Raw genomic sequence first — 57,671 nt, forward strand, 5'->3', positions numbered from 1 at the left:
AGCGCGACAGATGGCCATATACTGTATATAACCCCATGCTTTCGGGCAAACCGCCGCACTGCCCGCTACTTCGACAGGTCGCCATGCAAGCCGCTCCCCTCGACAATCCGCGCTACTACCTGGCCAACTTCGACACCCTGATCGGCTGGGTCTGCCAGTGTCACGCCGATCTGCTGACAGAAGCGGAGCGTGCCACGGTGGACGCCATCACTCACCTGCCGGATGCCTCGCGGGCCTTGCTGGTGCGACTGCTGATGCGCAAGGGCGATCATTTCGAACGCTCGCAGCTGCATTATCCCGAGATCGGTGCGATCGAGGCCGCAAGCCAGCCATTGATCACACCGCTCGCCGACAGTGCCACGCCTGACGGCCTGTGCCGCCACAATGCCGACCTGACGCTGGACGAGATGCTGGCGCTGGTGACCTTGCCGCGCCTCCGGGCTGCCTTTGCCGAGCTGCCCAGAAGTACGCCCAAGCGTCGCATGCATGATGCCATCAGCGAGCTGCTGGGTGACATCACGCCACGGCCACTGCCAGCGTGGTTGAACGACCCTGCCGCAGACACCTTGAGTGTCCGGCTGGGTGAGCTGTCGCGGCGCCTGAGCCTGATGTTCTTCGGCAACCTGCGCCAGACTCTGTCGGACTTCGTACTCAGCGAGCTGGGCCTGCTGCGTTGCGAGACAGTCGCCCTGTCGCCGGCCTCGCGCGCCTTCACCCATCGCTGGGAGGTGGATCGCTATCTGGCGCTGGAGCAACTGCGTGAGGACTGGCAGCAAGCCAGCGAGCGGCTGGGCCGCACGGCGAACGCCGAGCTTGAGCGGCACTGGCAGCGCATCGTCGCGGCGCTGGATGCGACGCCGTCTGCAGCGGCAAACGAGCTCCGCAGTGAGCCGTCCACGACTCATCAGCTCACTGACGCTCATGCCACTGACGGGCGTGCTATTGATGATCGTGCCAATGCCTGGCTGGCGCAGCGGCGTGACCGCCTGCGCTTCTCGCTGGCCCGCGACGCCGAGCGTCAGGGCTGGCATCAGGCCGCTGCCCGTCAATACGCCTGTCTCGAGGATTCCGCATATGCCCCGCGTGCCATGCCGCGCCGGGTGAGAGCACTGGAGTTGTCTGGCGATATCAGCGCAGCTCACGCGCTGGCCAGCGAGCGGTTGGCGCGCGCCGAGATCACGCTGGACGAGCAGCTGGCACTCGAACGCGCCCTGCCGCGTCTGTGCCGTGGCCTCGGATTGCCCGCGCCCAGCCCCGCCAAGGCACCGACCACGCCGCAGATCACCCTCACGGTGCCCGACCTTGCCACCTCGGCGGCTGATGGCATCCACGGGGTCGAGCGCGCAGCCGCCCATGCGTTGGCCACGCCCGAGGCACCGGTCTTCTATGTCGAGAATGGCCTGATTCCCGCGCTCTTCACCCTGCTGTGCTGGGAGGTGCTGTTCGCCCCCTTGCCGGGGGCCTTCTTCCACGCCTTCCATACCGGCCCGGCGGACCTCTATCGTCCTGACTTCGTCAGCCGTCGCCAGGCCGCTTTCGAGGCCTGCTTCGCACGCCTGAACGATGAAAGCTACCGGGCGGTGATCCGTGAACGCCACCAGCAGAAACAGGGAATTCAGGCGCCCTTCGTGCACTGGGAGCTATTGAGCGAGGAACTGCTGAACCACGCACTGGACTGCATCCCACCCGCGCATCTGGAAGCCTGTTTCCGCCACCTGCTGGCCAACCCTCGCGAACATCGCGCCGGCCTGCCGGACCTGATCCAGTTCTTCCCCGAGCACAGCAGCGACCGTTATCGGCTGATCGAGGTCAAGGCGCCCACCGACCGTCTGCAGGACAACCAGCGTCACTGGCTGGCCCTGTTCGCACGCCATGCGATGCCGGCGCTGGAGTGTCGAGTCGAGTGGCTGAGCGCGACCGAGGCCTCAGCAGACGAATGCTCCCGGCACAAGGCACCTCCTGCATCATGATCAAGGCGGACAAGACCCACGCTGAGCCCGCACGCTACCGGATCGCGGTGCGTGAACTGTGCGCCTTTGCCGCGCGCGAGGGCGATCTGGACCTGCGCTTCACGCCATCGCCTACCGCCCAGCAGGGCATCCGTGGTCATCAGCGTATCGTGCGCCGCCGCGGCAAGGACTATGAAAGCGAGATCTCGCTCAGCGGTGACATCGGCAACCTGACCATCCGTGGGCGCGCCGATGGCTATGATCCCAAGCGCAACTGCCTCGAGGAGATCAAGACCCACCGCGGCGACCTCTCCCGCCAGCCCGCGCACCATCGCGCTCTGCATTGGGCCCAGGCACGCGTCTACGGCGCCCTGATGTGTCGCAGCCGAGACCTCGAAGGCATCACGCTGGCTCTGGTCTATCTGGACATCGCGGCGGATGCGCCCAGGGGCGTCAAGAGCACCAAGAAAGAGCAAGAAGAGCAGAACGAGCAGACTGACCCAAAACAAGGCCAGGCGCAGCATGATGAGCAGCGTCTGGAAGCCTGGTGGAGCCGTGAGGCGCTGGAGGCGGAGCTGGCACGTCTGGCGGCACGCTTCAGCGAATTCGCCGCCAATGAGCTGGCCCATCGCAGTGCCCGCGACAGCGCGCTGAGCCGCCTGGCCTTTCCATGGCCGAGCTGGCGCCCCGGGCAACGCCAGCTGGCCGAGCACGCCTACAAGGCAGTGATGACCGGCCGCGAGCTGCTTGCCGAGGCACCGACCGGCACCGGCAAGACCCTGGCGACGCTGTATCCGGCACTGCGCGCGATGCCCGCAAGCGGCACGGACAGACTCTTCTACCTCACCGCCCGCACGCCGGGGCGCGCGCTGGCACTCGACGCGCTGGCCACCTTGGCACCAGCCGCTGATGACAGCGAGGATCAGGACAAGACACCGGCGACACCGCTGCGCATTCTGGAACTGGGCGCGCGCAGCAAGACCTGCGAGCACCCGACACTCGCCTGTCATGGCGAGTCCTGCCCGCTGGCGCGCGGGTTCTATGATCGCCTGCCCGCGGCACGCGCCGCCGCGCTCGCCGACCAACGGCCACTGAATCTGGCGACGACACGCCGCCACGCTTTGGCCCACGACATCTGCCCCTATTTTCTCGCCCAGGAGCTCTCGCGCTGGGCGGATGTCATCATCGGCGACCACAACCACTACTTCGACAGTCATGCGCTGCTGTTCGCCCTGACCCAGGCCAATGACTGGCACACGGTGGTGCTGGTCGATGAGAGCCACAACCTCATCGAGCGCGCCCGCGGCATGTACAGCACCGAGCTCGACGCCCGGCAGTTCCACTTTCTGCTCAAGCAGCTGAGCCGCACGGGCCATCCGGCCCCGCTGCGCTCGGCCTCCCGCGCGCTGGCCCGGCAATGGCGAGCGCTGGAGCAGCTCGAGCTGGGTACTGACGACGATACACAGGCGAGCAAGGTCGATAGCAGGCACGAAGGCCACAAGGCGCAGCGCCTTGCGCTGGAGGCTCTGCCCGGCGACTTCCTCAAGGCCTTGAGCCAGTGGACCGGCGCGATGGGCGACTGGTTGGCGGAGCCTGACAAGGCCGCAAACCCTGCTGCGGCCAGGCAACAGCCAGCGAGAGCCAAAGCAACACAAGCCCCCGAACAGCTGGGCCTGATCGCAAGCGATGCCTCCTCTTCGGCACCGATTACCAAGGATACAGGCACTGCAACGACAGTCTCCGGCTCGGCCTCCTCCACGGCCAGGCGCCGCGTGGAGCCCGATGTCGAGATGATGGAGGCGTATTTTGCGGCACTGACACTGGCGCGACTCGCCGAAGGCTTCGGCGATCACTCTCTGTTCGAGGTCGAACTCGCCGCCACTCCCCCTGCGCGGCAGGCGTCGCTTGCCAGCGATTCAAGCTCGAGTTGCAGCGCAGCATCGGCTGTAGGGGCAGAAGCAGTAGGATCAGAAGCAGCAGCCCGGCCACGCAAGCCCCGCGGGCGCAGCGTGCGCCAGATCCAGCCGCGACTGCGCTGCGTCAGCCCGGCGCCGTGGCTGGCGCCCCGCCTGCGCGCCAGTCACGCCACTCTGCTGTTCTCGGCCACACTCAATCCACCGGCCTATCACCATCGCCTGCTAGGTCTGGCGGACGATGCCGTCTGGCTGAGTGTCGATTCCCCGTTCAGCGCGGCCCAGGTGCAGGTCAGTCGTCACCGGCTCTCGACACGCCTGCGGGATCGCGACGCCTCCTGTCGGCCGATCGCCGAGTTGATGGCGCGCCAATACCGGCAGCGCCCGGGCAACTATCTGGCGTTCTTCTCGAGCTTCGCCTATTTGGAGCAGGTCGCCAGCACCCTGCAACAGCTGGCGCCGGAGATTCCCCAATGGCGCCAGACCCGCGCCATGACGGAAGCGGAGCGCACCGGCTTCATTCAGCGCTTCACGCCCGAGGGCCAAGGCATCGGCTTCGCGGTACTGGGTGGCGCCTTCGGCGAAGGGATCGATCTACCCGGCTCGCGTCTGATCGGGGCCTTCATCGCCACCCTGGGACTGGCCGGTTTCAGCCCCGAGAATGAAGAGCTCAAGCAGCGCCTGGCCACATGGCTCGACAACGACGCTCAGCGGCGTAGCCAGCCGCAACAGGCTGAAGGCGACTCACGCGACGATACGCGCGCACCGCATCCGGTCATCCAGCCCTTGAATGCCGATGACTGCACCTATCTGTACCCGGGACTCACCAGAGTGGTGCAGGCTGCCGGCCGAGTGATTCGCAGCGAGCAGGATCAGGGCGTGATCCACTTGATCGATGACCGCTTCATGCGCCCGGAAGTCGCACGGTTGCTGCCTCGCTGGTGGACACCGACGAATTGATGCGGGATGCAAGCGTGATGTCGCCACCATGCGCCGTGATGGCACAAAGCCTGCACATCAATGGAGATGTGATTGTGTGTACATTTCGCACTTGTCTTCACTCTTCATTACGTTACGTTAGCCATCCGCAAGGAAGCCGCACGATGCCAGACACCGACAATGCCCTGTGGGGCGATGAGTATCCGCGTGACCTGATCGGTTATGCCGACACGCCACCGCATGCCAACTGGCCGGGTGGCGCAAAGATCGCGGTCCAGTTCGTGCTCAACTACGAGGAAGGCGGCGAGAATTGCCTGCTGCACGGCGATAGCGAGAGCGAGAAGTTTCTCTCCGAGATCATCGGTGCCGAGGCCTACCCCGCGCGGCACATGAGCATGGAGTCGATCTACGAATATGGCTCGCGCAGTGGCGTGTGGCGGATTCTGGATGAATTCAAGCGCCGGGAATTGCCGCTGACGGTCTTCGGGGTCGGCATGGCGCTGGCTCGCCATCCGGATCTGGTCGCGCGTTTCCTGGAGGACGGCCACGAGATCGCCAGTCATGGCTGGCGCTGGATTCATTACCAGCACATGGATGAGGCCCATGAGCGCGCCCATCTGGAACGCGCGGTGGAAAGCTATCGCGAGCTGGTCGGCCATGCGCCGCAGGGCTGGTATACCGGACGTGACAGCCCCAATACCCGCCGTCTGGTGGTGGAACACGGCGGCTTCACCTACGACAGCGATTACTACGGCGATGACCTGCCACTGTGGATGGAGGTGACTACCGCCAATGGTGAGCAGGTGCCGCATCTCGTCGTGCCCTACACCCTGGACACCAATGACATGCGCTTCGCCAGCGCCCAGGGCTTCAATAGCGGCGAGGACTTCTTCCAGTACCTGCGCGATGCCTTTGATGTGCTCTATGCCGAGGGCGACACCGCGCCCAAGATGCTCTCCATCGGGCTGCACTGTCGGATCGCCGGCCGCCCGGGACGCTTCGCGGCGCTGAAACGCTTCCTCGATTACATCCAGTCCCACGACAAGGTATGGATCACGCGACGCATCGATATCGCCGAGCACTGGCAACGCGAGCATCCCTATACCCCCGCCAACTGACGAACCATCCCTTCAAGCGCCAGCACCACAAACGCCGCAGCCCTTTCGGGATGCGGCGTTTCTGTTCAACTCCAGACAATGTCTGCAATCGCACATGCAAGGCAGCGCTGGTCAGTTTTCCAACATGCTGGCCAGTGCCAACAGGCTCTCATCACGACCCGGCAGGCCCAGCAATGACACGCCCCAGGGCGGGGGTGCGGATTCCTGTGGCAGACGTGCCGCCGAGTCGGCAAGCCACGGCAGACTCAGCTGCGGCGCACCGTTCAAGCCCGCCAGCGCGGTGAGTCCCATCAGGCGATGACGATAGGCCTCCATCACCTCTAGGCTAGCGCCCAGCAAAGGTGAGGCGCCCGGCGTGGTGGGCAGCACGAAGACCGCCTCGCTGGTGGCTTCGGCCTGGGCATGAGGCACGCGACTGCCAGCCTCCGCTGCCGACTCGCTTCCTTCCTGACTGGCCGCCAGCTGCTGGCGATACCAGCCTCGAACGGTATCTGCCTTGGCTTCTGCTGCCTGCTCGTCGGTATCGCTGAGCGTCATGCACCATTTGAGTCTTGCCGCGATATCCGGATTCAGCTGCGGCCAGCGAGTTTCGGGCCCCTGCTCCGGCGTACTCAACCACGCCTGGTGCGTACGCCGAATCTCGCAGCCCTGCAGAATCCGGAAGGCTTCACTGGCGCGTGCCATGAAGGCCTGGCTCAGCATGCGCCGCTCGCACTGAAAGCCGAGCGACTCAAGACGCCGGGACAGCGGCCCGAGCAGGCGCTGATAAGGCCCCGCGGCCAGCCCTTCCGGTACCAGCAGGATGATACGAGCCGGCAGTCGAGTGGCTGTCGCCGGCGGCATCAGCACCTCACTGACCTGCGTCAGCGTCGCCAGATCCCGCGTCATCCAGCCGACGGTGTCGAAGCGCGGCGCCAACGGCTTGAGCCCCGTCATGCTGATGCGTCCATGAGTCGGTCTTAATCCGTAAAGCCCGCAGTAACTGGACGGTACGCGGATGGAGCCGCCGGTATCGGTGCCCAGCCCGATCTCCGCCTCGCCACGTGCCACCGCCACCGCAGAGCCCACGCTCGAGCCGCCCGGCAACCTCAGCGGCGCGCGTGGGTTCTGCGGCGTGCCGAAATGCGCATTGGTGCCATTGAGGCTGTAGGCCAGCTCATCGGTGGTGGTGCGGGCTCGATAATCGGCCCCCGCCTGCTGAAGCGCGAGGACAGCAGGTGCCGTATGCCGCTCAATGGGGGCACTGGCCAGCAGGTCAGGATTGCCCTGGCCGATGCGCTCGCCCTTGATCGCGAACAGATCCTTCACCACCAGTCGCTGACCATTCAGCGGACCTTCTTCCTGCCGCCCCTGTCCCCGCGGCCCGGAGAAACGCGCCGAGGCAACATAGATACGCTTGTCCATCGGGACCGACTCCATTCGACTCATTAGGGGGTCGCCTTCTTGGCACGATCATGGTGCGGTGTGATCACAGCACCGCGCCAAGGAACTGGCGCAGCTCTTCCGTGGCCGGATTGGCAAACAGCGTCGCGGGGTCGCCTGATTCATGCACGCGCCCTTGATGCATGAAGATCACGCGATCCCCCACATCGCGGGCGAAATTCATCTCGTGGGTGACCAGAATCAGCGTCATGCCCTCACGCTTGAGCTGTTCCAGCACCTTGAGCACATCGCCGACCAGTTCCGGGTCCAGCGCCGAGGTGATCTCATCGCAGAGCAGCACCTTGGGGTGCATCGCCAGGGCGCGTGCGATCGCCACCCGCTGCTGCTGTCCACCGGAGAGCTGACTCGGCCAGGCATCGAATTTCTCCCCCAGCCCGACCTTGGCCAGCATCTCGCGGGCCTCGCGCTCGGCGACATCCCGGGCGACGCCCTTGACCAGCATCGGTGCCAGCATCACGTTCTCGCCGACGCGCTTGTGGGGAAACAGATTGAAGCTCTGGAACACCATACCGACATCCTGTGCCAGGGCGGCGGCGTCCATCTCGCTACCGTCCAGCAGCTTGCCGGCGACATGAATGGCGCCGCCGTCATGCTGTTCAAGCTGATTGATACAGCGCAGCAAGGTGCTCTTGCCGGAACCGCTGCGACCGATGATCGACACCACCTCACCCGGGCGCACCTCGAGATCGATCCCCTTGAGTACCGGCAGGTCACCGAAGGACTTGGTCAGCGCCGACAGACTGACCAGCGGCGCCTTGGCGCTCTCGGTATCAAGGGCGCTGTCGGAGACGGGAGCGCTCTCGGTGACGGCGGCCTTCTCGGAGACAGCAGCGTCGGATGAGGCGCTTTCCAGCGCAGAAACTTCAGCGAGCAGTGACATTGAGACGTGCCTCCAGATGGCGAGCCAGCCGCGACAGCGGATAGCACATGGCGAAATACAGCAACGCGACCAGCGCGAAGACGGTGAAGGGTTCCAGGGTGGCGTTGTTGAGCATGGTGCCGGCCTTGGTCAGCTCGACGAAGCCGATCACCGAGGCAAGCGCAGTGCCCTTGATGATCTGCACCGAGAAGCCGACGGTCGGCGCGATGGCCATGCGCAGCGCCTGCGGCAGGATGATGTGGCGCATGGTCTTCAGGTAGCCGAGCCCCAGCACCCGCGCCCCTTCCCACTGCCCCTTGGGCACCGCCTCGACACAGCCGCGCCAGATGTCATGCAGGAAGGCACTGCTGAACAGCGTCAGCGCCACGGCCGCCGCCGTCCAGGCCGAGACATCCAGCCCGAAGACCGCCACGCCGAAGAAGGCCAGGAACAACTGCATCAACAGCGGCGTGCCCTGGAACAGCTCGGTATAGAGACGACAGAAGAGCGCCGCCCCCGGCCAGCGGGTCAGGCGCAGAAAGGTCAGCGCCAGCCCGACCAGACTGCCGCCGATGAAGGCGATCAGGGACAGCGCCAGTGTCCAGCGCGCCGCCAGCAACAGGTTGCGCAGAATGTCCCACAGCGTGAAGTCGATCATGAGTGGGCCTCTTTCAGGACAGGGGAAGACAGACGGCTACGCGGGGCCGGCGTCAGGTGGCGAAAGCCGAACAGGCGACGCCCGATGCGGTTGAGCAAGGCGCGCATCGCGATGGCCAATAGCAGGTACATGCCTGCCGTCACCACGTAGCTCTCGAAGCTCAGGAAGGTACGTGACTGGATGAAGTTGGCCGCGAAGGTCAGGTCCGCCACGCTGATCTGGGAGACCACGGCGGAACCCAGCATCACGATCACGCACTGGCTGGTCAGCGCAGGATACATGCGTTCCAGCGCCGGCATCAGCACCACATGGCGATAGCTCTGCCAGCGGGTAAGCCCCAGTGCCCGCCCGGCTTCCCACTGGCCGCGACCGGTGGCATCGACCCCGGCACGCAGGATTTCACTGCTGTAGGCCGCCAGGTTGAGTGTCATCGCGATTACCGCAGCCATCTCGGCACTGAGTGACAGCCCCAGCGCCGGCAGACCGAAGAAGATGAAGAACAGCTGGACGATGAAGGGCGTGTTGCGCAGCAGCTCCACCAGCATGCCCAGCAGCCGGCTGAAGAGGCTGGTCGGCGCACGATGGCGCTGCCAGACACACAGCACCGCGCCGAGTATCCCCAGCGTGGTGGTCAGTGCCGTCAGCCAGACCGTCGTCATCAGCCCGGCCATCAGGTCGGGCAGATACGGCAACAGGCGCGGGAAATCCGGGAGATAGTTCATCGATCAAGCCTCACGGGCAAAGGGATCAGACGTGTGACGTCTCGATTCAGGCATCCAGTGACGGCAGCGGCGCCTTGAACCAGGTCTCGGAGAGCGTATTGAGCGTGCCATCCTCGATTCCCTGGGCGATCAGCTCATTCACGCGCGCCTTGAGCGCCGGCGAGTCATGACGCATGCCCACATAGCAGGGAGAATTTTTGAGCGGCAGCACGCTGACCGGCACGCGGGCAGGATTGCGCTCGGCGATGGCGGCGGTGACGAGATTGCCGGTGGCGATCATCTCGACCTGCCCTGACAGGAAGGCCGACAAGGTCGTGTTGTTGTCTTCGAAGCGCTTCACGGTGGTCGATTCCGGTGCCACCTTGCTGAGCTCCATGTCTTCCACCGAGCCACGTGTCACGCCGATGGTCTTCTCGCTCAGTGCTTGCGCGGAGTCCACCTCACTGCCCTTCTCGCCGAACACGCCTAGGAAGAACGGCGCATAGGCATCGGAAAAATCGATCGCCTTCTCACGCTCGGGATTCTTGCCCAGGCTCGAGATCACCAGATCGACCTTGCGGGTCTGTAGGTAAGGGATGCGATTGGCCGAGGTGACCGGCACCAGCTCAAGCTTCACATCCATCTCGTCTGCCAGATAGCGCGCCATGTCGATATCGTAGCCACGCGGCTTGAGGTCCGGGCCGACCGAGCCGAAGGGCGGGAAGTCCTGGGGCACCGCCACTTTCAACACCCCGCTATCTTTGATGTCACTCAGTGCATCCGCGTGTGCGCTCAGGGCGGTGGACGCCAACGTGCCCCACAGGGCCAGCAATATTCCCTTGCGGACCCAGTTGCCAAGACGCTGCTTGTTGCCTGTCCGTGTGGCGCGCTGCTGGGCCTTGCTCTCGTGACGCTTGCTCATCGGTCGACTCCGGTATCCGTCAATGCCAGGCGCTGATACGAGAACGACTCGTCATGCGCCTGGTGCCTTGCGGCAGTGGATTGTTGTTGGTTGTTGTTGATCGTCCCGCCGTGCTTCTTGCCGAGTGTCTCGCCGAGTCAGATCCAATGACTCGCTGTCCCATTCGTCTTCAGAACCTGACCAATGAAACAAGTGATTCCCTTATCAATCTTTGCAACAGGTGTGCCAAAGGCTTGCGCTAGATGCTCAATCAGGTGATCGAGTTGCAGGCAGCGCAGAGTCACCTGCGGCTCACACGCCCGAGCAGGGGCCTGAGAACGCGCTTGAGCACAGGCATGCAAGCCAAACAGCGAATGGAAAGGAGAAGAAGCGATACACACCTGCGGGAGGCGAAATCGAGGATGGTGGCCTCGACGGGCGGCGAGATCAGGGCGCCGACACCAGCGACATGGCAGCAGATGGTGCAGTCAGGCAGGCATATGCGCCCTGCGGGTGCGCAGAGCGCGGCGAGTCGAATCGGGCCGCCGCACAGATCAGAAGCAAGGCTGGCGGCCCACAGGGGGATAGAGAGGGAGAAAGGAAAGGCAGGAGCACTTCAAGCTGTACGATCAGCCGTCGCCCAGTTCCTCCAGCGCATCGAAGGTATCGGTCACGCGGCGTATCTGACTGCGCCCACCGACGAGGTCGTCATGCAGCAGGCGCGTGGCCAGCAGATTGATCTGGCTCATGGCTGCGGCGTAGCTGTCGAAGGCGCTGACGCTGTCCAACGGGCAGCGCAGAACATGCTCGATACCGGCGGGGATGGTGCTCAGGCTGTCATCGCAGACCAGCAGCACCGTACAGGGCGCCTGCCCCAGCCATTCAAGCAATCGTGCCAGCCCCTGCGGTCGCCGGCGCATGGCGAAAACCACCACGGCGTCATCGGCGCCCAGGCGTGCGACCTCCTCGCCGAGCGATTGTCCGGGTTGCGGCAGCACCGCCACCTGCTCGCGTAGCTGCAGCAACTGCTGGCGCAGGTGCAGCGCCAGTGGATAGGCATTGCGAAAGCCGATGATCTGCAGCCGCTCGGCCTTGGCCAGAGCGCTGTTCAAGGCCTCCATGTCGAGCATGTCCAGCGCCGCCAGTGCCTGACGCAGGTTGCGACACTCCTGCTCATAGTGACGCTGGTGATGGTCTGCCGTCGGCGCTGCCGCCACCGGCACACCGGATTGGCGCAGACTGCGCGCCTGGTCCCGCGCCTCACGGAAGTCCTGATAGCCGAGGCGGCGGAACAGGCGGCTGACCGTCGCCTTGGAGACGTCGGTCAGACGTGACAGTTCCGCGGCGTTGTATAGCGCCAGTTCATCCTGATGCGCGAGCAGAAAGCGCGCGATGCGCTGCTCGTTCGGGGTGAGCTCCTCAAGCGAGCGGGTCAGACGCTGATGCAGACTCAGGCTCCTGGTTCCCTGCCTTGCGGCATGGCGAGCGAGACTGACGGTGGCATCGGCATCGACATCGACATCGGGGGCAGGCACTTCCCCATCCGGGTGCACTGCCCGGGATTCACCGGACACGTCATCCTCGGAGGGCGCGCTGTGATCTATGGGCGCTCGTGGCATTAAGAGACACTCCTGAAAAGATTCTGCGTGAGCGCAGAGCAACGATTGCATCAACGATTGCATCAAGACAGTGCAAAGCCTGGGCCAGGTGCTGACTGACAGTGCATAGACGAAAGGCGTAACCCTCGCGATGAGCGCTTTTTCCTCATCCTGAACGCCTCTGACGCCCTCAAGCGCTGCACGACGCCAACCATCCGCACCGCGCGACAGACACAAGCGACTGTTTTTACTGTTCATCACATCAAAACGGCACGCAAGCCGCTTGATCAAGACTAGCCAGCCGACAGGTCATACGCCGCGCAGTAACGCCAACGACCCTTGCCGGACTGCAATATTCCCGATAAAGCGCTCGCGATGCGCAAGGAGCATTCTCATGGCCACCTCAACGATGACTGCCCTCCTCGATACCTGCCGAGCCATGACAGCCAAGGTCACGACACAGACATTCACCCTCTTGCCGCGCTCTGGTAGCGCCACCCAGGATGTCGCCAATGCCCAGTCCGCTCAATTGCTGGGCGTGATGGCGATGGGCTACGAGGCACCGCCGCTGAGCCTGAAGACAACGGCGGCCCCCACGACGCCTTCACCGGCCCATGACACGCGCAGCCAGGCTGACATTGCCGCCTCGGCAGTGGCAGCCCAGACCTCAGCCGAGACATCGACTCCGACAGCATCGCCCATCGCGCAGCAGAAAGCCGTCTTCAACCCTGACATCAATCACAAGGCTCACGCTGACTGGGAGGCGATGCACCGTCACCACACCCTGCTGCGTCAGAGCATGACGCGTCGAGGAATGCTGGCATGAGCGTCTATACCATCGGCATGGAATGCGGCATGCACATACCGCTGGAGAACAGCATCGCCCTCGCCCCGGCGCCTCGCACCAAGCTGGAGCTGACCGCCGGCCAGCACGCTGGCGAATACCTGAGCATGATGTCAGGAGCCATCCAGCCGCTGACGGATAGCGACGATGCGTTGCTGAAAAGCCTGGAGGCGCAGCTGCCGCGCCGCAGCCTGATCTGGACGGCGCGCGGGATCACCGAAGTCGGGCGTGGCTGGCGTTGGCAGTCATCGCCCGGCCATCCCCAGGCGCCCTGGCTGGACGCCGTGCATCACAGCTGGCCGAGTCATGCGCCGCGCTGGCTGCGCAAGGCGCCGGTGGTGGTAGTCACCGCCGATGCGCTGCCGCTGGCCAACCGCACCCGCCACCAACGTGACCTCGCGCGTCTGTGGTCCAGCGCCGATGCCGCGCTGATCTATCTGGCCGACGATGCCCGCGATGGCTGGCAGATGCATCAACACTGTGACATCTCTCAATTGGAAAAAGCCGAGTTGTCGGGGGCCAAGCAAGAGGAAGAAGCCGTGCTGGATCGCGATCCTGGCATGCCCTTGGAGATGGCAAGCTGACCGCCTGATGGCGGTTTCCTTCACTTTTCCAGAATGACGCAAGAACGACGCAACAACCAAAAAGCCCGCCCCGGATTCCGGGGCGGGCTTTTTGCTGTGCGGCGAGGCAGTGACAACAGACAACAGGCGACTGACAGAGCGCTGAACCCGCCGGCTTAAGCGCTCATGCCGCTCTTGCCGCTCTTGCCGCTCTTGCCGGTCATGCCTGAGAAGGGCACAGACCATCACAAAGCGTGCTGGCCACGAAATCCGCCAGCTGCTCCCAGTCTTCATCGCTCTGTGGCGCTCCCCCCAGCTGATCGATCTGGGCGGCGAAATCCGCGTAATGCTGAGTGGTGGACCAGATGAGGTAGATCACCCACATCGGCTCCGCCTCACGCAGTTTACCCGCGGCCATCCAGGCCTTCATGACATCACAGCGCGCCTGTACCCAGTCACGCAGGTCGCCACTGAGATAATCGCGCAGGAAAGGCGCCCCGCTGATCACCTCCGCCGCGAACAGGCGCGAGGCCTGCGGTGCCTGGCGTGCCAGCTTGAGCTTGACGCGCACCAGCGCTTCCAGCACCTCACGCGGCTCATCGTCGGGCGAGATATCCTCGAGCGAGGCATTCCAGCGCGTCAGGGTCTGCTCCAGCAGGTGAACGTAGAGCTTCTCCTTGGAGCCGAAATAATAGAGCAGATTGGCCTTGGGCAACTCGGCCACTTCCGCAATCTGCTTCAAGGTGCTGCCGCGATAACCGTGACAGGCGAATACGCATTCGGCGGCCTCGAGAATGCGGCTCTCGGCTTGCTCACGAGGAGAGCTGGCAGGCGGCACGCTCAACTCCGCACTACGGGTACGACGGACTTCAGCGTAAAGGGAAGAAGGAGAATCCGCGGGCATCGGCATCACTCATCAGGTCAGAAAAAAGCATTCGAGTCTCTTGGCGACAGCCCCCTGTCTATCTCACTCGCTTGTCAGCGGCGATGTGCGCAAGCAGGAGGCTCTGGTCAAGCGACTATCACGTGGCGTTGGAACAGCAGTGAAAACAGCCCGTTGAGACACCGGCGAACAAAATACCACAACATGCACTGACCATTTGGTCAGATTCTTGCAGGAATCACAATACGACCTGTTACATTGATAGAGACAACAGCCTGCAGACCAACGCTCGCCGCCATGGCAGACCCAGCCCGCTGGCAAGACAGAGCAAGCCCGTCGACAAGGCAGAACAAGGACTTGAGCGTTGGAACCACGCTGTACGCGACAAGGCACCACAATGACAATACGACCTGACAGGATGCCCGCATGATCGACTTCACCTTGAACGGGCGCGCGTGCCGACTGCCCTCACCTGCACCGGGAACGAGCGTACTCGAAGTGCTGCGCACCTCACTTGGGCAAGACGGCACCAAGGAAGGCTGTGCCTCCGGCGACTGCGGCGCCTGCACCATTGCCTTGCAGGGGCCGGGCCACAATGTGAGCACCGCCAATGCCTGCCTGATGCCCGCCCATCAGCTGGCCGGCTGTGACTTGATCACCGTCGAGGGATTGGCGGATGCCAGCCAGGCGCCAACCCTCTCGGCAGTGCAGCAGGCATTGGTCAGCACCCATGCCAGTCAATGCGGTTTCTGCACCCCGGGCATCGCCATGAGTCTTGCTGTGCTGCATGCCCGTCATCAGCGCCAGATCGATCAGGGCGAAGTGATCAATGCCAGACAGCGCGACACCATGATCGACCATGCACTGGGCGGCAACCTGTGCCGCTGCACCGGCTATCGCCCGATCCGCGAGGCCGCTCACCGTCTGCTGCAAGGCGAATTCGGGCCAGCCAGCCTGCAGGACGCTGGCGTGAGCACAACGGAAGCGCACGACACCGCCCCTGATGATGATCGAGACACCGGCCGCTTCTATCGGCCGGTCACCTTGCAGGCCCTGCTGGCGCTGCGCGCCGAGCGCCCGGATGCCGCGCTGATCGCCGGTGGCACGGACCTGATGCTGGAGCACACCCAGCGCCTGCGCGACTTCCCGGCCTTGATCGACACCACCCAGGTCGCGGCGCTTGGCAAGATAGAGGAAGGCGAGCACGCCGGTCAGGCAGGCTGGTGGATCGGGGCCGCGGTCAGCTATTACCAGCTGATGCCGCTGCTGCGGGAGCATTACCCGGATGGTGCGGAGCTGCTCACGCGACTGGGCAGTGAACAGATCCGCCATCGTGGCACCCTGGGCGGCAATATCGGCAATGCCTCGCCCATCGGCGACATGCCGCCGCTGCTGATCGCGCTGGACGCCTATATCCAGCTGATGAGCCAGGACAATGAGCGCATTCTGAAGCTCGAGGACTACTTCCTCGACTACAAGCGTACCCAGCTGATGCCGGACGAGATCATCCACTCCGTCTTCCTGCCACGCCCGCTACCCAACCAGCGACTGGCGGTGCACAAGCTGTCCAAGCGGCGTGACGATGATATCTCCACCCTGCTCGGCGTCTTCGCCTGGCGGCGTGATGCCAGCGGGCGCGCCCAGCACTGGCGCGTGGCCTTCGGCGGCATGGCCGGCGTTCCGGCCCGCGCCCCGCACTTGGAGGCACTGCTGACGCTGCAAGCGCTGGAATCTCTCACGCCCGCCCAGCTGACGGCGCAGACTCGCCAGCAGATCGAACAGGCCGTGCAGGCCGATTTCTCACCACTCAGTGACGTGCGCGGCTCACGCGAGTATCGCCTGCTGGCCGCCAGCCATCTGATTCCCCGCGTGGCCCAGCGTATCCTGAATGAGCGCCAGCCCACGACTTCCCTCACGCCACTGGAGAGCCTCGATGCGTACCTTGCACAGTCTTGAGTCCGACGCCAGCGCTGCGCCGGCCGCCCCCGTTCTCCAGTCACGTCAGCATGAAAGCGCCCAGCGCCATGTCAGCGGTTCGGCGCGTTATGTGGATGACCTGCCACTGCCCACCGGCACGCTGCATCTGGCCATCGGCATGAGCGAGGTCGCGCACGCCACTCTGGATGCGCTGGATCTCGAAGCGGTGCGCCGTGCCCCCGGCGTGGTCTGCGTGCTCAGCGCCGCCGACATCCCCGGTCACAGCGATGTGGGGCCGGTCTACCCCGGCGACCCACTGCTGGTCAGTAACATCATCAGCCATCATGGTCAGGCGCTCTTCGTGGTCGCCGCCGACAGCGAGCGCGCGGCACGTCAGGCCGCGCGACTGGCCAAGGTCGCAACGTCCCCCCTGCCGGTATGCCTGGACCCGCGCGAGGCGGCCAGCCGCGGTGATCTGGTGCGCCCGACCCACACCCAGGCACGGCTTGCCAATGGTCGCGCCGGCGATCTCGACAGCATCAGCACCAAACTCGCCAAATCCGCCTGGCAATTGAGCGGTGAGCTGGAAAGCGGCGGCCAGGAACACTTCTATCTGGAGAGTCAGGCCGCACTGGCCTTGCCCGGCGAAGATGACGAGATGCTGGTGCACAGCTCCTCCCAGCACCCCAGCGAAGTCCAGAAGCTGATTGCCGAAGTGCTCGGCGTGCCCTTCCACGCCATCACGGTGGAGACCCGCCGCATGGGGGGCGGCTTCGGCGGCAAGGAAACCCAGGCCGCGCCGGTGGCCTGTCTGGCCGCGATGATCGCCCGGCGCACCGGCCGCGCGGCACGCCTGCGACTGGCACGCGCAGATGACATGCGCCTGACCGGCAAGCGCCACCCTTTCCACCATCGCTATGAATTCGGCGTCGATGACAGCGGGCGCATCGAGTCCGCCATCATCGAGCTGACCGGCGACTGTGGCCACTCGCCGGACCTATCGGATGCCATCGTCGATCGCGCCATGTTCCATGCCGACAACGCCTACTACCTGGGCAATGCCCACGTGCGCGGCATTCGCGCACGCACCAATGTGGCGTCCAATACCGCCTTCCGCGGTTTTGGCGGCCCTCAGGGCATGTTGGCGGTCGAATCCGCGATGGAGGATATCGCCCGGCGTCTGGGGCGTGACCCGCTGGAGATCCGCAAGCGCAATCTCTACTGCGAAGGCCGTGAGACCACGCACTATGGCCAACACGTCAATCAACACCCGCTGCTGGCGACCCTGATCGATCAGCTCGAGGACAGTGGCCGCTACTGGGCGCGCCGCGCCGAGATACGTGCCTTCAATGCCACCAATCCGGTGGTCAGGAAGGGGCTGGCGCTGACACCGGTCAAGTTCGGCATCTCCTTCACCGCCAAGCACCTCAATCAGGCAGGCGCCCTGGTGCATGTCTACACCGATGGCAGCGTGCAGGTGAATCACGGCGGCACTGAGATGGGCCAGGGCCTGCACACCAAGATCACCCAGGTCGCGGCGCGTGAACTGGGGCTGAGCGTGGACAAGGTGCGCATCACCGCCACCCGCACCGACAAGGTGCCCAACACCTCGCCGACGGCGGCAAGCTCCGGCGCGGACCTCAACGGCATGGCGACGCGTGATGCCTGCCTGCGCCTCAAGATGCGCCTGCTCGACTTCGCCGCCGAGCATCTCGCCCAGCCACGCGTCAGCCTGAGTCTCACGGATGGCGAGCTGCATGGACCGAGTGGTGTGCTGATGACCTGGGGAGAGCTGATCCAGGCGGCGTATCTGGAACGCATCTCACTGTCCGAGAAAGGCTTCTATGCCACCCCGGATATCCATTACGATCGCGCCAGCGGCACCGGCCACCCCTTCTATTACTACGCCTTCGGCGCGGCGCTGTGCGAAGTGGTCGTCGATACGCTGAGTGGTGAATACCGTCTGGAAAGCGCCGAGATCCTGCATGATGTCGGTGATTCGCTCAATCCGGCCATCGACATCGGCCAGATCGAGGGCGGCTTCGTGCAGGGCATGGGCTGGCTGACGACGGAGGAGCTCAAATGGAACGAGGACGGCCGGCTGCTCACCGATGGCCCGGCGACCTACAAGATTCCGGCGATCAGTGACGTGCCGGCCGGCGCGCTAAAGGTACGCCTGCTGGAGGGACACCCCAACTCGGCCGCCAGCATCTACCGCTCCAAGGCGGTCGGCGAGCCGCCCTTCATGCTCGCCATCAGCGTGTGGGCGGCGTTGCGCGATGCGCTGGCCTCGCTGACCGACTACCGCCGCGCGATCCGCCTGGATACCCCGGCCACTCCGGAGCGGGTGATGCTGGCGGCGCGCGAACAGCGTGACTGGCAGGAGCAGCACGACACTGCTGGCGCAGAGCCAACGCAGGTGCCGTCATGAATGTCGACAAGAGTGCCGACAAGAGTGCCGCGACCGGCCGCTGGTATCAGGCGCTCGCCGAGGCTCAGGCAGCGCTGACGGCGCATGCACTGGCCACCGTGGTGACGGTGGCGGGCTCTGCCCCGCGTGGTGCCGGCAGCAAGATGCTGATCACCCCCGATACGCTGCACGACAGCCTCGGCGGCGGTCGGCTGGAGCAGCTGGTGGTGGAGCGCGCCCGCGAGAGGCTGGCCCAAGGGCAGTCAGGCTGCCTGCTCGAGGAAATCGCGCTCGGCCAGCATGCCCAGCAATGCTGCGGCGGCCATGTGCAGGTGCTGATCGAGCTGTACCCGGCACTTGCGCCACGGCTGGCCCTGTTCGGCGCCGGCCATGTCGGTCAGGCGATCGTCACGCTGCTGGCACCGCTGGGCTGGCAGATCGACTGGCGGGACTCACGCCCCGAGCAGCTCACGGCCGCCACGACTCCCGCGGGTTGTGAGGGCCGTGTAGTGCGTCAGGCGTTCAATATCCTGACTTACCTGCCGACCGCGAAAGCCGCGCCCGCCAGTGAGTCACTGTCCGTAATGGCGGGCAGTCATGTGCTGGTATTGACCCATGACCATGTCGAGGACCAGGCGTTGATCGCCGCGCTCGCGGCGCGTGATGACCTGGCGTCACTGGGACTGATCGGCTCCAGCAGCAAGTGGGCGCGCTTTCGCCAGCGCCTGCGTGGCGATCTTGCGGAGCATCAGATCGCCCGCGTTCGCTGTCCGATTGGCGTGCCCGGCATTCCCGGAAAACGCCCTGAGGAAATCGCGATTGGCGTCGTCGCGGACCTGCTGCAGATCGAGGCGCGGCGCAGTGACGAAGCGGCCGTGAACTCGCCCGACAAGGCCACCGGACATGGCACGTCAATTCAAGGTACGTCACTGGACAGCCATGGGCTGACGCGTCAGGGTGCCCGCCAGCTGCGCGCCCATTTTGCCCCTGACGCGATGCACCAGACAAAAACGACACAGAAGGCCGAATGATGACTGACCAAGACACGTCGCACACTGCGGCCTGCCACCTGGATGAGCACCGCCTGACGACAGCCCTGCGCGCGGCCGCCAAGGACGCTTCCTGCGTCAGCCTGCTGCGCGGAGCACTGCTGCATTTCGTCGCCGACCCTGAAGACGCCATGCTGAGTGAGGCGGCCTCGAGCGATGACGACGATGATAGAGACAACCGAGCCTCTGACATGGCGGCGACCCTGGCGCGCACCGTCGAACACTACGCCGATGCCCTGCTGGTGATGTATGCAGGCCATGTGGTCGCCGTGGGGGATCATCGCTCGCTTGCCCGGCATGAGGCCGTGGACGAGCTGATGCGTCTTTTTCCGCCGCGTAACGTCGAAGGCCTGATGATGCCGGGCTTCATCGATACCCATGTGCACTTCCCGCAGCTGGATATCATCGCAAGCTACGGCCACTGCCTGATCGACTGGCTGAACACCTACACTTTCCCCGCCGAGCAGCGTTTCGCCGACCCCGCACATGCCGCCGAGGTCGCCGATGCTTTCCTCGATGCGCTGCTGTGTCATGGCTCGACCAGCGCCCAGGTGTTCGCCACCTCACATGCCAGCAGTGCCGATGCCCTGTTCCGGGCTGCCCGGGCGCGCGACATGCGCGTACACGCCGGGCGCGTGATGATGGACCGCAACGCGCCGCCCGAGTTGCTGGACTCCGGGGTCGCCGCGCTCAAGGACGACGAGCGCCTGATCGCAGACTGGCACGGGCGTGACCGCCTCGGCTATGTGCTGACGCCGCGCTTCGCGCCGACCTCCACGCCCGAGCAACTCGAGGCTGCCGGCCAACTGCTCAAGAGCCAGCCGGACCTGCACCTGCAGACCCATCTGGCCGAGAATCTCGATGAGGTGAAGTGGGTCGCCGAGCTGTTCCCCGACGCTCGGGATTATCTGGCGGTCTATGAGAATGTCGGCCTGAGCCATGAGCGCACCACCTTCGCCCACGGCATCCACCTGGACGATGGCATGCGCCAGCGCATCGCGGATCGTGGCGCCAGCATCGCCTTCTGCCCGACCTCCAACCTGTTTCTCGGCAGCGGACTGTTCGATCGCGCCAGTGCCCGCGCCATGGGCATGAACATCAGCATCGCCACCGATGTCGGCGGTGGCTCCAGCCTGTGTCAGCTGGAGAGCCTCAAGGCCGCCTATCAGGTCGGCCAGCTTCACGGCGCGGTAGCCCATGATGTGGCGGGGCTTGAGTCACGCGCCAATCAACCGCTGACACCCTGGCAGGGCTTCTATCAACTGACGCTGGGCAATGCGCGCGCCATGCGCCTGCAAGACAAGGTCGGCAACCTGCGTCCGGGCATGGAAGCCGATGTCATCGTGCTCGACCCCGCCGCCACGCCCTTGCTGGCACGGCGCACTCGCTGGGGTCAGTCCAGCCAGGTATCGCTGCAGGAGGTGCTGTTCGCATTGATGATGCTGGGCGACGACCGCGTGATACGCGAAGTCCATGTGGCGGGCCAGTGCCGCAAGCTGCACGGCCTGATGCTGAGTGCTTGTTCTGATACGCCATCCAGAGAGCCTGCCGCAGCATTAATGCCATGAAAGCATCACAGCGATGACAAGTAATTGACATATGGCACCAATTCTCGGGATTGGTGCCGTTTTTTCATCTTAAAGATGCGCGCAACGCGGATACTCAACGCTGAATCCACTCGCTATGATGGCGACATCTTCTTCCAAAAGGTCATGGACGCTCAGCGACTGGCCTGCCACTACGAGGACCATCATCATGACTCCCACCGCCATCATGCAACGTCGTTATTCCACCAAGGCCTTCGATCCGGCACGCAAGATCAGCGCCGCCGACTGGCAGGAACTGGAAAACGTGATGCGCCTGAGCGCCTCCAGCGTCAATTCCCAGCCGTGGCACTTCCTGGTGCTGGAATCTGACGATGCCAAGCAGCGCTTCGCTCGCGCCGGTACCGATGACAAGTACGCCTTCAACTCGCCAAAGATCACCAATGCGTCTCACGTCGTACTGTTCTGCACTCGCTCCACCCTGGACGACGACTACCTGAACCACCTGCTGGACACCGAAGCGTCTGATGGCCGCTTCAAGAAGGATGACGAGTTCAGCGCGATGATGGACGGCGCGCGTCGTCTGTTCATCGACCTGCACCGTCATGACCTCAAGGACCTGCAGCACTGGATGGACAAGCAGGTTTACCTCAACTACGGCAGCCTGCTGTATGCGGCCTCCAGCCTGAACATCGATGCGGTGCCGCTGGAAGGCATCGACCCGGTAGCGCTGGATGCGGAATTCGGCCTGCGCGAGAAAGGCTTCAACGCCCTGGTCGCCGTGAGCCTGGGTTACCGCGCCGCTGACGACTTCAATGCCGAGCTGCCCAAGTCCCGTCTGCCGGCAGACGAGATCTTCACTCGCCTGTAAGGCTCGCTCTCAAGGCCGGGCTCTCAAGATCGGATTCTGAAGATCTGTTCAGAGCAGCTGTCCGCAAGACATCGACGTGTCCGCCTTGTGGGCCAACGGCGGGCACGGGGGCAAGTCGCCGCCCGTGCCCGCCGCATTGCATCCCGATGGCGGACATGCCACCTTTTCGAGGCAGGCCAGCGCAGCGCATTCCCGGCGGCGATGGCCGGCTTATGTGCCTGATTCGTTTCGCCTATCTGTTACGTCCACTTCTTACGCCCACGACAGGATTCATGCCATGTCCATCAAGCTTATCGCGACACTGACCTTCCCCGCCGACCAGCAGGACAAGGCACGCGATGCTCTCGCCGAACTGGTCGAGAAGAGCCAGTCCGACAAGGGCTGCCTGCAGTACGAATTCTTCGCGATCGACAAGAACGTCGCGGAAGGTGAGCCGGTACCGGAAGGCGACTTCGTGGTACTGGAAGAATGGTGGGATGAAGACGCCATCGAAGCCCACGTGGCCACCGAGCACTTCCAGGGCTTCCTGAGCACCTTCGGCGAAGGCGAGATCAGCCTCAATATCCAGCGCCTGCTGACGCCCTGAGCCGCTGAGCCGCTGGGCGTACTTTCGCTCAGACAAGGCGCCGCGAGAGCAAAGACAGATCCCCGCCGGGCATCACGCCCGGCGGGGATCTTGCGTTTGTGGCACACGGGCTTGGCCTGCTCATCCGCTGGCCTGGCCGCGGGACACGCAACAAGTGATGGAAAAATCGATACGAGCACTGAACTTGGTTCACATCTTGCTTATAATTGGCTGCCCGCGCTGAACACTCCAGTGCCCGACACCATTTTCGCCATTGCATCGCGAGCAGAACAAGGAGCGTCACATGAGCCAATCCTCTTCCGATTCCAAGGGGATCGACGAACCACTGCTCGGCCTCGAAAGCTGCCCGTCGGTCCCCATCTCGGCCCTCGCCGGCGCCCAGCATCTGCTGGCCAGTCTGGCCGGTATCATTGCACCGACATTGATCATCACCAGCGCGCTGGGCCTCGATGCCTACACCGCCAGCCTGCTGTCGATGGCACTGGTGGTCTCCGGTGTCGCCACCTGGATCCAGTCCCAGCGCATCGGCCCGTTCGGCTCAGGGCTGTTGAGCATCCAGGGCACCAGTTTCAGCTTCGTGTCCGCGCTGATCACCGCCGGATTGATCGCTCGTTCGCAGAATGCCAGTGACGAACAGGTACTGGCGGTGCTGTTCGGCACCTGCCTGGCGGGCAGCCTGATCGAGATGGCGCTGGGCACGGTGCTGCCGTGGCTCAAGCGGGTCATCACGCCCGTGGTCACCGGCGTGGTGGTGATGCTGATCGGCCTGAGCCTGATTCAGGTCGGCATGACGGATATCGGCGGCGGCTTCGGCGCCGAGGACTTCGGTGCACCCGCCAATCTGGCGCTGGCCGGTTGTGTGCTGATCACGGTGCTGGCCTGTCAGGTCTCGCGTCATCCGTGGCTGAGAATCGCCTCCATCTTCATCGGCATGGCCGTCGGCTGCATCATCGCCGCCATCGGTGGCCTCTATGATGCACCGCAGCTGGCCGATGCCGCCCTGCTGGCCCTGCCGCATCCGGCGACCCTGAATACCGGCTTCGATTTCTCGCTGGCCGCCTTCCTGCCGGTGGCCTTCATCTTCATGATCACCGCCATCGAGACCGTCGGTGACCTCACCGGCAGCGCACGCGCCTCGGGTCTCGCCGTGGATGATGAGCTGCACCAGAAGCGTCTGCGTGGCGGCGTGCTGGGCGATGGCCTGAATTCCGCGCTCGGCGCGCTAGCCGGCACCTTCCCCAACACCACCTTCAGCCAGAACACCGGCGTGATCCAGCTGACCGGCATCGCCAGCCGCCATGTGGGCCGCTACGTGGCCGGCTTCCTGCTGCTGCTGGGCCTGTCGCCCTTCATCGCTACCCTGCTGACCCAGATGCCGCGTCCGGTGCTCGGTGCCACCACCACGCTGATGTTCGCGCTGATCGCGGTGTCCGGCATCCGCATCCTGATGGCGCAGCCCATCGGGCGCCGCGAGATGATGATCATCGCGCTGGCCCTGGGGCTGGGACTTGGCGTCGGCATGGTGCCGGATGTGCTGAACGCCATTCCGGGCGCCTTCGCCGATGCGCTGCGCTCGCCGATCACCATGGGCGGCCTGACCGCCATCATCGCCGAGCTGCTGCTGCCGAAGATGGAAGACGCCGAGGTGTTCAACCCGAGAGCGAGTGAGCGTGAATCCACCGACAGCATCAGCGCGGACCAGGAACACGCCTGACCCGCAGGCGCAGCAATGAGACATGAAAGAACCGGCGCATCATTGGCCGGTTTTTTCATGTCGGTCTAGAAAGTTCGCACTTGGGGTGTCGGTCATCCAATCTCCACAGCAATGAGGCAGACTGCATGGGTTTGTTCATGCCATCTCCACTCTTCAAGCAGTTTTACCATCAACACACTTGCAATCAGTACTCTTACAATCAGCACTAACAGATTGGAACGCGCCATTGCGCCTCGGAGCCAGACACAAGGAACGTATCGCTCATGCTGAATACTCGACTCATCTCATCAAATGCGCCGGGCTTGCGCGCATCCCCCCGCTCGCGCATGGCGCTGAAGGCCCTGCTGGGGACTGCATTGCTCAGCACGCTGAGTGCCTGTGCCAGCCAGGCGGGCCATGAATGGCAGGCCGACACCACCTATCACCTGACGGTGCTGCACACCAACGATCACCACGGTCGCTTCTGGCAAAGCAGTGATGGCGAATACGGCATGTCGGCGCGCAAGACGCTGGTCGACCGTATCCGCACCGAGGTGGAATCCGCAGACGGCAGCGTGCTGCTGCTGTCGGGTGGCGACATCAACACCGGCGTGCCGGAATCCGATCTCCAGCAGGCCGAACCCGACTTCAAGGGCATGAACCGCATCGGCTACGACGCCATGGCGGTGGGCAACCATGAATTCGACAACCCGCTGGAGGTGCTGCTCAAGCAGCGCGACTGGGCCGACTTCCCGATGCTGGCTGCCAACATCTATGACAAGACCACCGGCGAGCGCCTGTTCGCGCCCTGGAAGATCTTCGTTGAGCATGGCATCCAGATCGCGGTGATCGGCCTGACCACCGAAGACACCGTGCGCATTGGCAACCCCGAATACTTCAGCAATCTCGACTTCCGTGACCCCAAGGAAGAGGCGCGCAAGGCCATCGAGGAGCTCAACGAGCATGAGCAGCCGGACCTGATCTTCGCCGTCACCCACAGGGGCCACTATCAGAATGCCGAGCATGGCATCAATGCGCCGGGCGATGTCTCGCTGGCGCGCTATCTGCCCTACGGCGAACTGGACATGATTGTCGGAGGCCACTCCCAGGAGCCAGTCTGCATGGAGGGCGCCAACCGGATGGCGGACTTTGCGCCCGGCGATGATTGCCAGCCGGACCGCCAGAACGGCACCTACATCGTGCAGGCGCATGAATGGGGCAAGTACGTGGGACGCGCCGATTACGAGTTCCGCAATGGCGAGCTGGCCATGGTCAACTATCAGCTGATTCCGGTGAATCTCAAGAAGACCGTCGAGGAGAATGGCGAGCGCAGGAAGGTGCTGGTCGCGGAGGAAATTGCCGAGGACAGCGAACTGCGCGAATTCCTGCGCCCCTATCAGGAAAAGGGCCAGGCGCAGCTCAACGTCACGCTCGCGCAGAGCAACGGCAAGCTGGAAGGCGATCGCGACGTGGTGCGCTTTGTCCAGACCAACCTGGGACGTCTGATCGCCACCGCCGCCATGCAGGCCGGCAAGGCCGACTTCGGCGTGATGAACGCAGGTGGCGTGCGCGCCTCGCTGCCCGCGGGCGAGATCACCTACAAGGATGTGCTGACCGTACTGCCCTTCGGCAACACCGTGGGGGTCGTCAGCATGTCGGGCAGCGAGGTGCTCGAGTATCTCGAGGCGGTGGCCACCCAACCGGTGGACTCCGGCGCCTATGCCCAGTTCGCCGGCGTCAGCCTGCGCGTCAATCGCGAGGAAGGCAGCGTCTCCGACGTGATGATTCAGGGCCAGCCATTGGCCATGGACGCGCAGTATCGCTTCACCATCCCGAGCTTCAATGCCGCCGGCGGGGATGGCTATCCGAAGGTCACTGAGCTGCCGGGTTACCTGGATACCGGCTTCGTCGATGCCGATGTGCTCAAGGCCTACCTTGCCGAGCAGAGCCCGATCGACGTCGCGGCATACGCGCCCCAGGGCGAGATCGTCTATCAGTGACGCTTGAGGCTTCTGCTCTAAACATGCACATGACAACGGGACGCCTTGGCGACCCGTTGTGGTTTCCAGAGCCGGAATATCCTCGCCAGAGGTGGAAGTCGGACTATACAAGTGCGGATCTCACAGGTTTGATAAGGCATGCGCACCACTACAACAAAGACCGTCGAGACCCTGGCCCATGAACCTCAACCGCACCGACAGTGAGCTGCTCAACCTGCTGATCAAGGACGGTCGCATGTCCTACGCCGATATCGCCCGCAAGCTCGGCATTTCGCGAGCCCATGCACGCAGCCGCGTCCAGGCGCTGGTCGAGAGCGGCGTGATTGAACAGTTCACCGCCGTCATCAACCCCGACAAGCTCGGCAAGGGCATCTCCACCTTCGTGGATCTGACCGTCGCCCCCAGTGCCATCGAACGCATCGCCGAGGAGCTTTCCGCCTGCGTCGAGGTGGTCAGCCTCTATATCATGAGCGACCTGAAAAGCCTGCACATCCACACCCTCACCGACAGCTACGAGGCCTTCGATGCCTTCGTGCGCGCGCATATCTTCAATCGCGACGAGATTCTCTCCGTCGACTGCAAGTCGCTGATGACGCGCGTGAAGCACCGGCGTGGCGGCGCGCGGCTATGACGTCTCTGTCTCTGTCACTGTCTCTGTCTCTGACGCCGCAGCCCCGGACGGCGCCGGAGCCGTCATTTCACTCGTCACCTCACATATCACTGTAAGCGTCACTGCAAGCGTCACTTCAACCTTGCCAGCCCGCGCAGTAGCCGTAGCACGACCCACAGAAAGCCCAGCGGGAACAGCACCGTCTGGGTGATGAACAGCATGGTGAGGTCGATCACCTTGTCGGTCATCGCATCAAAACCCTGGGTGACACTGGTGATCGGCCCACCGACCCAACCTTCCATGCTGCCCTTGAACTGCTGCCACCAGCTGCGCTCCTCGTGCGCGCCACCTACCTGCTTGTCGGCGACTTCCGCCAGCTGCTGCTGCGTCACGCTCAGCTGCGCCATCTGGGTATCGCGGCTGTCATCGAGAAAGGCCTGACCCGCAGCGCCGCTGGCCAGCGCGACACTCAGCACCGCGAAGCGCAGTGCGATGCCCCACAGGGCCACGCGCAGAATGGCCACCTGCCACCAGCGCTGACGGGAATGCACGCCATCGACCGATTGGCGACTACCCGTGAGCAGCCCCAGCGCCGCCAGCAGGCAGGCACCACTGGCGAAGGCCTTGATGATCAGCGAGCCGGAGATGCCCAGCAGCAGCTTCTGCAGCGCCAGCGAGCCGGTCGCCGCGAACATCACCCACGAGAAGCGCTCGATCATGTCATTGGCGGGGTCCAGCGCTTCCCCGGGCGAGACCTGAAACACCTGCAGGTCGATGGTCGAGGACTGCAGCACCGAGATGGTCGCGTTCAGGCCCTTGGCGATGGCGAAGGCACTGAACGCCTGGCCCAGTGTGGCGTCGAGGAAATCCAGCGCCCACTGCTGCGGCATTTCCCACCAGGCAAGCACCGCCATCACCACCAGGATGGCGACCAGCAGAATACGCGGCACCTGTGCCTCTCCTGATGCCCCGAGCGTGACGGGCAGGCGCGGCCCGGCAGTCTTCGTCACGGAAGTGGATGCGGCGGCAGGCGAAGACTCCGAGCGGGCGGTAGGCTCTTCAGGCTCATGAGGTGACATCTAACGCTCCATCAGGACAAAGCCGCATGATGCCACCGACCCGTCAGACTGTCGTCTGTGGCGCCTCGCATGAAGACTAGAGGTGGTCGAACCGGCTCTGATTTGGCGACTCTGATTTGGCGACTCTGATTGACCGACGCTGATTGACCGACTCTGGGCGCCCCTATCCAGGCGCACCATGATCGATCGCACGCACCATCAGGTCGCGAGCATGACAATTGATCATCCCCACCCCACATTCGTGAGCCAGATGTCACCCTCCCCGTCGCTATCGGTGAACAAATGCCGCGACAGGCGTCATCTCCTGACATTTGTCAGGCCCTGAACTCTGCCAATCAGCGCTGCCACGGCCTCACTTGGGCAACGCCAGGGGCGCGCTCACGCTCCATACGCGGAACACAGCGTCCAGAATCCCCATGTAATCAATTGAAAATACAGAATAAATCTCCCTGCGCGCCAAATGGCACATGCTTTGCAATGTCTTCCACGTAGCCCACTGACAAATGGCAGCCTCCTGGCTGACAAATGACAGGCAACGCTACTCAAGAACATGCAGAAACACCTACACAACAAGATCGCCGGCCTCGATGTCGGCATGCCGTACAGGCGCCCCTTGAGACAGAAGACTCTTTCACACAGAGCATTCAAAGCAGTCTGTCGCAAGGGCATTACTGGTCATCCGTCCGCAGGAGATCCTCCCATGACATTCGATCGTCGCAAGTTCCTGGGTGCCGCACTGGCAACCTCAACCGCTGGACTCGTGATGGGTGCGCCCGCCATCGTGCGCGCGGAATCCAACAAGACCTATCAATGGAAGATGACCAATGCCTATGGTCCGGGCTCGCCCTTCTATGTCGAGGGCCCGGGCAGTCCGACCGACTTCTGCCGCAAGGTGGAGGCCATGTCCGGTGGGCGCATGAAGATCCAGCACTTCGCGGCCGGTGAGCTGATTCCGGCTCTGGAGGGCTTCAATGCCGTCGCCAGTGGCGTGGTGGAGATGAATGCCGGCAATGCCTACTTCTGGGCCGGCAAGATTCCCGCCGCCCAGTACTTCACTACCGTGCCCTTCGGCATGAATACCCAGGGCATGAACGCCTGGCTGTATCACGGTGGCGGTCTGGAGCTGTGGCATGAGCTCTACGCCCCCAAGGGGCTGATCGCCTTCCCGATGGGCAATACCGGCGTGCAGATGACCGGCTGGTTCCGCAAGCCGATCAATACGGTCGAGGACTTGAAGGGCCTGAAGATGCGTATCCCGGGGCTGGCCGGCAAGGTCTACGCCGAACTGGGCGTGGCCGTGCGTCTGTTGCCCGGCGGAGAGATCTTCCCGGCGCTGGAACGTGGCGTCATCGATGCCGCCGAGTTCGTCGGCCCCTATCAGGATCGCCGTCTGGGCCTGCAGAAGGCCGCCAAGTACTACTACACCACCGGCTGGCACGAGCCGACCAACGTCACCGAGCTGATGATCAACAAGGCAGCCTGGGAGGGCCTGCCGGAAGACCTGCAGGCCATCGTCAAGGCCGCCGCCCAGGCGTGCAACGTCGAGAGCCAGGCCTGGTGCGAGTCGGTGAATGCCGAGGCGCTCAATGACCTGGTCGAGAACGAAGGCGTCACCGCTCAACCACTGCCGGACGCGGTAGTAGCGCGCCTCAAGGAAGTCACCGAGAAGACGCTGACCGACATGGCGGCGGCCGATCCGGACACCGCGCGCGTCCACGAGTCCTTCATGGCCTTCCGCGACCAGCACAAGGAATGGGCCGCCGTCAGCGAGAAGACCTTCCTGGCGCTCTGACGCCTGGTGTCTCGGGTCTCGGGTCTCGGGTCTCGCGGCTCGCACCTGTCGACTCGGGTCTCGCGTTCAGACCCGTCGCCCGATGAACTCGCCCTTCGCTGCGCTCCGGGGGCGAACTCAAGGTACAAGCCCTGAGCGCAAACGCCTTTCTCCGTCTTCCTGCTTCCCTGTCTAACGCCACGACCTGTCCCGTCGTGGCGTTCATGAGGCCATGCCATGCTGTACGTCATCCATTTTCTCGAGGGCATCATCGAGCGACTGGGCGTCATCGCCCGTTACTCGCTGTTGGCGCTCGTGTTGCTGGTCGCCAGTAACGTGCTACTGCGTTACTTCTTCAGCATCAGCCCCGTGCCACTTCAGGAATTCGAGTGGCACCTAATTTCTCCCATCGCGCTGCTGGGCATCTCCTACGCCCTCAAGCATCGCGCCGACGTTCGCGTCGATGTCTTCTACGACCGTTTCTCTCTCAAGGGCCGCGCGCTGGTGGATCTGATCGCTGCGCTGATGACTATCGCCATCGGCGCCGCCATCGCCTGGCTGGGCCTGAGCTACACCGAGCAGTCCTGGCAGTTGATGGAAGGCTCGCCCGACCCCGGCGGTCTTCCCTATCGCTATCTGCTCAAGGCCTTCATTCCCCTCGGGTTCGCCGCACTTGCGCTGCAGGGCGTGGCAGATTGCCTGCGCGCGCTGCTGGTGCTATCGGGCAAGCCCGTCGACGGTGACCTGGAACGCGAGGTGACGCCATGAGCCCGAACGAATGGATCGCGCTGGCCATGATCGGCGGTTTTCTGATCCTGATGCTGATCGGCATTCCGGTCGCGATTTCCCTGGCCGTGGCCGGTTTCGTGGCAGGGCTTGCGGGCTTTGGCCCGCTGCTGTTCAGCCTAATGCCGGCCCGTCTGTATGGCGTGGTCACCAACTACACCCTGCTGGCGATCCCCTTGTTTGTCTTCATGGGGGTCATGCTCGAGAAATCGCGGGTTGCCGAGGACATGCTCGAGACCATCGGGCGCGCCATGGGCGGCGTCAATGGCGGCATGGGCATCGCGATCATCCTGGTCGGCGTGCTGATGGGCGCCTCCACCGGCATCGTCGGCGCGACGGTGGTCACCGTCGGCATGCTGACGCTGCCGACCCTGCTGCGACGCGGCTATCACCCGGGCGTGGCCTCGGCCACCATCTGCGCCTCCGGCACCCTGGGGCAGATCATTCCGCCGAGCCTGGTGCTGATTCTGCTCTCGGAAATTCTCGGCGAATCCGTCGGCACCCTGTTTGCCGCCGCCTTCGTACCGGGGCTGGCCATCGCCGTCATCTATATCGTCTATCTACTGGTGCTGGGCTGGTGGAAGCCGGACCTCGTCCCGGCCATCCCGGAAGAGGAGCGCGCCGCTGCCGGTGGTATGAAGGAATTGCTGCGTGACCTGGCGCGTAGCGTGATTCCGCCGCTGATGCTGGTGTTCGCGGTGCTTGGCTCGATTCTGGGTGGCGTGGCCGCTCCCACCGAAGCGGCCTCGATGGGGGCCTTGGGCAGCATGCTGATCGCGCTGCTGGCCCGGCGTCTCAACTTCACCATGCTCAAGGCCTGTCTGCACTCGACCCTGACCATCACCGCCATGGTCTATTTCATCCTGCTGTGCGCGCAGCCGTTCTCGCTGGCCTTCCGCGGCCTTGGCGGCGAGAACATGGTGCATGATCTGTTCAACCTGCTGCCGGGCGGCGAGCTGGGCGCGCTGATCTTCCTGATGGTGATACTGTTCGTGCTCGGCTTTTTCCTCGAGTGGATCGAGATAAGCTATATCGCGCTGCCGATGTTCCTGCCGGTCTTCATCGGCTATGGCACCGACATGGTGTGGCTGGGCGTGCTGGTGGCGATGAATCTGCAGATGTCCTTCCTGACGCCGCCCTTTGGCTGGGCGTTGTTCTTCCTCAAGGGCGTCGCCCCGCCAGAGGTCACCACCCGCCATCTGTATCTCGGTGTACTGCCCTTCGTGGGCCTGCAGGCTGCGGCAGTCGTGCTGCTGTTCTGCTTCCCGGGTCTCGCTACCTGGCTGCCGGAAGCGATCGGTTGGTAAGCCGGCCAGCCATGTACCGGCGCGGTTCGGGACGCTTGACGAGGGATTCAGCGCAAAGGCCATTGGAAAGGTAATTCAGCAACGCGTAATGTCTTGTGGCCTGCCCACCGGCTCGCCTCCCCTGGAGACAGCAAACCTGCCAGCGCTCCAGGGACATGCATCGACTGCCGATGGCGTTCATCGGCAACCTTCATCAGCAATGAACCACCCCGCGCCATACGGGGACGACAAGGAAACACCATGGAACTGTTCTCAGCCTATCCACTGCACTGGATTCTCGGCCTGATCGCCGCACTGATCGTCACCGGCATGATTGCCGGCGTGATGGCCGGCCTGCTGGGGGTCGGCGGCGGCATCGTCATCGTGCCCGTGCTCTTTCACCTCTTCAGCCTGCTGGGCGTCGATGAAGCGGTGCGCATGCACCAGGCCGTCGGCACTTCACTTGCGACCATCATTCCCACCTCGATCATGTCGGCCAGGGCGCATTACGCCAAGGGCAACCTGGACCCGGCGATTCTCAAGCGCCTGCTGCCGGGCGTGATCATCGGCGTCATCATCGGCGGCCTGCTCTCCAACCTGTTCAGCGGTGCGGTATTGATGGGGCTGTTTGCCACCGTGGCCTTCCTGGTCGCGCTCAACATGTTCCGCCGTCAGTCCACCGTGCTGGGCTCTGGCCTGCCGGGCCCGCTGGGTAGCGGCGCACTGGGCACCTTCATCGGTGGCGTCTCGACGCTGATGGGCATCGGCGGCGGTACCCTGAGCGTGCCGACCCTTAGCACCCTGGGCACCCCGATGCACCTGGCCGTCGGCACAGGCGCGGCGCTGGGTCTGGTCATCAGCCTGCCGGGCACCGCCAGCTTCCTGCTCAATGGCATCGGCGAACCGAACCTGCTGCCGGGTTCCATCGGCTACGTCAATCTGCTCGGCTTCGCCGCCATTGTGCCGGCCACCATGCTGTGCGCTCCGATCGGCGCGAAGCTGGCCCACGCGATGGACGCCGCCAAGCTCAAGAAGGTCTTCGCCATCTTCCTGATGTTCACGGCACTGCGCATGTTCTACGACCTGTTCACCGGTAGCTGAGACTCACTGGACGCTCAATAACAACAACGGAATCCTCAGGAGCAAGACGCCATGATTCATACCCGACGTGGTTTTGGCGGCGCCTGCGCCGCGCCCCATCATCTGGCGGCGCAAGCGGGCCGCGATATCCTGCGCGATGGTGGCAACGCCATCGAGGCAATGGTCGCGATGGCAGCGACCATCGCGGTGGTCTACCCCCATATGAACGGCATCGGCGGTGATGGCTTCTGGCTGATCAAGCGTCCGGGGCTGGCGCCGCTGGCGATCGATGCCTGTGGCCCGGCGGCAGGGCTTGCCAGTCGCGAATTCTATGCCGAACACGGCCATGGCTATGCGGCTGACAGTGATGGGGCCACTCCTCTGGCCAATGGCAGCAGCATCCCGACCCGCGGGCCGCTGTCCGCCTTGACCGTGGCCGGCACCATCGGCGGCTGGCAGGAGGCAATGGCCTTCTCTGCCGAAACCTCGGCGGATGAGCGATCGCCCCTGGCGCTTTCGACACTGTTGGGCCACGCCATCCGGCATGCCAATGATGGCGTGGCCGTCAGCGCCAGCCAGAAGGCTCTCAGCGAAAAACACCTGGCCGTGCTCTCGCAGCAGCCCGGCTTCGCTGAGCGCTATCTGGGTCAGAGTGAGTCAGGTGAGCCTATCGCGCTGGAAGAAGGCGCGCGACTGCGTCAGCCGGCGCTGGCCGCAACGCTCTCGCGTCTGGCAGATGCCGGACTCGATGACTTCTATCGTGGCGAGCTTGCCACGCGCATGGCACAGGAGCTGGAAGCCGCCGGTAGCCCGCTGCGCCTGGCAGACCTCAACGGCTATCGCGCCCAGCGCGTCACGCCGCTCAAGGTCCGCCTGCGTGACAGTGAGGTATACAACCTGCCCGCCCCGACCCAGGGCCTCGCGACGCTGATGATTCTGGGGCTCTACGATGCATTGAGCGCGACGCATGGCATCAGCGAGGCGGACGGCAACACGCCACGTCACCTGCATGCGCTGATCGAAGCCACCAAGCGCGCCTTCCTGGTACGCGACAGCCTGATTACCTCGCCGGAATGCATCGAGGGGGCGCTCGAGGACAGCCTCGAAGGCAGCATTGCCACGCAACAGGCGCAGCTTTCTCCGGAGGCCCTCGCTCGCCAGGCCGAAATGATCGACATGCAGTCCGCGCTGGGCTGGCCGCACGAGCCCGCCGAGGGCGACACCATCTGGATGGGCGCGACGGACAGTGACGGCACCACCGTCAGTTTCATCCAGAGCGTCTATTGGGAATTCGGCAGTGGCGTGGTGCTGCCGAGCAGTGGCGTGATGTGGCAGAACCGTGGGCTGGCGTTCGATCTGGCGCCGGACAGACTGCGCAGCCTGGCGCCGGGCCGCAAGCCCTTCCATACCCTCAATCCGTCACTGGCCTGCTTCGATGATGGCCGTGTGATGGCCTTCGGCACCATGGGCGGTGAAGGCCAGCCGCAGACTCAGGCGGCTGTCTTCACGCGCATCGCCCGCCACGGCATGTCATTGCAGGCCGCGATCAGCGCGCCTCGCTGGCTGCTCGGCCGCACCTGGGGCGATGTCAGCACCAGCCTCAAGCTCGAATCGCGCCTCGCGGGCGAGATGGCTCAGACACTCGCGGCCATTGGCCACGAAGTGGAAGTCCTCAATGAGGCCTTCAGCGACACCCTGGGGCACGCCGGTGCCGTGATGCGCCACCCGGACGGTCAGGTCGAGGCGGCCCACGACCCACGCAGTGATGGTGGCGCGGCGCTGACGTGATGCAAACCGGCCAGTGTCATGTCTCGAACTGGCCGGCTTCTTGCTTGACTCGATGGGGGATGAAGCCTTTCGCCTGACTCCCGCCTCCACCCCATGCTGAGCATCAATCGCCACACAAGATGACAAGGAGAACTGACCTCTCAAATTTAGATATTCCTTATTCATGAATAATGAAAGATCGAGACACGACCTTCATTTGCACTCATAACAACGACAGAGCGACTCACCACAATGACAACAGCTGACTTCTTGACTCCCCGCCGCCTTGTAGCTGCCATCTCGATCGCCGCCTGTTCACTGGCCTATGGCATTCAGGCCAACGCCGCGGAACATCCGGGGGTGAAGATCTATGCCACCGGCGGCACGATTGCGGGTAGCTCTGCCTCCTCCACGGACACCACCAACTACACATCCGGCAGCCTGGGGGTGCAAGCGCTGCTGGACGCCGTGCCAGAGCTGGCCGATGTCGCCGAGGTGACCGGTGAACAGATCGCCAACACCGGCAGCAGCAATATCGATCAGGAAATCCTGCTTAAGCTGTCGAAGGCGATCAATGAAGAGCTCGCGACGGACGCCACCCACGGCGTAGTCATCACCCACGGTACCGACACGCTGGAGGAGACCGGCTTCTTCCTGGATCTCACCGTCGACAGTGACAAGCCGGTGGTAATGGTCGGCGCCATGCGTCCGGCGACTGCCATCAGTGCCGATGGCCCCTTCAACCTGCTGGAGGCGGTCACCCTGGCAGCCGATGAAGGTGCGGAGGGACGTGGGGCGATGATCGTGCTCAACGACCGCATCGGCTCGGCGTATTACACCACCAAGACCAATGCCATCATGATGGACACCTTCAAGGCGACCGAGCAGGGTTACCTCGGTGCCTTCATCAGCGGCAAGCCGCACTTCTATTACACACCGGCGACACCGACCGACAAGCCTCACTTTGACGTGACGTCCCTCGATGGCCTGCCGAAGGTCGATATCATCTACGCCCACCAGGACATGGACCCGGCGCTGTTCACCGCCGCCCTCGACAACGGCGCCAAGGGCATCGTGATCGCCGGCAGCGGCAATGGCTCGATTCCGGAGACCGTCAAGCCGCTGGTCAAGCAGGCCATGGCGGATGGCATCCCGGTCGTGCGCAGCACCCGTACCGGCAATGGTATCGTCAGTGCCAAGGAAGAAGGCATCGGCAGTGGCGCCCTCAATCCTCAGAAGGCGCGCATTCTGCTCTCGCTGGCGCTGACGGAGACTGATGACATGGACAAGGTGCGTGGCTACTTCGAGTGAGCCGGCAGTCAATGACGTGACGAAACGTGACTGACTATCAATGCAAAAAGGGACTGCTCAGGCAGTCCCTTTTTGCTGCGTCACCCATTTATCGAGGCAAAGAACGCTATCACTCCTTCAAGGCGCGTTGCGCTGCGAGGGGCTGCGCGTGAAGGCGCCGGGGCGCTTCTCACCGTCTTCGCTCTCGTGATAACGCCTGGCGGCATTCGCCCACCAGGCAAGTTGTTCGAAGGCGCGGTCGAGATAGCCGCCCCATTCCCGGGCATCCTGATTCTCGGCGTAGCCGCCATCTTCATTGAGTACTTCCTGCGCCCGAGGCACGTGAATCATCGCCGAGACCGGCAAGCAGCTCAGCTCCGAAAGGAAGGTGCGCATGTTGACCGCTGCGCGTACCCCGCCCCACTGTCCTGCGGAATAAGTCGCAATCACCGAGGGCTTGTAGGAGTAAAGCGAGCTGCCGAAGTGATTCAGGAGATTGGCCAGCGCCGGACTCATGGAATGGTTGTACTCGGGGCTGACCATCACGTAACCATCCGCCGCTTCGATCTGCTGGGCGAGGTTGAGCAAGTCCTGGGGGGCATTGCGCTGCGCATAGGAGAACAGCGGCTTGAAGGGGTCTGCCAGATCGTAATCGAGTGGATCGATCAATACCGCCTCATGGCCACTTTCCTCGAGCTGTGTGACGCAGCACCTGGCAACCCTTTCCCCAAGACGTGCAGGTGCGGGGGGTGTACTGGTCCGCACCGACCCCAGAAAGACCAGAATCTTCAGTGCCATCGTTCTCTCCTTGTTGCGAGCCACATTAAATGGATTCCTGTGCTCGATATTCGCTCTTGCATTGCATCATACCTCGGACTCTGAACACCGATGCACTGCATCGCAAGACACTGCATCAATCTTCATGCTGCGCCTGACACAGATCATGAATGTGCATTCCCAGCCGTGCATGCCCTTACATGAATTTCCTGCCATGAATTCCTTGCCTGGCGGCTTTACCACCTTCCCCATTCTTTCCTTGATTGCTGCGCCAGCCCCCTTTCAATCCCCGAAGGGCATGACCTGCTGGCATGAACCATATCACCCTCAGTATCTGCAATTGGCGACTGATACCCCTCTGCGAAGGTAGCGTGGCGGAGTCCTTGGCGTTGCGTCATCAGCCCCGCCATTTCTCATGACAATACCGCTCTCGCATCTCGTGGGGCAAAGGCCTCAAGGCCATCCACAAGCCCGTCTCAGACAATGCAGTAAAGCGCAGCTTCATCTCTTTTCGCCTCATGTTAGCCGCCCATATCGAGTTTATCGTGACATGCGGACATCATCCGCCACGCCGGATCCATTTCGTCGGCGCGCTGACAATCATGCTATCTGGGCCATCTTCGCCATAGCCAACTCCGCGTCATGATGCTGCAACAAACATGCACTAAAACTAATTAAGTGTTAGATTTGCCATCCCAAAAGCATGAGAAAACTAGCCAACCTCATGACACGAGGAGACAGAAAGGGAATGCAAGACACTCAAGACGTTGCCGTCATCCAGCAGTTCACCGCTTCTTTCACGCATCAGACCCATCGAGAGACAGTGTCTTTCTTTGGTCGCAATCACCCGCTCTTCCGCCATGTGCGCACGCTACGTGAAGACCACCACAGCGCCTCGAAGGCTTACCTCCAGAAGCATAGTGATCACGATGATGTGATCGACAGCAACAGCCAGCATATCTGCCTGATGGACACCCAGCACGACACCCTACTGGGCAGAATTCGCGTCACCCCCGGTAGTCTCGAGTCGCGCACGCTCTTCGATGACAGCGATGCGGTGTCCATCCCGGAGGGCGCCATCTATGAGTTCAGCCGGCTGGTGATGGCCCCGGAGGCAAAGCGATTTGCCCATGGCAATCTACTGATGGCTGCTGCGGCACGTCATGTCAGATCCCGAAAAGGCGATGGCATTCTGGCCTTGTGCAAACGCGCCAACATGAAGATCTTCAAGCGTTTTGGCCTGGCGCCACTGCATGATGCCACGCTCAGGACTGACAAGAACCTGGGAGATCTCTACATGGTGTATGCCAGCATGGAGACCATCATGCACACAGCGAAAAAGCGCTATTCCTCGCCCGAGCAAGCGCCACAGCCAGCGGAACTCTCACCAGACGCCACCTCGCTCTCGCCGGGCCCGGGCCTCGCAAGCCAACCGCTCTGAACGTAGAACGCTCACCAGCCCCCCGTCGTCCGCCAGTCTGTGCACTGACAGCTCGCGTCTGATCTTGCGCGCAATACCCGGGGCCAAGCCGCCTTCCCCCTGATTTGCCATCCCCTCTTGCAGTCGCCGAGGCTTTGCATCACTATTGAATGATAATGATTATCATAATCATGGCGATTTGCTTAGGAAGATGATATCCGGTCACGGGAGGGCCTCATGGACGAATGGAAGCGTGAAACACAGGCAGGCAATGCGTTGTTCGAACAGGGCGACTACACCATGGCAGAGCAGCACTATCTCAGTGCCTGCCATTTTGCCGACATCTTTCTGATGCCCTGTGCAGACCCGGATGGCGGCGTCGCGGCACTGGTCGTGAGTTACCAGAATCTGGCGGAGCTCTATCGCGCCCAGGGCCAACACCCGCAAGCGATGCGCTCCCTCCAGGCTGCCCATGCTCGCCTCTCCCATGCGCTCTCCGCCCCGGGTCTGTGCCATGCCCATCAACAGGCCTTGCTGCGCGGCAGCGGCCAGGTACGCATGGAGATCATGAACACCGTGCAATGGCTCGGCGTTACCACGCGACGGACTCACCAGGCGAACCCCGCGGGACACTCCACGACGCGGGTCCATCACTGACACTCACCCCCACAGGAGATACGGCATGAAGAAAATCCTCACCGCGAGCGGACTGCTGTTGCTGACCGCCGCCAATACGGCCCTGGCCCACCCGGGACATGACCACAGTGACTGGAGCAGCCCGCTCGTTCATACCCTGTTCTATGGCGCCATCGCAGCCGTCATCGGTACCGCGTTCTTCGTCATTCGTCAGTCGCGTCACAAGCGCCAGAACACTCAGCAAAAGGAGGATTGAGCATGATTCACGCCCTGCTTCGCGGCATTGACCGCCTGGTATCAGTCCCTGCGGCTTCCGCGCACTGTGATATTCCCTGCAAGATCTACGACCCGTCTGCTGCACAGATCGCCGCACTCAGCGTGATTCGCTTCATGGACCTCATCAATGAGCTGGGCCAGAAGGACAGCCTGACGCTGGCAGACCAGGCCTTGTTGGCGCGTCTGGTGGAGCAGAAGGAAAGCCACGCCGAGAAAGCCAAGCATGAGATCCGCATCATCTGGGGCGATTACATCAAGCAACCGCAGCGGGATGCCTATCCGAATATCGATGCGCTGGTCCACAGCATCATGCTGGCCGGCTCTGCCTGCAAACAAGGCATCGAGCGGGACAAGGGGGAAAAGCTGCTGACCCTCATCAATGAATTCGCGGCGGCGTTCTGGGATACCAAGGGTGTCACGACCTTTACCGCGACCTGCCCGTATCCGCCGTCTGAAACTGTCGTCTATCCAAAGCTGGATTGATGCAACGACATGACGCGCCAAAGAACTGATGAAGAGTGAATTGATCAAGAGTGAACGGATGCCGATCGGACTCTATCGCGTCAATGGACTCAGCATGTCTCCCGGCCTTGCGCCGGGAGATTATGTCGTGACGCTGAAACGCTGGAAATCGCGCTATCGCATCGGCGATATCGTGGTGGCACAGCACCCCCACTTCGGCCGCATCATCAAGCGCATCCGCGCGATACAACCAGACGGCATGCTATGGCTGGAAGGCACCCATCCTGACAGTACCTCTACTGACAAGATGGGGTTGATGAGGCGCGAGCGGATCCAGGGGCGGGTAATTCGATCCATTTCTCAAAGCACTATGTAAGACGTTTCACGCCACCCTGTGAGACTTGCCCAGCCCGTGTCATGTCTCTGCAGTAGTGTCCCTTCTCTGTCACCCCCTCACACCACCTTCATCAGCCTCAGCGCGTCATGGATCGCCGCATGGGTATTGCGGGTCGCAACAGCGTCACCTATGCGATAGAGCTGAAAGCTGCCCTCTGCTGCGCGCTCGGTGTGTTCCGGGCTCGGGCCGTCCACCGGTTGGGCGAGGCCTGCGATCAGGGCGTCGTAGTCCACTGCCCCGCCATTGCGTGAGTGAGGCTTGAGTTCGAAGTAGAGATCTTCCATCGGGCGGGCACCGTAGTTGACCACTACCTGGTCGACGAGGCGCTGATCCGCGTAGACACCGGTGCCCTTCCCCTGCGCCACGGCGTCATCCAGATAATCACTGCCGATATGGGCGATCAGCTGGCCATCCTCACTGCGCGTGACGCTGCCGAGGCGATAGGTCGGCGTGAAGGTGACGGCGAGACGTTGCAGGCTGCGCATGTAGGGCACCAGGTTCATGGCCATGATTTCCGGCGCGAAGGTGCGATCTGGCGTCATCATCTCGAGCCTGGCTCCGGAGTTGGCGATCATCTCGGCGGCCTGTAGCGCAGCGTGGTCTCCCGCATCATCGAACAGCAGCACGTTGCGGCCAGGCGTGACATGGCCCGAGAGAATGTCCCAACTGGAGACGACCAGCTCGCTGCCGACCTGCGGCATGTCTTCCTCGGGATAGCCACCGGTGGCGACGATGACGACATCGGGTTGCTCCGCCAGCACATCCTCGGCCTCGGCGAAGACGTTGTAGCGCATCTCGACGCCAAGCGCCTCACAGCGACTGATGCGCCAATCGATGATGCCGATCATCTCGCGTCGCCGCTCGCTCTGGGCGGTGAGGCGAATCTGGCCACCCGGCTGGTCGGCCGCTTCCAGCACCACCACCTGATGGCCGCGCTCACCGGCGACGCGTGCGGCCTCCAGCCCTGCCGGGCCCGCCCCGATGATCACGACCTTTCGGGTGACCTCGGCAGGCGTGATGTCATGCGGTTGCTCCAGCTCCCGCCCGGTCGCAGCGTTATGAATGCAGTAGGCGGAGCCGCCCTGATAGATGCGATCCAGACAATAGTTGGCCCCGACACAGGGGCGGATGGTCTCCTCCTGCTTGGCCATCAGCTTGCGCACGATGTGCGGATCCGCCATGTGGGCGCGCGTCATGCCGACCATGTCGACCTTGCCAGTGGCGATGGCGTGACGTGCGGTGGCGATGTCCTGAATCTTGGCGCCGTGGAAGGTCGGGAAATCCATTGCTTCGCGAATCTGTCCGGCAAAGTCGAGATGCGGCGCACTGGCCATGCCCTGGATCGGGATGACATCGGTGAGGCCCGCATCGGTATCGATATGGCCGCGCACCACATTGAGAAAATCGACCTGACCGCTATCGCGCAGCAGACGCGAGACTTCCAGGCCATCGCTGGCATCCAGCCCGCCACTCAGACACTCATCTCCCGTGTAGCGAACGCCGACGATGAACTCGCTGCCCACCCGTGCGCGAATGGCGCTCAACACTTCCATGGTGAAGCGCAGTCGATTCTCGAGACTGCCGCCGTAGGGGCCCTCAAGGGTATTGGTGAGCGGCGACCAGAACTGGTCCATCAGATGGCCATAGGCCTGCAGTTCGATACCGTCGAGACCGGCTGCCTGCATGCGCTCGGCGGCGTCGGCGTAGTCCTGGATCAGCCGTGCGATATCCCAGTCCTCGACCCGCTTGGGAAAGGCGCGGTGCGCCGCCTCACGACGATGGGACGCCGAGACCGCCGGCAGCCAGTCGGCCTTGTCCCACCGAGTACGGCGCCCCAGGTGAGTGAGCTGGATCATCACCGCGGTGCCGTGCTCATGACAGGCATCGGTCAGCTCGCTGAGCCACGGCACCACCTCATCGCGATACGCCAGGATGTTGTTGAACACCGGCGGGCTGTCCTTGGCGACCGAGGCAGAGCCCGCCGTCATGGTCAGGGCGATACCGGCGCGCGCCCGCTCCTCGTGATAGGCGCGATAACGCGCCTTGGGCATGCCATCTTCCGGATAGGCAGGCTCGTGGGAGGTCATCATCAAGCGATTCTTGAGGGTCAGATGCTTGAGCGTGAACGGCGTGAGCAGAGGGTCCTGAGCCATGTGGCCTCCTGATGAGCAGACAGCGAGAACAGGGGTGTCTTTATTGAGTACACCTGTGTACATACGCTGACTATAGTCCTAGGCTTCAGACCATGCGTCGCGGGAAACACCGTTCTCGCCCGCCTGACGCAGCCAGACTCGTCGCTGTCGCAAACAGCATGCTCATGCTGTCATCGCGCGATCGACCTCACATCAGCCCCACCAACCCCCGCCTTTCAGGAGACCGCCCATGCCAGAGTCCCCAAGCGTCCCCCCGGCAAGTGACGGCGCCCAGGCTGCCGGGCGCGGCAAGGCCGAGGACTGGCTGGAAGCCGCCTATCAGCAGCTGTTGCTGGGCGGCGTGGATTCGGTGCGCGTCCTGACATTGGCCAAGACGCTGGGCCTGTCACGCACCAGCTTCTACTGGAGCTTCAAGGACCGCGACGCCCTGCTCACCGCGCTGCTCGCGCGCTGGGATGCTCACAATACCGCCGGCCTGATCGGGCGCTGCGAGCAATACGCCGCCACGGTGGTGGAAGCCATGCTCAATGTCTTCGACTGCTGGCTGGATGCGTCACTGTTCGATGCACGCTTCGAGCTGGCGATCCGCAACTGGGCCTCTCAGAACGTGGAGGTCGCCGCTGCCGTCGCCCGCGCCGATCAGGCACGCATTCAGGCGCTGACCAGCATGCTGATGCGCTACGGCCAGCCCGAGCAACTCGCCAACGTGCGGGCACGCACCACCTACCTGACCCAGATCGGCTATCTGTCGATGCGCACTCAGGAAAGCGTCAGCGAGCGCATCAGCCGCGTCGCTGAGTATGTCGAGGTCTTCGTCGGCGAGCGCTGCGAGCCTCAGGAGCTGGCACGCTTCGCGTCCCGACACCCGGCCTGAAAGGACAAAGCCCTCACCGACGGCAGTCGGCAAGGGCTTGGTAGAAACGTCAACGGCTAGCTGTGTTCAATGGCGCTCGATCAAGACCTGAACACAGGGGCGCGCGGCTCAGAAGGCTTCCCACTCCTCCTCTTCACGACGCCGGGAGCCGCGCGGGGCGGTTGCCGGCGGCGTGAAGGCAGACTGCTCGCCATCCGCCATCGGCTGAGTGCTCATAGGCGACATGGCCTGGTGCGACATGGCGTGTGTGGTCATGGTCTGTCCACCCGCCACCTTGAAGCCTGCCATCAGCTGCTCCAGCGCCTGAGCCTGTGCGCTCATGCTGCGCGCCGCTCCACTGACCTGATTGACCAGCGTGGTGTTCTGCTGCGTCATCGCATCCAGCTCGCTCACCGCGGTATTCACCTGGCCGACGCCGGCACTCTGCTCACGTGCGCCGGCACTGATCTCGGCGATCATGTCGTTGACGCGCTCGACACTTGAGAGAATCTCGGCCATGGCCTGACTGGCGTCCTTCACCTGCGCCACGCCCTGCTGCGTGTGCGAGATCGACTCGTCGATCAGGCCGCGAATCTCGCGGGATGCATCGCTTGAGCGCGTCGCCAGGGTGCGCACTTCCTGCGCGACCACCGCGAAGCCACGCCCATGCTCACCGGCCCGCGCCGCCTCCACCGAGGCATTCAGCGCCAGGATGTTGGTCTGGAAGGCGATGCCGTCGATCAGACTGATGATCTCGCTGATGCGCTCGGCGGAACGATTGATGTCTTCCATGCTCGCCTGCGCCTTGCGCATGTCGTCATTGCCGCGGCGCGCCTGCTCGGAGGTCGAATTGACCAGCTGACTGGCCTGCTGGGCGGAATCGGCACTGTGCTGCACGGTGGTGGTGATCTCCTCCATCGAGGCCGAGGTTTCCTGCAGGCTGGAGGCGGACTGCTCGGTGCGTGCCGAAAGCTCCTCGTTGCCCTGGGCAATCTCGCCGGCGGCCTGATTGACAGCGCCCGTGGTGCCCCGCACCTGACCCACCACTCTGCTCAAGTCCTCACCGACGCTGTTCATGGCCGCGGTCAGCTTGCCGATCTCATCCTGACGCTGACTGGTGATGCGCTGGGACAGATCGCCCCGCGCCAATGCCTGAGCCAGTGATACCAGCGCATCCAGCGGACGACTGATCAAGCGACGCTCCAACCAGTACAACAGGCCCGCCACCGCCAATGCCAACAGCAACGACAGGCCGAGCACCAGGTTGCGCAGATGGATGATATCGGCGGTGATGGCCTGCTTGTCGACCGTGGTCGCCACCACCCAGTCCCACGCCGGGTATTGTTCGAAGCGCGTGACCTTGGTGCCCGTCTCTCCGGGCAGGCGATATTCCATCTGGCCCTGGGGCTGGTCGAGCAACTTCGCGAAGATCTGACGCCCCTGGTCGTCACGGACATCAAGCAATGAAGTCCCCTGCCACTGGTCGCCAGCCAGTACCCGGCCAGGGCTCGCGGCGGCAGTGCTTGCCAGCAGACTGAAATCTCCCTCATGCCATTTCACGTTGGTGATCGTGGTGTAGAGCTCCAGGATCTGAGCGCCGATATCCACGCCAATGAAGGAGGCACCCACGATACTTCCCGCCTCGTCCTCGATGGGCTGATAACGCGTCATGTAATGCTTGTCTGCCAGGTTCAGCAAGCCGCTGTAGGACTGACCATTGCGCAGCGCAGCCAGCACCTCGCCCTCCAGAGCGAAGCCGAGCATCCGTGAACCATCGGTATTCTGCAACGAGGTGGAAATGCCGACGAAGTCATCGCCATCGCGCACGAACAGACTGACAGGGGCGCCGGTCCTCTGGGTGAAGTTGTCCAGATACAGCGGCTGGCTGTTCTGCATGATGCCGGCATTGCGCAGCACCGGTACCAGACGCTCACCAGCTTTCAGTCTGCGACTGTCATCGAGACTGAAACTGTCGGGAATCGTGGCCAGGAATGCGCTCAGCATGCGTGTGACACTCGCCTGCATCGAGGTATCGAACAAGCTGAGCATCTGGGTGACCTGACGCTGTTGCTGCTTGAGGGCAATCTCCATGTCTCCTTCAACCTGGCGAGCGCTGGCGCTCGAGAACACCAGTCCCAGCGTCAGAAACGCTGCCATCATGAGGATCAGGATCAATAGCGCCAACTTGCTGCCGACGCTGGCATGCGCCAGACGCTGTCTGAGTGAAGTCATACCGCGGGTACCCGGTGTGGTGGAAGTTCACCGACTATCGACCAACGTTGACTTAACTGAAGGGCCAGAAAAAAGAATTCATCATTTTTCAGGAGACAGAAAAAAACACCACCAATTGTCATCAAGATGACACTTTCATATGGTGCTGATATCAGTGGCGGGCGTTGGCCACATAAGCGTTGATCACATGGACGTGGGTCACATAAGCCCTGGCCACGAAAAAGCCCTCACCGACGACAGTCGGCAAGGGCTTGGCGGAAACATCAACGGCTAGCTGTCACATTCAATGGCGCTCGATCAAGCTCTTGGCTCAGGGCCGCGCACTCAGAAGGCTTCCCACTCCTCCTCTTCACGACGCTGGGAGCCGCGCGGGGCGGTTGCCGGCGGCGTGAAGGCTGTCTGCTCGCCATCCGCCATCGGCTGAGTGTTCATGTGCGACATGGACTGGTGCGAAACGGATTGGCGTGACATTGACGATGTTGCCATGTTCTGAGCGCCCGCCACCTTGAAGCCTGCCATCAGCTGCTCCAGTGCCTGGGCCTGGGCGCTCATGCTGCGCGCCGCGCCACTGACCTGATTGACCAGCGTGGTGTTCTGCTGCGTCATTGCATCCAGCTCGCTCACCGCCGTATTCACCTGGCCGACGCCGGCACTCTGTTCACGCGCGCCGGCGCTGATCTCGGCGATCATGTCGTTGACACGCTCGACACTTGAGAGAATCTCGGCCATCGCCTGACTGGCATCCTTCACCTGCGCCACGCCCTGCTGAGTGTGCGAGATCGACTCGTCGATCAGGCCGCGAATCTCGCGGGATGCATCACTTGAGCGCGTCGCCAGGGTGCGCACTTCCTGCGCGACCACCGCAAAGCCACGCCCATGCTCACCGGCCCGCGCCGCTTCCACCGAGGCATTCAGCGCCAGAATGTTGGTCTGGAAGGCGATGCCGTCGATCAGACTGATGATCTCGCTGATGCGCTCGGCGGAGCGGTTGATGTCTTCCATGCTTGCCTGCGCCTTGCGCATGTCGTCATTGCCGCGGCGCGCCTGCTCGGAGGTCGAATTGACCAGCTGGCTGGCCTGCTGGGCGGAATCGGCACTGTGCTGCACGGTGGTGGTGATCTCTTCCATCGAGGCCGAGGTTTCCTGCAGGCTGGAGGCGGACTGCTCGGTACGCGCCGAAAGCTCCTCGTTGCCCTGGGCAATCTCGCCGGCGGCCTGATTGACGGCGCCCGTGGTGCCCCGCACCTGACCCACCACTCGGCTCAGGTCCTCGCCGACGCTGTTCATGGCCGCGGTCAGCTTGCCGATCTCATCCTGACGCTGACTGGTGATGCGTTGAGACAGATCGCCCCGCGCCAATGCCTGAGCCAGTGACACCAGCGCATCCAGCGGACGACTGATCAGACGACGCTCGAGGAAGTAGAGGATGCCCGCCACGGCCAGCGCCAACAGCAGTGCCAGCCCGAAGACCTGATTGCGGACCTGCGTGATGCCCGCCGTCACTTCCTGCTTGTCGATCGTGGTCGCCACCACCCAGTCCCAGGCGGGATAGTGCTGGAAGCTGGTGATGCGATCACTGTCTTCACCCGCCAGGCGGTAATCGATCTGACCGCTGTCGGCAGCGAAGAGCGGCGCGAAGGCCGGCTCGCCCTGCGCATTCTTGAAGTCCATCAGCGAGCGGCCCTGCCACTGACCCGTCGTCAGCACCTTGCCCTGCTGGCCCGGCGCCGTGCTCGCCACCAGACTGAAGTCCTTCTCATGCAACTGGATATTGGTGATGGTGGCATACAGCTCATCGATCTGCTCGCCGACATCCACCCCGATGAACGAGGCCCCGATGAGGTTGTCATTGAAGTCGGTGATCGGACGATAGCGCGTCATGTAGTGACGGCCTGCCAGATAGAGCATGCCGGTATAGGGCTGGCCGGCATTCAGCGCATCCTTGACCCCACCACTCAGCGTCAGCCCGAGCAGGCTTGAGCCATCATCGGTCTTGAGAGTGGTGGCAATGCGCACAAAATCCTCACCATCGCGCACGAAGAAGCTGACCGGCGCACCGGTGCGATTTGCGAAATCGGCCAGATAACCGGATTGATTGTTGAGCATGAAGCCGGCATTGAGCAGCGCCGGCGCATCGCGCTCGCCGATCGGCAGACGTCGGTCTTCGATCAGCGTGAAGTTGTCAGGAATGGTCGCCAGGAAGGCATTGAGCATGCGCGTCACGCTGGACTGCATGGTGGTGTCGAACAGCTCGATGGTGTTGGTGATCTGTTGCTGCTGCTGAGCGAGAGCGCGTTCGGTGCCCTCTTCTACCTGCATCTTGCTAGCCGTCGAGAACACCAGGCCCAGCGCCGTGAAGGCCGCCATCATCAACAGCAATACCAGCAAGGCGAGCTTGCTGCCGACACTGGCGCGGGCCAGACGCTTTTTTATTGTCATCACTACGCGATACCCCGATCCATGAGAGAAGTATCACGTCTATCGGCCACCGGACTCAGAACTGTAGCGTTGCTGCTGACGAGTGGGTGCTGACGAGTTCTTGCGAGTTGATTCTGACCAGCGGCGTCTTGGAGCGCCGCTGGTCAGTACGCCCTCATTCATGACTCTCTCAGCCATCGCCCCCTAATCCATTGCCCTCTCATCCTTCCCCCTCAGCGTGTCGCCTGCCACCAGTCATCCAGCAGCTGGCGTTCGGCATCGGTCATCTGGGTCATGTTGGCCAGCGGCATACTCTTGTCGACCACCGTGCGCTGATGGATACGCATGGCCTGACGCTGGATGTCATCCCAGCCATTGAAGGCCACACCTGCTGCCGGAGCCGTCAAGCCGATCAAGTTCGGCGTATCACTGTGACAGCCGGTGCAGCGTTGCTCGACGATATGACTGACCTTGTCTCGCAAGGCCTGATTCTCCCCCGGGGCCTCATTGTCAGCGCCGCTGCTGGCCGCAACGGACGCTGAAGGCGCGCTTGTCTCGACAGTCGCGGGCGCCGTCTGTGAGCGCGGCGCGCAGAGCAGGATCACGCCGATCAACGCCAACACTGCCCCCACGGGTACCCACAGGCGCTTGACGCCCTTGTGGTGATCCACCGTGGCGATGCGGATCAGACCGCCCGTCACCAGCAACAGTAGAATGACGCCGAGGCGATAGTCATTGGCATACAGCAGCGGATAGTGGTTGCTGATCATCATCAGCACCGCAGGCAGCGTGATGAAGGTGTTGTGCACCGAACGCTGCTTTGCGCGCTGGCCGTGGATCGGGTCCGGCGTTTCCCCACGCTGGGCAGCAACCAGCAGGGCCTTCTGACCCGGGATGATCACATTGAAGACGTTGCCCGCCATGATGCTGCCCATCAGCGCGCCCATCAGCAGGAAGGCGGCACGCCCCGAGAACAGTTCGGTCGCCACCCACGCCGCCAGCGTCAGCCACACACCGACCGCGACGAACAGCGCCCCGGCATGGCGCTTGAAGGGGCTGCGACACAGCGCCTCGTAGCCCAGCCAGCCGCCGACGAGCACGCCAAGAGCGCTGCACACGGCCAGGGTGCCGCTCATCTCGAACACGCGCGGGTCGATCAGGTAGGCGTGAGGCTGCAGCAAGTAGATCAGCGTGAAAAGTCCCATCCCGGACAACCAGGTGACATAGGCCTCCCACTTGAACCAGTGGATCTCGCTGGGCAGCGTTTCACTGACCCCATCGTGACGAAACAGATGATAGAGACCGCCGCCATGCACCGCCCACAGCTCGCCGCCAGGGCGGCCATCCACCGCATGACTGGCAGGCTTTCGCCGATTGTCGAGCCAGATGAAGAAGAACGATGCGCCGATCCAGGCGATCCCCGCCATGACATGCAGCCAGCGGGTCAGCAGCATCGCCCAATCGAGAAGATATGCGCTCATGCCGGCTCCTTAGCTGCCGCGGTAGACACTGTAGGCCCACGGAGTGACCAGTAGCGGAATGTGATAATGGCCACTGGCCTCGAGTGTGAACTCGACCGGCACCCGGCCGAGCATGCCCTTGCCCACCGCGCGGCTGGCAAAGTAATCCCCGACCTGAAACGTCAGACGATAGACGCCGGAGAGATCAGCGGAAGCGTCGGTTTCCTCAAGCAGCGGCGCATCGAGACGCCCATCGGCATTGGTCGTGACCTGCGCGATCTCGTGAAAGTGACCCTGCGCATCCTGGCGCTCCAGGGTGATATGCACACCGCTGGCAGCGATGCCTTCGGCCTGATTGAGCACATGCGTCGTCAGTCTGGGCATGGCGATTTCCTGTTCTTGTGTGGATGTGGCGGGTACGACTCAAATCTGGGCAGATGGAAGCTGTACGAATGAAGACTGTGTTCTTTTTTCTGGCCTGGCATGTTCTTGCCTGACCTGTTCTGGCTTGCCCTGCTCTGGCCTGCCGTCAGCGGTTGGTGGTATTGCACCCGATGAGTGCATTGCTGCATTCTGACCGATCGGTCAAGGTGCAGGCCGTATCGCCCCATGACAGACGCCGCTCGGCGCCGTCAGGCAAGCCGGTGGCGATACAGCCTTGTCGTCAACCACTGGCATGGCGATGCAACGTGTGACACAGCGTTGGTCAGACGCGTTGCCAGCGACGGCATGCGCCTTGCAAGCTGATGATTCCTTGAGCTTTTCAAACCTATCCCCCTCTCTGGAGCAAGGCGCATGCCAATCGAGACCCCGATGCACTATCTGGTGATGCTGGACACGCTCAACGCCCTGCCACCCGAGGCGCTGGCACGACGCTTGAGTGGTCTCTATGAGCACTCGGACTGGGTGGTGGAACGCGCCGCGGCAGAGCGTCCGTTCGCGAGCATGGAAGTCCTGCTGACGGCGTGTGCCAATGCGGTACGCCAGGCCAGTGATGTCGAGCGCCACCAATTGATTCTGGCCCATCCTGAGCTGGCTGCCGGCAAGCTGGAGACCCTGACGCCCGCCTCGCAGGGCGAGCAGCGTGGCGCAGGGCTCGATCAGCTTGATGACGCCACCCGTGAACGTTTCCTGACGGCCAATGCCGACTACCAGGCGCGCCACGGCATTCCGTTCATCATCTGCGTCAAGGGCCACAGCGCCAGCAGCATTCTCGAGGAACTGGAGCGCCGTCTGCCGCAATCCACCGAGGCGGAGTACCAGGAGGCATTGGCCCAGATAAATGCGATCGCCGCAGTGCGCCTGCCGGGGCTGCTCGAAGCCAGTTAGCGACCAGCGCCCCTGCGGCCGCCGAGGCGTGCTGTCCTACACGTGCCTGGCGGCCACGGCCTCGATACTGGCGATCAGTGCCGCCAGGGCCTTGGCGACATCGTCTTCGGTTACCGCCTCCAGCGGGTGGTGGCTGATACCGCGCTCGCAGCGCAGGAACAGCATGCCCACCGGGCACAGATGACTGACCGCCATGGCGTCATGCCCGGCACCACTCGGTAGCCGGAATGGCGCCTGACCGATGGCGGCAATACCGGCATCGACGGCCTGCATCAATCCCTCGTCACAGGCCACGGCATCGGCCGCATGCGTCTGCTCACAGTGGAAGGTGAGGCCCCGTCGCGCCGCGATTCGATGTGCCTCGTTCAAGAGTTCATCCAGCGCACGATCCCGCTGCGCATCGTCCAGCGCGCGGATATCCAGACTCAGTGCCGCCCCCCCGGGGATGACATTCACCGCCCCGGGACGCAGCTCGCAACAACCCACGGTCGCGACCAACGAGTGGTCCGCCATGTCAGCCCGCTTGCCCGCCTGGACATCACGCGCCAGCGATTCCACCGCCAGTGTCCACTCCGCCGCCGCACACAGCGCATCCTGACGCAGCGCCATCGGCGTTGTACCGGCATGCCCCGCCTGGCCGACGAAGTTGACCGCGAAGCGTCGCGCACCGGCGATACCGGTCACGGTACCCAGCGCCAGCTTCTCGGCTTCCAGCACCGGGCCCTGCTCGATATGCACTTCCAGATAGCCCAGCGGCGGATCCTCCTGCAGGCTGGCCCTGGCGGCCGTCTGCCCGGAAAGCCCGAAACGTTCGAGCGCGTCGCCAAGCGGGATGCCGTCCTCATCCTCTACCCGCTCCCAGTCCGACTGCCAGCGTCCGGCGATGGCATGGCTGCCGAGCAGGGTCGCACCGAAGCGGGTGCCCTCTTCATCACCGAAACCGACCACTTCCAGCGCGAAGGGCAAGCTCTGCTCGCCCGTATCGGCGCGCTGCCTGAAATGCGTCAAGGCGGCCACCCCGAGCAGGACACCAAGAATGCCGTCGTAGCGGCCGGCATCCGGCACGCTGTCCAGATGCGAGCCGATCACCAGACGCGGCACGCCGGCTTCGCTGTCAGCGGCAGCGGTGATAGCGGGTGGACACCAGCGGCCCCAGAGATTGCCGGCGCCATCCTGCCAGCTGCGCAGACCGGCAGCCTTGAGCCAGCCAGCCATGGTGGCATTGGCGGCGGCGTGTTCCGGCGTCAGATAGCGGCGGTCGATCCCGCTGTCGCTGCTCGAGATCGCCGCCAGGGTGTCGCAGGCGGTCAGCACATCGGCGGCCGTTTCCAGCGGCGCGGTGGCGTCCGGGGGTATGGATCCGGCATCGCTCATGACTGGCCTCCCGTGCTGGGATTGGCACGGCCATTGGCCGCCTGACCCTGATGCTCCTGATAGAAGTCCAGCGCGGCACCGACGCCACCGCCGGCCACAGTCTTGACGCCACCACGGCGCAGGGTCTGCTCCAGCGCCGCCAACGTGGTCAGCACGGTATCGCGACGCGCGTTGTAGCCCATCACGCCGAGACGCCAGACCTTGCCGTGCAGCGGGCCGAAGCTGGTGCCGATCTCGATGCCGAAGTCCTCCAGCATGCTGCGGCGCAGGCCATCGCCATCCAGGCCGTCGGGAATCATCACCGCGCTGACGTTGTTCATGCGGTGGGCCTGGTCGCCGAACAGCGCAAGTCCCAACCCCTTCAAGCCCTCGACCATCGCCTGACCATGCAGCGCATGGCGCGCGATGGCGTTGTCCATGCCCTCATTGACCAGCAGGCGCGCACACTCACGTGCGCCATACAGCATGCTGGTAGCTTCGGTGTGGTGATTGAGGCGAAGCTCTCCCCAGTAATCGAGCACCATGGAGAGATCGAAATAGTTGGAGCGGATGCGCGCGCCCGGCTCCGCCAGACGATCACTGCCGCTGCTGATGCCCGCCTCGACATGCCGCCGGGCATGCACCACCTCCACCGCACGCGGCGACAGCGTCAACGGCGAGCTGCCTGACGGCCCCGCCAGACACTTCTGCAAGCCTGCGGTGACGGCGTCCAGCCCCCACTCATCGGTCTTGAGCGGATTGCCCGCCAATGACGCCGTGGCATCGCTGTAGAACAGCACGCCTTCGCGGCGACAGATGGCGCCGATGTCTTTAAGCGGCTGGCACATGGTGGTCGAGGTATCGCCCTGCACCAGTGCCAGCACGCTGGGCTTGACCTCGCGAATGGCGGCTTCGATCTGCTCCGGGCGGAACACCTGGCCCCACTCGCATTCCAGCGTATGCACCTCGGCACCGCAGCGCTCGGCGATCTCGCGCAGCAGATGACCGAAACGGCCGAAAATCGGCACCAGCACACGCTCCCCCGGCTGGATCAACGAGACCAGCACCGCCTCGATACCGGCACGCGAGGTGCCATCGATCAACAGGGTGGCATCATTGGTGGTCTCGAAGACGCCGCGATAGAGCTGCATCGTCTCGTTCATGTAGTGCGTCATCGCCGGGTCGTACTGGCCGATCAAGGGAGCGGAAAGCGCTCGCAATACACGCGGATCCGCATTGATCGGACCGGGGCCCATCAGCAGGCGCTGGGGAGGATGAATCTGGTCAAAGGTCGGGCTCACGGTCGCTCCTCGTGCAGCAGGGCATGGAATGCGGAAAGACTCGCCAACTCGCCGAGCCTCATGACCACACTACTGCAACAAGTGCGCCAGAATTTAAGAAATGAAACAAATGTTGAATTACTGGTGTGTTCGACGGGCGCCACCGCCCTGTCATGGCGTGCGCATCGAGGGGCAAAAGGCTCTCTAATAACCGAGTGACAGAAAGGCAGCCCGGTAAAAGACGGCATGGCTGCAATATAACGCTATAATCTTGCTAGCCACACTGACCCGGAGTCACGCTGACAGTGCATACCTTGCCTGCCAGGCACCATGACAGGGCATGAATGAGCTGAATCGACGCTTTCATTACCTGTTTCATGCGCCGGCGCTCAGTGCCCGAGGCTGAACTCGCCACATGAGTCTGTTATACAAGGAGGCATCGGATGAGTGAGGGTTGCCTCATCCGACCTGATCATCGCTGCCGGAGAGCCACATGACGCTGGAACAACGCCTGGAACGAGCAACGGAACTGGCCAGACAGGCTGGTGAACGCATGGTGCAAGCGCGCGAGGAACAGGGTTTCGCGCACCATTACAAGAAAGGCGATGAGCTGGTCACCGACATCGACGTGGCAATCGATACCTTCCTGGCGGAAGCGCTCGAAGCCGAGTTTCCCGAGGATGCGCGCCTTACCGAAGAGCTGTCACCTGAGCGGGATGTGATCGGTACCAAGGGTGGTCTGTGGGTGATCGACCCCATCGACGGTACCGTCAATTTTGCCCATGGCCTGCGCCATGTCGCCGTGTCCATCGCCTGGTGCGAGCGCGGCAAGATCCAGATGGGGGTCGTGCATGCGCCCTTCCTCGGAGAGACCTTCACCGCCATCCGCGGCAAGGGAGCCTGGCTCAACGGCGAGAGCATCTCGGTCAGCGAGACCGATGAGATGAGCCGCGCACTGGTCGCGACCGGCTTCCCCTACAACCGTGACAGTCGTCCGCCGCTGCTCAAGCGCCTCTCGGCCATGCTGCTGGTCTGTCAGGATGTACGCCGCAACGGCAGTGCCGCGCTGGATCTCTGTGATGTGGCGTGCGGACGTCTGGATGCCTATTACGAAAGCGTCTCCCCCTGGGACTTTGCGGCGGGTCTTCTGATCGCGCGTGAAGCCGGCGCACGCACGGGTCACCTGTATCGCTGTCCGGACGGCATTCCCGATGAGCTTTATGGCGAGAATATCGTGGTGGCCTCACCGGCCTTGCACGCTCCGCTCAAGCGCCTGCTGGAAGAGGCCGATGCCAGTTCAGGGCTGCCGGGGCTGTAGTGAAGAACTCAAATACAGGACTGTAGTGACGCGGCTGTGATGACCTGACTTTCATGACATGACTTTCATGACATGACTTTCATGACATGACTTTCATGACATGACTGCCGCTGCAATACGCAAGAGCCCCGCCAATTGGCGGGGCTCTGTGTTTCTGGCTGGCACTCGGCATCAATCGCCCAGGTTACCGCCCTTCTTCTTGCCCTTGGCGGCCGACTTGCTGGCCGACTTGCTGCTGTCTTTGCTGGCAGAGTCCTTGCTCGCCGGCTTCTTGTCAGCACTGGGCGCTTTCTTGCTGGCAGGCTTGGCCGCTGGTTTGCTTGAGGCTTCCTTGCTGGCAGGCTTGGCGTCTGGCTTGCTGGCCGCCTCCCCTTTGGCGCTGGCCTTGCCGGTAGCAGCACCTTGAGGCGCGGTGACGGTTGATTCAGCCTCAGCGGCCTTGGCGGCGGCTGGCGCTGACGCCACTGTCGGCTCCTTGAGCAGGCTCAGCCGTTGGCCGATTTCCTGCCACAGGCTGCGATAGCTGACCGCCGGTGAGCTGTTGCGCGAGAAAGTCCCGATGGGCTTGCGCTCGATCCCCATGCGCTCGACCACGCTGGAATACGGGATAAAGCCACTGAGCTGCAGCGGATAATCCTGCTTGAGCGATTCCATCACATCCTTGTGCAATGTCTTGCGGCGATCCACCAGAGTGAAGAACGGCCAAACGGGCACATCGAGATCGATCTCGGCCAGATAGGCGTTCAATTGCTCCAGGGTACGCAGCGACAGAACCGTGGGAATGATCGGCACCAGCAGGGTATCGGCAGAAGCGAAGACCTGCTCGGAAAGACTGGAAATGCTCGGCGGACAATCGAGGATGACGAGGTCGTAGTCATCGCGTACCGGCTTGAGGACCTTGCGCAGTCGGGTGCGCTTCTCTTCCTCGAGTATATGGTCGAGGTTGCGGTAGGAGAATTCCGCCGGCAGGACATCCAGGTTCTGATAATCCGTGGAACGGATCACGCGGGACATGTCCTGCTTGCCGCTGATAAGTTTCTCGACCCCGCCCTTCAGCTTGGGCTTGGTACGCACATAGAAGGTCGCAGCGGCCTGCGGATCAAGATCCCACAGCAATACACGCAGGCCACTGTTGGCGGCACAATGCGCCAGATTGATGGCAGAAGCAGTCTTGCCCACGCCCCCTTTGATGCTGTACACCGCAGCGATTTTCATGGCTCCCTCCCGTCATTCCAGTTTGTGCAACGTTAGCACAATCCGGTGCCATGTCCCTGACTGACAACGGCGAAACGGGAGAAAATGATATGACAGTTTTATGTCAGACAGGCTCTCGCTCATCGACCAAGCCGCGCTTGAGCAACTGATTCGTGAGGCGATTGAGCAACAATCCGTACATCGGCAGGAACAGCAATATCGAGATGGCCAGCTTGATCGCGTAATCCACCCAGGCGATCTCGACCCAGTGAGCCGCCATGAAAGCATCGGGCCCATTGCGGAACGCCACCGAGAAGAAGGCAAAGGTGTCAGCGAGATTGCCGAACAATGTCGACGCCAACGGCGCGATCCACCAGTGGGCATTGCGACGCAGACGATCGAACACCTGAATGTCGAGCAACTGACCGATCACGTAGGCAATGAAGCTTGCCAGCGCGATACGGGCCACAAACAGGTTGAAGTCAGCCAGTGCCTCTACCCCGGCAAAGCTGCCCGCCTGAAACGTCACCGACACCATGTAGCTGACCAACAGCGCCGGCAGCATGACCAGCGCAATGATGCGCCGCGCCTGATGCTTGCCGAACAGACGCACCGTCAGATCCGTTGCCAGGAAGATGAACGGGAAACTGAAGGCGCCCCAGGTGGTATGGAAGCCAAACAGGGTCATCGGCAACTGCACCAGGTAATTGCTGGCGGTGATGATGAGGATGTGAAACAGGGCCAGGGCGACGAGTGCGCGCTGCGACTGGGCAGACGAGAGGAGTAGCATTGCAGGTCCTTTTTGGATCAAAGCCGTCGTCCAGGGGTGAGGGAACCCTGTCACGAGCGTGTTGAGGTTTGCGTCGTCGATTCTGACATCAACTGCCATAGCCTGACATCGGCCTTGACGCCTTGTCGCAGCGATTGAGCGCTGCAGGCATGCTTCACTGACAACCGCCGCGAGGCTTGCACATCGCCAGAACGCAAAATGGCCGCGCATCGTATCACGATGCGCGGCCATTGACAGGTACCTGCGGGGAAAATCTGGCCAGATGGTCAAGCCGTCATTCTCCCCCGGCGCCCCTTACGTTGCAAAGACAGCGATGCAATGAAATCCATGCAATGAAAGCGAGTGTCAGAGTCACTTCTTCCAGATGCTGGCATCGACCTTGCCCTTGAGCTCCGGGAACTGCTCCGGATCAAAGGTCGGCTCCTTGCCGGCCTTATGCTGACGGTCGTAATCCTTGAAGATACGGAAGGCCAACGGCGACAGCAGCAGGATGGCGATCAGGTTGATCAAGGCCATCGCACCCATCGACAGATCAGCGAAGTTCCAGATGTTCTTCAGGCTGGCGACAGCACCGAGCATGACCATGCCGAGCACGGCGAAGCGGTAGACCATGATGACGGCCTTGGCGTTCTTCTTGCCGGCGATGTACTCGATGTTGGACTCGCCATAGGAGTAGTTGGCGACCAGAGAGGTGAAGGCGAACAGCAGAATGGCGATGGCCACGAAGCCACCACCCCAGCTACCGACCTGTGAGGACAGCGCCGCCTGGGTGATCTGGATGCCGTCATTGCCGCCATCGTTGCCCAGGGTGCCGCTCATGATGATGATGGCCGCGGTCGCGGTGCAGATGACCAGGGTGTCGATGAACACGCCCAGCATCTGGACGAAGCCCTGGGACGCCGGGTGCTTGGTGGTCGCCATCGCGGCGGCGTTCGGGGCAGAACCCATACCCGCTTCGTTGGAGAACAGACCCCGCTTGATGCCGTTCATCATCGCCTGGGCAATGGTGTAACCCAGCGCGCCACCTGCGGCCTGCTCAAGACCGAAGGCACTGCGGAAGATGGTGCCCAGCGCCGCCGGCAGCTCGGTGATGTTGATGGCCACGACGAAGATGGCCAGCAGCAGATAGAGCAGCGCCATGATCGGCACGATCAGCTCGGCGGTACGCGTGATGCGTTTCATGCCACCGAAGATGATCGGCACCATGACCACGAC

General features: G+C 63.0%; 47 protein-coding genes (1 of these 47 cut by a window edge). 28 read left to right on the plus strand and 19 right to left on the minus strand.

Annotation, left to right across the window (positions count from 1 at the left end):
* Nucleotides 1-83: 83 nt before the first annotated feature.
* The 3 genes from R2R70_RS07200 to puuE all read left to right on the plus strand — a co-directional run bounded on the left by R2R70_RS07200 (nucleotide 84) and on the right by puuE (nucleotide 5,919).
* A complete protein-coding gene (locus tag R2R70_RS07200; protein ID WP_410977693.1) occupies nucleotides 84-1,970 on the plus strand; it encodes a VRR-NUC domain-containing protein in 1,887 nt (628 codons plus the stop codon).
* Nucleotides 1,937-4,822, plus strand: coding sequence for a helicase C-terminal domain-containing protein (locus R2R70_RS07205; protein ID WP_410977694.1), 2,886 nt, complete (start codon nucleotides 1,937-1,939; stop codon nucleotides 4,820-4,822). Before R2R70_RS07200 ends, R2R70_RS07205 begins: the two co-directional genes overlap by 34 nt.
* Nucleotides 4,823-4,965: 143 nt before the next feature.
* Nucleotides 4,966-5,919 (plus strand): allantoinase PuuE, encoded by a 954-nt coding sequence (puuE, locus tag R2R70_RS07210; protein WP_410977695.1) that lies wholly within the window; start codon nucleotides 4,966-4,968, stop codon nucleotides 5,917-5,919.
* Between the two features lie 111 nt (nucleotides 5,920-6,030).
* Here the strand turns inward: puuE and R2R70_RS07215 are convergent, their stop codons facing one another.
* From R2R70_RS07215 to R2R70_RS07240, 6 genes are all read right to left on the minus strand, one after another.
* Entirely contained in the window at nucleotides 6,031-7,323 is a 1,293-nt protein-coding gene (locus tag R2R70_RS07215) for an amidase family protein (RefSeq protein ID WP_410977696.1), read from the minus strand.
* A gap of 64 nt (nucleotides 7,324-7,387) precedes the next feature.
* Entirely contained in the window at nucleotides 7,388-8,242 is an 855-nt protein-coding gene (locus R2R70_RS07220) for an amino acid ABC transporter ATP-binding protein (RefSeq protein ID WP_410977697.1), read from the minus strand.
* On the minus strand, nucleotides 8,226-8,879 hold the full coding sequence (locus R2R70_RS07225; RefSeq protein ID WP_077376658.1) for an amino acid ABC transporter permease: 654 nt from the start codon (nucleotides 8,877-8,879) through the stop codon (nucleotides 8,226-8,228). The genes R2R70_RS07220 and R2R70_RS07225 overlap by 17 nt, the downstream gene beginning before the upstream one ends.
* Complete coding sequence (locus tag R2R70_RS07230; protein WP_107334855.1) at nucleotides 8,876-9,601, minus strand: amino acid ABC transporter permease; 726 nt, start codon at nucleotides 9,599-9,601, stop codon at nucleotides 8,876-8,878. The genes R2R70_RS07225 and R2R70_RS07230 overlap by 4 nt, the downstream gene beginning before the upstream one ends.
* Before the next feature lie 46 nt (nucleotides 9,602-9,647).
* Complete coding sequence (locus R2R70_RS07235; RefSeq protein ID WP_410977698.1) at nucleotides 9,648-10,502, minus strand: transporter substrate-binding domain-containing protein; 855 nt, start codon at nucleotides 10,500-10,502, stop codon at nucleotides 9,648-9,650.
* 608 nt (nucleotides 10,503-11,110) lie between these two features.
* The gene (locus R2R70_RS07240; protein WP_410977699.1) at nucleotides 11,111-12,100 is read right to left on the minus strand and encodes a MurR/RpiR family transcriptional regulator; all 990 of its coding nucleotides are present in this window, start codon (nucleotides 12,098-12,100) and stop codon (nucleotides 11,111-11,113) included.
* Between the two features lie 373 nt (nucleotides 12,101-12,473).
* Between R2R70_RS07240 and R2R70_RS07245 the strand changes: the two genes are divergently transcribed.
* Both R2R70_RS07245 and R2R70_RS07250 read left to right on the plus strand, forming a co-directional pair.
* Nucleotides 12,474-12,905 (plus strand): hypothetical protein, encoded by a 432-nt coding sequence (locus R2R70_RS07245; RefSeq protein WP_410977700.1) that lies wholly within the window; start codon nucleotides 12,474-12,476, stop codon nucleotides 12,903-12,905.
* The gene (locus R2R70_RS07250) at nucleotides 12,902-13,507 is read left to right on the plus strand and encodes a hypothetical protein (RefSeq protein WP_410977701.1); all 606 of its coding nucleotides are present in this window, start codon (nucleotides 12,902-12,904) and stop codon (nucleotides 13,505-13,507) included. The genes R2R70_RS07245 and R2R70_RS07250 overlap by 4 nt, the downstream gene beginning before the upstream one ends.
* Nucleotides 13,508-13,706: 199 nt before the next feature.
* On the opposite strand, the gene R2R70_RS07255 is transcribed toward R2R70_RS07250, so the two are convergent.
* A complete protein-coding gene (locus R2R70_RS07255; protein ID WP_131431996.1) occupies nucleotides 13,707-14,390 on the minus strand; it encodes a TetR family transcriptional regulator C-terminal domain-containing protein in 684 nt (227 codons plus the stop codon).
* A 405-nt stretch (nucleotides 14,391-14,795) separates the two neighbouring features.
* Here R2R70_RS07255 and R2R70_RS07260 point away from each other — a divergent pair, with 405 nt between their 5' ends.
* From R2R70_RS07260 to R2R70_RS07300, 9 genes are all read left to right on the plus strand, one after another.
* Entirely contained in the window at nucleotides 14,796-16,325 is a 1,530-nt protein-coding gene (locus R2R70_RS07260; protein WP_410977702.1) for a xanthine dehydrogenase small subunit, read from the plus strand.
* On the plus strand, nucleotides 16,303-18,717 hold the full coding sequence (gene xdhB, locus R2R70_RS07265; RefSeq protein ID WP_410977703.1) for a xanthine dehydrogenase molybdopterin binding subunit: 2,415 nt from the start codon (nucleotides 16,303-16,305) through the stop codon (nucleotides 18,715-18,717). Before R2R70_RS07260 ends, xdhB begins: the two co-directional genes overlap by 23 nt.
* On the plus strand, nucleotides 18,714-19,727 hold the full coding sequence (xdhC, locus tag R2R70_RS07270; RefSeq protein WP_410977704.1) for a xanthine dehydrogenase accessory protein XdhC: 1,014 nt from the start codon (nucleotides 18,714-18,716) through the stop codon (nucleotides 19,725-19,727). The genes xdhB and xdhC overlap by 4 nt, the downstream gene beginning before the upstream one ends.
* Nucleotides 19,727-21,313, plus strand: coding sequence for a guanine deaminase (gene guaD, locus R2R70_RS07275; protein WP_410977705.1), 1,587 nt, complete (start codon nucleotides 19,727-19,729; stop codon nucleotides 21,311-21,313). Before xdhC ends, guaD begins: the two co-directional genes overlap by 1 nt.
* 187 nt (nucleotides 21,314-21,500) lie before the next feature.
* Nucleotides 21,501-22,160 carry an oxygen-insensitive NAD(P)H-dependent nitroreductase NfsB gene (locus R2R70_RS07280; protein WP_043333519.1) on the plus strand — a complete coding sequence of 220 codons (660 nt, stop codon included), beginning with the start codon at nucleotides 21,501-21,503 and terminating at the stop codon, nucleotides 22,158-22,160.
* Between the two features lie 277 nt (nucleotides 22,161-22,437).
* Complete coding sequence (locus R2R70_RS07285) at nucleotides 22,438-22,746, plus strand: putative quinol monooxygenase (protein ID WP_052384416.1); 309 nt, start codon at nucleotides 22,438-22,440, stop codon at nucleotides 22,744-22,746.
* A gap of 283 nt (nucleotides 22,747-23,029) precedes the next feature.
* Nucleotides 23,030-24,460, plus strand: a complete 1,431-nt coding sequence (locus R2R70_RS07290; RefSeq protein WP_052384417.1) for a uracil-xanthine permease family protein — start codon at nucleotides 23,030-23,032, stop codon at nucleotides 24,458-24,460.
* 302 nt (nucleotides 24,461-24,762) lie between these two features.
* Complete coding sequence (ushA, locus tag R2R70_RS07295; protein WP_410977706.1) at nucleotides 24,763-26,439, plus strand: bifunctional UDP-sugar hydrolase/5'-nucleotidase UshA; 1,677 nt, start codon at nucleotides 24,763-24,765, stop codon at nucleotides 26,437-26,439.
* Nucleotides 26,440-26,617: 178 nt separating this feature from the next.
* Complete coding sequence (locus R2R70_RS07300) at nucleotides 26,618-27,070, plus strand: Lrp/AsnC family transcriptional regulator (protein WP_043332694.1); 453 nt, start codon at nucleotides 26,618-26,620, stop codon at nucleotides 27,068-27,070.
* Nucleotides 27,071-27,180: 110 nt separating this feature from the next.
* Here the strand turns inward: R2R70_RS07300 and R2R70_RS07305 are convergent, their stop codons facing one another.
* On the minus strand, nucleotides 27,181-28,128 hold the full coding sequence (locus tag R2R70_RS07305; RefSeq protein WP_410977707.1) for a hypothetical protein: 948 nt from the start codon (nucleotides 28,126-28,128) through the stop codon (nucleotides 27,181-27,183).
* A 700-nt stretch (nucleotides 28,129-28,828) separates the two neighbouring features.
* On the opposite strand from R2R70_RS07305, the gene R2R70_RS07310 reads away from it, so the two are divergent.
* The 6 genes from R2R70_RS07310 to R2R70_RS07335 all read left to right on the plus strand — a co-directional run bounded on the left by R2R70_RS07310 (nucleotide 28,829) and on the right by R2R70_RS07335 (nucleotide 36,129).
* On the plus strand, nucleotides 28,829-29,920 hold the full coding sequence (locus R2R70_RS07310; protein WP_107334865.1) for a TRAP transporter substrate-binding protein: 1,092 nt from the start codon (nucleotides 28,829-28,831) through the stop codon (nucleotides 29,918-29,920).
* Nucleotides 29,921-30,136: 216 nt separating this feature from the next.
* Complete coding sequence (locus R2R70_RS07315; protein WP_216060256.1) at nucleotides 30,137-30,667, plus strand: TRAP transporter small permease subunit; 531 nt, start codon at nucleotides 30,137-30,139, stop codon at nucleotides 30,665-30,667.
* Nucleotides 30,664-31,992, plus strand: a complete 1,329-nt coding sequence (locus R2R70_RS07320) for a TRAP transporter large permease subunit (protein ID WP_107334867.1) — start codon at nucleotides 30,664-30,666, stop codon at nucleotides 31,990-31,992. The genes R2R70_RS07315 and R2R70_RS07320 overlap by 4 nt, the downstream gene beginning before the upstream one ends.
* A gap of 240 nt (nucleotides 31,993-32,232) precedes the next feature.
* On the plus strand, nucleotides 32,233-33,072 hold the full coding sequence (locus tag R2R70_RS07325; protein WP_043332700.1) for a sulfite exporter TauE/SafE family protein: 840 nt from the start codon (nucleotides 32,233-32,235) through the stop codon (nucleotides 33,070-33,072).
* 51 nt (nucleotides 33,073-33,123) lie between these two features.
* The gene (locus R2R70_RS07330; RefSeq protein ID WP_410977708.1) at nucleotides 33,124-34,839 is read left to right on the plus strand and encodes a gamma-glutamyltransferase family protein; all 1,716 of its coding nucleotides are present in this window, start codon (nucleotides 33,124-33,126) and stop codon (nucleotides 34,837-34,839) included.
* Between the two features lie 231 nt (nucleotides 34,840-35,070).
* Nucleotides 35,071-36,129: a type II asparaginase gene (locus tag R2R70_RS07335; protein WP_107334869.1), complete on the plus strand. Its 1,059-nt coding sequence runs from the start codon at nucleotides 35,071-35,073 to the stop codon at nucleotides 36,127-36,129.
* 117 nt (nucleotides 36,130-36,246) lie between these two features.
* On the opposite strand, the gene R2R70_RS07340 is transcribed toward R2R70_RS07335, so the two are convergent.
* Nucleotides 36,247-36,906 (minus strand): NADPH-dependent FMN reductase, encoded by a 660-nt coding sequence (locus R2R70_RS07340; protein ID WP_410977709.1) that lies wholly within the window; start codon nucleotides 36,904-36,906, stop codon nucleotides 36,247-36,249.
* A 727-nt stretch (nucleotides 36,907-37,633) separates the two neighbouring features.
* Here R2R70_RS07340 and R2R70_RS07345 point away from each other — a divergent pair.
* From R2R70_RS07345 to sodX, 5 genes are all read left to right on the plus strand, one after another.
* Entirely contained in the window at nucleotides 37,634-38,326 is a 693-nt protein-coding gene (locus R2R70_RS07345) for a hypothetical protein (protein ID WP_410977710.1), read from the plus strand.
* Between the two features lie 216 nt (nucleotides 38,327-38,542).
* On the plus strand, nucleotides 38,543-38,962 hold the full coding sequence (locus R2R70_RS07350; protein WP_410977711.1) for a tetratricopeptide repeat protein: 420 nt from the start codon (nucleotides 38,543-38,545) through the stop codon (nucleotides 38,960-38,962).
* A gap of 25 nt (nucleotides 38,963-38,987) precedes the next feature.
* A complete protein-coding gene (locus tag R2R70_RS07355; RefSeq protein WP_192838218.1) occupies nucleotides 38,988-39,197 on the plus strand; it encodes a hypothetical protein in 210 nt (69 codons plus the stop codon).
* Nucleotides 39,198-39,199: 2 nt separating this feature from the next.
* Nucleotides 39,200-39,700, plus strand: a complete 501-nt coding sequence (sodN, locus tag R2R70_RS07360; RefSeq protein ID WP_216060260.1) for a superoxide dismutase, Ni — start codon at nucleotides 39,200-39,202, stop codon at nucleotides 39,698-39,700.
* Between the two features lie 28 nt (nucleotides 39,701-39,728).
* Nucleotides 39,729-40,055: a nickel-type superoxide dismutase maturation protease gene (gene sodX / locus R2R70_RS07365; RefSeq protein ID WP_288990361.1), complete on the plus strand. Its 327-nt coding sequence runs from the start codon at nucleotides 39,729-39,731 to the stop codon at nucleotides 40,053-40,055.
* A gap of 77 nt (nucleotides 40,056-40,132) precedes the next feature.
* On the opposite strand, the gene R2R70_RS07370 is transcribed toward sodX, so the two are convergent.
* A complete protein-coding gene (locus R2R70_RS07370) occupies nucleotides 40,133-42,229 on the minus strand; it encodes an FAD-dependent oxidoreductase (protein WP_410977712.1) in 2,097 nt (698 codons plus the stop codon).
* A gap of 229 nt (nucleotides 42,230-42,458) precedes the next feature.
* On the opposite strand from R2R70_RS07370, the gene R2R70_RS07375 reads away from it, so the two are divergent.
* On the plus strand, nucleotides 42,459-43,103 hold the full coding sequence (locus R2R70_RS07375) for a TetR/AcrR family transcriptional regulator (protein ID WP_410977713.1): 645 nt from the start codon (nucleotides 42,459-42,461) through the stop codon (nucleotides 43,101-43,103).
* Between the two features lie 108 nt (nucleotides 43,104-43,211).
* On the opposite strand, the gene R2R70_RS07380 is transcribed toward R2R70_RS07375, so the two are convergent.
* The 4 genes from R2R70_RS07380 to uraH form a co-directional block, all read right to left on the minus strand.
* The gene (locus R2R70_RS07380) at nucleotides 43,212-45,314 is read right to left on the minus strand and encodes a methyl-accepting chemotaxis protein (RefSeq protein WP_410977714.1); all 2,103 of its coding nucleotides are present in this window, start codon (nucleotides 45,312-45,314) and stop codon (nucleotides 43,212-43,214) included.
* A gap of 324 nt (nucleotides 45,315-45,638) precedes the next feature.
* Nucleotides 45,639-47,753, minus strand: coding sequence for a methyl-accepting chemotaxis protein (locus R2R70_RS07385; protein WP_410977741.1), 2,115 nt, complete (start codon nucleotides 47,751-47,753; stop codon nucleotides 45,639-45,641).
* Between the two features lie 212 nt (nucleotides 47,754-47,965).
* Nucleotides 47,966-49,213 (minus strand): urate hydroxylase PuuD, encoded by a 1,248-nt coding sequence (locus R2R70_RS07390; RefSeq protein WP_410977715.1) that lies wholly within the window; start codon nucleotides 49,211-49,213, stop codon nucleotides 47,966-47,968.
* Between the two features lie 9 nt (nucleotides 49,214-49,222).
* On the minus strand, nucleotides 49,223-49,576 hold the full coding sequence (gene uraH, locus R2R70_RS07395) for a hydroxyisourate hydrolase (RefSeq protein WP_279830382.1): 354 nt from the start codon (nucleotides 49,574-49,576) through the stop codon (nucleotides 49,223-49,225).
* A 411-nt stretch (nucleotides 49,577-49,987) separates the two neighbouring features.
* On the opposite strand from uraH, the gene uraD reads away from it, so the two are divergent.
* Nucleotides 49,988-50,521: a 2-oxo-4-hydroxy-4-carboxy-5-ureidoimidazoline decarboxylase gene (uraD, locus tag R2R70_RS07400; protein WP_215824352.1), complete on the plus strand. Its 534-nt coding sequence runs from the start codon at nucleotides 49,988-49,990 to the stop codon at nucleotides 50,519-50,521.
* 36 nt (nucleotides 50,522-50,557) lie between these two features.
* On the opposite strand, the gene R2R70_RS07405 is transcribed toward uraD, so the two are convergent.
* Nucleotides 50,558-51,895 (minus strand): allantoate amidohydrolase, encoded by a 1,338-nt coding sequence (locus R2R70_RS07405; RefSeq protein ID WP_410977716.1) that lies wholly within the window; start codon nucleotides 51,893-51,895, stop codon nucleotides 50,558-50,560.
* Nucleotides 51,892-53,175 carry an alanine--glyoxylate aminotransferase family protein gene (locus tag R2R70_RS07410; protein ID WP_348471354.1) on the minus strand — a complete coding sequence of 428 codons (1,284 nt, stop codon included), beginning with the start codon at nucleotides 53,173-53,175 and terminating at the stop codon, nucleotides 51,892-51,894. Before R2R70_RS07410 ends, R2R70_RS07405 begins: the two co-directional genes overlap by 4 nt.
* A 472-nt stretch (nucleotides 53,176-53,647) precedes the next feature.
* On the opposite strand from R2R70_RS07410, the gene R2R70_RS07415 reads away from it, so the two are divergent.
* Nucleotides 53,648-54,472: an inositol monophosphatase family protein gene (locus tag R2R70_RS07415; RefSeq protein ID WP_043332713.1), complete on the plus strand. Its 825-nt coding sequence runs from the start codon at nucleotides 53,648-53,650 to the stop codon at nucleotides 54,470-54,472.
* Between the two features lie 171 nt (nucleotides 54,473-54,643).
* Here R2R70_RS07415 and R2R70_RS07420 read toward each other — a convergent pair whose 3' ends face one another.
* From R2R70_RS07420 to R2R70_RS07430, 3 genes are all read right to left on the minus strand, one after another.
* Nucleotides 54,644-55,687, minus strand: a complete 1,044-nt coding sequence (locus R2R70_RS07420) for a ParA family protein (RefSeq protein ID WP_367998239.1) — start codon at nucleotides 55,685-55,687, stop codon at nucleotides 54,644-54,646.
* 103 nt (nucleotides 55,688-55,790) lie between these two features.
* Nucleotides 55,791-56,456, minus strand: coding sequence for a 7-cyano-7-deazaguanine/7-aminomethyl-7-deazaguanine transporter (locus R2R70_RS07425; RefSeq protein WP_410977717.1), 666 nt, complete (start codon nucleotides 56,454-56,456; stop codon nucleotides 55,791-55,793).
* Nucleotides 56,457-56,807: 351 nt separating this feature from the next.
* Nucleotides 56,808-57,671: the 3' portion of an alanine/glycine:cation symporter family protein gene (locus tag R2R70_RS07430; protein WP_054556053.1), read on the minus strand. Its footprint extends 588 nt past the window's final position; the window shows 864 of its 1,452 coding nt (coding positions 589-1,452); the start codon falls outside the window, past its right edge; its stop codon occupies nucleotides 56,808-56,810.

This window comes from Cobetia sp. SIMBA_158 (assembly GCF_046566945.1).
GTDB lineage: Bacteria > Pseudomonadota > Gammaproteobacteria > Pseudomonadales > Halomonadaceae > Cobetia > Cobetia amphilecti.

Bases quoted from the DNA above. Each gene is read 5' to 3' on its own strand.
- R2R70_RS07240 (WP_410977699.1), bottom strand. From the start codon at position 12,100: ATGCCACGAGCGCCCATAGATCACAGCGCGCCCTCCGAGGATGACGTG.
- R2R70_RS07345 (WP_410977710.1), top strand. From the start codon at position 37,634: ATGCAAGACACTCAAGACGTTGCCGTCATCCAGCAGTTCACCGCTTCT.
- guaD (WP_410977705.1), top strand. From the start codon at position 19,727: ATGACTGACCAAGACACGTCGCACACTGCGGCCTGCCACCTGGATGAG.
- R2R70_RS07280 (WP_043333519.1), top strand. From the start codon at position 21,501: ATGACTCCCACCGCCATCATGCAACGTCGTTATTCCACCAAGGCCTTC.
- xdhC (WP_410977704.1), top strand. From the start codon at position 18,714: ATGAATGTCGACAAGAGTGCCGACAAGAGTGCCGCGACCGGCCGCTGG.
- xdhB (WP_410977703.1), top strand. From the start codon at position 16,303: ATGCGTACCTTGCACAGTCTTGAGTCCGACGCCAGCGCTGCGCCGGCC.
- R2R70_RS07425 (WP_410977717.1), bottom strand. From the start codon at position 56,456: ATGCTACTCCTCTCGTCTGCCCAGTCGCAGCGCGCACTCGTCGCCCTG.
- R2R70_RS07385 (WP_410977741.1), bottom strand. From the start codon at position 47,753: ATGACAATAAAAAAGCGTCTGGCCCGCGCCAGTGTCGGCAGCAAGCTC.
- R2R70_RS07245 (WP_410977700.1), top strand. From the start codon at position 12,474: ATGGCCACCTCAACGATGACTGCCCTCCTCGATACCTGCCGAGCCATG.
- R2R70_RS07315 (WP_216060256.1), top strand. From the start codon at position 30,137: ATGCTGTACGTCATCCATTTTCTCGAGGGCATCATCGAGCGACTGGGC.
- R2R70_RS07260 (WP_410977702.1), top strand. From the start codon at position 14,796: ATGATCGACTTCACCTTGAACGGGCGCGCGTGCCGACTGCCCTCACCT.
- R2R70_RS07330 (WP_410977708.1), top strand. From the start codon at position 33,124: ATGATTCATACCCGACGTGGTTTTGGCGGCGCCTGCGCCGCGCCCCAT.
- R2R70_RS07205 (WP_410977694.1), top strand. From the start codon at position 1,937: ATGCTCCCGGCACAAGGCACCTCCTGCATCATGATCAAGGCGGACAAG.
- R2R70_RS07285 (WP_052384416.1), top strand. From the start codon at position 22,438: ATGTCCATCAAGCTTATCGCGACACTGACCTTCCCCGCCGACCAGCAG.
- R2R70_RS07230 (WP_107334855.1), bottom strand. From the start codon at position 9,601: ATGAACTATCTCCCGGATTTCCCGCGCCTGTTGCCGTATCTGCCCGAC.
- R2R70_RS07220 (WP_410977697.1), bottom strand. From the start codon at position 8,242: ATGTCACTGCTCGCTGAAGTTTCTGCGCTGGAAAGCGCCTCATCCGAC.
- R2R70_RS07420 (WP_367998239.1), bottom strand. From the start codon at position 55,687: ATGAAAATCGCTGCGGTGTACAGCATCAAAGGGGGCGTGGGCAAGACT.
- R2R70_RS07250 (WP_410977701.1), top strand. From the start codon at position 12,902: ATGAGCGTCTATACCATCGGCATGGAATGCGGCATGCACATACCGCTG.
- R2R70_RS07325 (WP_043332700.1), top strand. From the start codon at position 32,233: ATGGAACTGTTCTCAGCCTATCCACTGCACTGGATTCTCGGCCTGATC.
- R2R70_RS07235 (WP_410977698.1), bottom strand. From the start codon at position 10,502: ATGAGCAAGCGTCACGAGAGCAAGGCCCAGCAGCGCGCCACACGGACA.
- puuE (WP_410977695.1), top strand. From the start codon at position 4,966: ATGCCAGACACCGACAATGCCCTGTGGGGCGATGAGTATCCGCGTGAC.
- sodN (WP_216060260.1), top strand. From the start codon at position 39,200: ATGATTCACGCCCTGCTTCGCGGCATTGACCGCCTGGTATCAGTCCCT.
- R2R70_RS07300 (WP_043332694.1), top strand. From the start codon at position 26,618: ATGAACCTCAACCGCACCGACAGTGAGCTGCTCAACCTGCTGATCAAG.
- sodX (WP_288990361.1), top strand. From the start codon at position 39,729: ATGAAGAGTGAATTGATCAAGAGTGAACGGATGCCGATCGGACTCTAT.
- R2R70_RS07200 (WP_410977693.1), top strand. From the start codon at position 84: ATGCAAGCCGCTCCCCTCGACAATCCGCGCTACTACCTGGCCAACTTC.
- R2R70_RS07310 (WP_107334865.1), top strand. From the start codon at position 28,829: ATGACATTCGATCGTCGCAAGTTCCTGGGTGCCGCACTGGCAACCTCA.
- R2R70_RS07415 (WP_043332713.1), top strand. From the start codon at position 53,648: ATGACGCTGGAACAACGCCTGGAACGAGCAACGGAACTGGCCAGACAG.
- R2R70_RS07225 (WP_077376658.1), bottom strand. From the start codon at position 8,879: ATGATCGACTTCACGCTGTGGGACATTCTGCGCAACCTGTTGCTGGCG.
- R2R70_RS07320 (WP_107334867.1), top strand. From the start codon at position 30,664: ATGAGCCCGAACGAATGGATCGCGCTGGCCATGATCGGCGGTTTTCTG.
- R2R70_RS07350 (WP_410977711.1), top strand. From the start codon at position 38,543: ATGGACGAATGGAAGCGTGAAACACAGGCAGGCAATGCGTTGTTCGAA.
- R2R70_RS07375 (WP_410977713.1), top strand. From the start codon at position 42,459: ATGCCAGAGTCCCCAAGCGTCCCCCCGGCAAGTGACGGCGCCCAGGCT.
- R2R70_RS07290 (WP_052384417.1), top strand. From the start codon at position 23,030: ATGAGCCAATCCTCTTCCGATTCCAAGGGGATCGACGAACCACTGCTC.
- R2R70_RS07390 (WP_410977715.1), bottom strand. From the start codon at position 49,213: ATGAGCGCATATCTTCTCGATTGGGCGATGCTGCTGACCCGCTGGCTG.
- R2R70_RS07215 (WP_410977696.1), bottom strand. From the start codon at position 7,323: ATGGACAAGCGTATCTATGTTGCCTCGGCGCGTTTCTCCGGGCCGCGG.
- R2R70_RS07255 (WP_131431996.1), bottom strand. From the start codon at position 14,390: ATGCCCGCGGATTCTCCTTCTTCCCTTTACGCTGAAGTCCGTCGTACC.
- R2R70_RS07405 (WP_410977716.1), bottom strand. From the start codon at position 51,895: ATGAGCGATGCCGGATCCATACCCCCGGACGCCACCGCGCCGCTGGAA.
- R2R70_RS07340 (WP_410977709.1), bottom strand. From the start codon at position 36,906: ATGGCACTGAAGATTCTGGTCTTTCTGGGGTCGGTGCGGACCAGTACA.
- R2R70_RS07305 (WP_410977707.1), bottom strand. From the start codon at position 28,128: ATGTCACCTCATGAGCCTGAAGAGCCTACCGCCCGCTCGGAGTCTTCG.
- R2R70_RS07370 (WP_410977712.1), bottom strand. From the start codon at position 42,229: ATGGCTCAGGACCCTCTGCTCACGCCGTTCACGCTCAAGCATCTGACC.
- R2R70_RS07380 (WP_410977714.1), bottom strand. From the start codon at position 45,314: ATGACTTCACTCAGACAGCGTCTGGCGCATGCCAGCGTCGGCAGCAAG.
- R2R70_RS07335 (WP_107334869.1), top strand. From the start codon at position 35,071: ATGACAACAGCTGACTTCTTGACTCCCCGCCGCCTTGTAGCTGCCATC.
- R2R70_RS07355 (WP_192838218.1), top strand. From the start codon at position 38,988: ATGAAGAAAATCCTCACCGCGAGCGGACTGCTGTTGCTGACCGCCGCC.
- uraH (WP_279830382.1), bottom strand. From the start codon at position 49,576: ATGCCCAGACTGACGACGCATGTGCTCAATCAGGCCGAAGGCATCGCT.
- uraD (WP_215824352.1), top strand. From the start codon at position 49,988: ATGCCAATCGAGACCCCGATGCACTATCTGGTGATGCTGGACACGCTC.